This is a genomic window from Ktedonobacter robiniae (genome assembly GCF_016587375.1).
Classification (GTDB): domain Bacteria; phylum Chloroflexota; class Ktedonobacteria; order Ktedonobacterales; family Ktedonobacteraceae; genus Ktedonobacter; species Ktedonobacter robiniae.
The window spans coordinates 3150687-3208357 of sequence record NZ_BNJG01000001.1; the positions used below are offsets into that span (position 1 = coordinate 3150687).

At 55.2% G+C, this 57671-nt stretch carries 45 protein-coding genes and 1 tRNA gene (1 of these 46 only partly in view); 20 read left to right on the top strand and 26 right to left on the bottom strand.

The genetic code is table 11. The features are described from left to right. The 3 genes from JMJ04_RS13235 to JMJ04_RS13245 all read left to right on the top strand — a co-directional run. Nucleotides 1–387, top strand: the 3' end of a protein-coding gene (locus tag JMJ04_RS13235) for an MGDG synthase family glycosyltransferase (RefSeq protein ID WP_201370943.1). Its footprint begins 1101 nt before the window's first position; 387 of the gene's 1488 nt are visible here — the last part of the coding sequence; its start codon lies off the left edge, out of view; it ends in the stop codon at nt 385–387. 119 nt (nt 388–506) lie between these two features. Beyond that, the gene (locus tag JMJ04_RS13240; RefSeq protein WP_201370944.1) at nt 507–1472 is read left to right on the top strand and encodes a DUF1385 domain-containing protein; all 966 of its coding nucleotides are present in this window, start codon (nt 507–509) and stop codon (nt 1470–1472) included. 155 nt (nt 1473–1627) lie between these two features. Continuing rightward, a complete protein-coding gene (locus tag JMJ04_RS13245; RefSeq protein WP_201370945.1) occupies nt 1628–2356 on the top strand; it encodes a protein-tyrosine phosphatase family protein in 729 nt (242 codons plus the stop codon). Here the strand turns inward: JMJ04_RS13245 and JMJ04_RS13250 are convergent. Beyond that, entirely contained in the window at nt 2299–3186 is an 888-nt protein-coding gene (locus tag JMJ04_RS13250) for an HAD family hydrolase (RefSeq protein WP_201370946.1), read from the bottom strand. The two genes, JMJ04_RS13245 and JMJ04_RS13250, sit on opposite strands and share 58 nt — an antisense overlap. Before the next feature lie 450 nt (nt 3187–3636). On the opposite strand from JMJ04_RS13250, the gene JMJ04_RS13255 reads away from it, so the two are divergent. Beyond that, nucleotides 3637–5040 (top strand): HD domain-containing protein, encoded by a 1404-nt coding sequence (locus tag JMJ04_RS13255; protein WP_236038016.1) that lies wholly within the window; start codon nt 3637–3639, stop codon nt 5038–5040. 63 nt (nt 5041–5103) lie between these two features. Here the strand turns inward: JMJ04_RS13255 and JMJ04_RS13260 are convergent, their stop codons facing one another. Beyond that, entirely contained in the window at nt 5104–6201 is a 1098-nt protein-coding gene (locus tag JMJ04_RS13260; RefSeq protein WP_201370948.1) for a tetratricopeptide repeat protein, read from the bottom strand. A gap of 250 nt (nt 6202–6451) precedes the next feature. On the opposite strand from JMJ04_RS13260, the gene JMJ04_RS13265 reads away from it, so the two are divergent. Beyond that, nucleotides 6452–7834, top strand: coding sequence for a S1C family serine protease (locus JMJ04_RS13265; RefSeq protein WP_201370949.1), 1383 nt, complete (start codon nt 6452–6454; stop codon nt 7832–7834). A 198-nt stretch (nt 7835–8032) separates the two neighbouring features. Here JMJ04_RS13265 and JMJ04_RS13270 read toward each other — a convergent pair whose 3' ends face one another. The 4 genes from JMJ04_RS13270 to JMJ04_RS13285 form a co-directional block, all read right to left on the bottom strand. Next, the gene (locus JMJ04_RS13270) at nt 8033–8809 is read right to left on the bottom strand and encodes a hypothetical protein (RefSeq protein ID WP_201370950.1); all 777 of its coding nucleotides are present in this window, start codon (nt 8807–8809) and stop codon (nt 8033–8035) included. A 137-nt stretch (nt 8810–8946) separates the two neighbouring features. Continuing rightward, nucleotides 8947–9684, bottom strand: a complete 738-nt coding sequence (locus JMJ04_RS13275; protein WP_201370951.1) for an anti-sigma factor family protein — start codon at nt 9682–9684, stop codon at nt 8947–8949. Between the two features lie 52 nt (nt 9685–9736). After that, complete coding sequence (locus tag JMJ04_RS13280) at nt 9737–10366, bottom strand: sigma-70 family RNA polymerase sigma factor (RefSeq protein ID WP_201370952.1); 630 nt, start codon at nt 10364–10366, stop codon at nt 9737–9739. A 131-nt stretch (nt 10367–10497) separates the two neighbouring features. Beyond that, nucleotides 10498–11727 carry an ISAs1 family transposase gene (locus tag JMJ04_RS13285; RefSeq protein ID WP_201370953.1) on the bottom strand — a complete coding sequence of 410 codons (1230 nt, stop codon included), beginning with the start codon at nt 11725–11727 and terminating at the stop codon, nt 10498–10500. Nucleotides 11728–12017: 290 nt separating this feature from the next. Between JMJ04_RS13285 and JMJ04_RS13290 the strand changes: the two genes are divergently transcribed. Next, nucleotides 12018–13136, top strand: coding sequence for a citrate synthase (locus JMJ04_RS13290; protein WP_201372371.1), 1119 nt, complete (start codon nt 12018–12020; stop codon nt 13134–13136). An 87-nt stretch (nt 13137–13223) separates the two neighbouring features. On the opposite strand, the gene JMJ04_RS13295 is transcribed toward JMJ04_RS13290, so the two are convergent. Beyond that, complete coding sequence (locus JMJ04_RS13295; RefSeq protein WP_201370954.1) at nt 13224–15137, bottom strand: protein kinase domain-containing protein; 1914 nt, start codon at nt 15135–15137, stop codon at nt 13224–13226. Between the two features lie 147 nt (nt 15138–15284). Continuing rightward, nucleotides 15285–16685, bottom strand: a complete 1401-nt coding sequence (gene sufB, locus JMJ04_RS13300) for a Fe-S cluster assembly protein SufB (protein WP_201370955.1) — start codon at nt 16683–16685, stop codon at nt 15285–15287. 410 nt (nt 16686–17095) lie between these two features. Here sufB and JMJ04_RS13305 point away from each other — a divergent pair. The 3 genes from JMJ04_RS13305 to JMJ04_RS13315 all read left to right on the top strand — a co-directional run bounded on the left by JMJ04_RS13305 (nt 17096) and on the right by JMJ04_RS13315 (nt 19806). Continuing rightward, nucleotides 17096–17168 (top strand) — tRNA-Arg (locus JMJ04_RS13305). A gap of 392 nt (nt 17169–17560) precedes the next feature. Continuing rightward, nucleotides 17561–18586, top strand: a complete 1026-nt coding sequence (locus JMJ04_RS13310; protein ID WP_201370956.1) for an SRPBCC family protein — start codon at nt 17561–17563, stop codon at nt 18584–18586. A 164-nt stretch (nt 18587–18750) separates the two neighbouring features. Next, a complete protein-coding gene (locus JMJ04_RS13315; RefSeq protein WP_201370957.1) occupies nt 18751–19806 on the top strand; it encodes an SRPBCC family protein in 1056 nt (351 codons plus the stop codon). Nucleotides 19807–19866: 60 nt separating this feature from the next. Here the strand turns inward: JMJ04_RS13315 and JMJ04_RS13320 are convergent, their stop codons facing one another. Both JMJ04_RS13320 and JMJ04_RS13325 read right to left on the bottom strand, forming a co-directional pair. Next, nucleotides 19867–20826, bottom strand: coding sequence for a sensor histidine kinase (locus tag JMJ04_RS13320; protein ID WP_201370958.1), 960 nt, complete (start codon nt 20824–20826; stop codon nt 19867–19869). 596 nt (nt 20827–21422) lie between these two features. Further along, on the bottom strand, nt 21423–22235 hold the full coding sequence (locus tag JMJ04_RS13325; RefSeq protein WP_201370959.1) for a hypothetical protein: 813 nt from the start codon (nt 22233–22235) through the stop codon (nt 21423–21425). A gap of 162 nt (nt 22236–22397) precedes the next feature. Here JMJ04_RS13325 and nth point away from each other — a divergent pair, with 162 nt between their 5' ends. Then, nucleotides 22398–23060: an endonuclease III gene (nth, locus tag JMJ04_RS13330; RefSeq protein ID WP_201370960.1), complete on the top strand. Its 663-nt coding sequence runs from the start codon at nt 22398–22400 to the stop codon at nt 23058–23060. A 311-nt stretch (nt 23061–23371) separates the two neighbouring features. On the opposite strand, the gene JMJ04_RS13335 is transcribed toward nth, so the two are convergent. The 9 genes from JMJ04_RS13335 to JMJ04_RS48410 form a co-directional block, all read right to left on the bottom strand. Further along, entirely contained in the window at nt 23372–23893 is a 522-nt protein-coding gene (locus JMJ04_RS13335) for a GNAT family N-acetyltransferase (RefSeq protein WP_201370961.1), read from the bottom strand. Nucleotides 23894–23950: 57 nt separating this feature from the next. Continuing rightward, on the bottom strand, nt 23951–24442 hold the full coding sequence (locus tag JMJ04_RS13340; protein ID WP_201370962.1) for a GNAT family N-acetyltransferase: 492 nt from the start codon (nt 24440–24442) through the stop codon (nt 23951–23953). A gap of 186 nt (nt 24443–24628) precedes the next feature. Beyond that, nucleotides 24629–25072 carry a hypothetical protein gene (locus JMJ04_RS13345; RefSeq protein WP_201370963.1) on the bottom strand — a complete coding sequence of 148 codons (444 nt, stop codon included), beginning with the start codon at nt 25070–25072 and terminating at the stop codon, nt 24629–24631. Between the two features lie 155 nt (nt 25073–25227). Further along, entirely contained in the window at nt 25228–25962 is a 735-nt protein-coding gene (locus JMJ04_RS13350) for an ABC transporter ATP-binding protein (protein ID WP_201370964.1), read from the bottom strand. After that, nucleotides 25962–26939, bottom strand: coding sequence for an ABC transporter ATP-binding protein (locus tag JMJ04_RS13355; RefSeq protein ID WP_201370965.1), 978 nt, complete (start codon nt 26937–26939; stop codon nt 25962–25964). Before JMJ04_RS13355 ends, JMJ04_RS13350 begins: the two co-directional genes overlap by 1 nt. Before the next feature lie 40 nt (nt 26940–26979). After that, nucleotides 26980–30048 carry an FtsX-like permease family protein gene (locus JMJ04_RS13360; protein WP_201370966.1) on the bottom strand — a complete coding sequence of 1023 codons (3069 nt, stop codon included), beginning with the start codon at nt 30046–30048 and terminating at the stop codon, nt 26980–26982. A 124-nt stretch (nt 30049–30172) separates the two neighbouring features. Next, nucleotides 30173–33400, bottom strand: coding sequence for an ABC transporter permease (locus JMJ04_RS13365; RefSeq protein ID WP_201370967.1), 3228 nt, complete (start codon nt 33398–33400; stop codon nt 30173–30175). 268 nt (nt 33401–33668) lie between these two features. Beyond that, complete coding sequence (locus JMJ04_RS13370) at nt 33669–35813, bottom strand: FtsX-like permease family protein (RefSeq protein ID WP_307811706.1); 2145 nt, start codon at nt 35811–35813, stop codon at nt 33669–33671. A 74-nt stretch (nt 35814–35887) separates the two neighbouring features. Then, nucleotides 35888–36724, bottom strand: coding sequence for a hypothetical protein (locus JMJ04_RS48410; protein ID WP_307811674.1), 837 nt, complete (start codon nt 36722–36724; stop codon nt 35888–35890). A gap of 306 nt (nt 36725–37030) precedes the next feature. Between JMJ04_RS48410 and JMJ04_RS13375 the strand changes: the two genes are divergently transcribed. The 4 genes from JMJ04_RS13375 (at nt 37031) to JMJ04_RS13390 (ending at nt 40108) form a co-directional block, all read left to right on the top strand. After that, a complete protein-coding gene (locus JMJ04_RS13375) occupies nt 37031–37246 on the top strand; it encodes a hypothetical protein (RefSeq protein ID WP_201370969.1) in 216 nt (71 codons plus the stop codon). A gap of 209 nt (nt 37247–37455) precedes the next feature. After that, complete coding sequence (locus JMJ04_RS13380) at nt 37456–37812, top strand: DUF2089 domain-containing protein (protein WP_007907440.1); 357 nt, start codon at nt 37456–37458, stop codon at nt 37810–37812. Nucleotides 37813–37816: 4 nt separating this feature from the next. Continuing rightward, on the top strand, nt 37817–38218 hold the full coding sequence (locus JMJ04_RS13385; RefSeq protein ID WP_201370970.1) for an SHOCT-like domain-containing protein: 402 nt from the start codon (nt 37817–37819) through the stop codon (nt 38216–38218). Between the two features lie 12 nt (nt 38219–38230). Continuing rightward, nucleotides 38231–40108, top strand: a complete 1878-nt coding sequence (locus JMJ04_RS13390) for an SHOCT-like domain-containing protein (RefSeq protein WP_201370971.1) — start codon at nt 38231–38233, stop codon at nt 40106–40108. Nucleotides 40109–40176: 68 nt separating this feature from the next. On the opposite strand, the gene JMJ04_RS13395 is transcribed toward JMJ04_RS13390, so the two are convergent. Beyond that, nucleotides 40177–41430: a cysteine desulfurase-like protein gene (locus tag JMJ04_RS13395; protein ID WP_201370972.1), complete on the bottom strand. Its 1254-nt coding sequence runs from the start codon at nt 41428–41430 to the stop codon at nt 40177–40179. A 341-nt stretch (nt 41431–41771) separates the two neighbouring features. On the opposite strand from JMJ04_RS13395, the gene JMJ04_RS13400 reads away from it, so the two are divergent. The 3 genes from JMJ04_RS13400 to JMJ04_RS13410 all read left to right on the top strand — a co-directional run bounded on the left by JMJ04_RS13400 (nt 41772) and on the right by JMJ04_RS13410 (nt 45234). Then, a complete protein-coding gene (locus JMJ04_RS13400; RefSeq protein WP_201370973.1) occupies nt 41772–42740 on the top strand; it encodes an aldo/keto reductase in 969 nt (322 codons plus the stop codon). Between the two features lie 204 nt (nt 42741–42944). Beyond that, a complete protein-coding gene (ung, locus tag JMJ04_RS13405; RefSeq protein WP_201370974.1) occupies nt 42945–43622 on the top strand; it encodes a uracil-DNA glycosylase in 678 nt (225 codons plus the stop codon). 103 nt (nt 43623–43725) lie between these two features. Continuing rightward, on the top strand, nt 43726–45234 hold the full coding sequence (locus JMJ04_RS13410) for a gluconokinase (RefSeq protein WP_201370975.1): 1509 nt from the start codon (nt 43726–43728) through the stop codon (nt 45232–45234). 217 nt (nt 45235–45451) lie between these two features. Here JMJ04_RS13410 and JMJ04_RS13415 read toward each other — a convergent pair whose 3' ends face one another. The 4 genes from JMJ04_RS13415 to JMJ04_RS13430 form a co-directional block, all read right to left on the bottom strand. Beyond that, on the bottom strand, nt 45452–47224 hold the full coding sequence (locus tag JMJ04_RS13415) for an FAD-dependent monooxygenase (protein WP_201370976.1): 1773 nt from the start codon (nt 47222–47224) through the stop codon (nt 45452–45454). Further along, the gene (locus JMJ04_RS13420; protein WP_201370977.1) at nt 47221–48495 is read right to left on the bottom strand and encodes a beta-ketoacyl-[acyl-carrier-protein] synthase family protein; all 1275 of its coding nucleotides are present in this window, start codon (nt 48493–48495) and stop codon (nt 47221–47223) included. Before JMJ04_RS13420 ends, JMJ04_RS13415 begins: the two co-directional genes overlap by 4 nt. Beyond that, the gene (locus JMJ04_RS13425; protein WP_201370978.1) at nt 48479–49804 is read right to left on the bottom strand and encodes a beta-ketoacyl-[acyl-carrier-protein] synthase family protein; all 1326 of its coding nucleotides are present in this window, start codon (nt 49802–49804) and stop codon (nt 48479–48481) included. The genes JMJ04_RS13420 and JMJ04_RS13425 overlap by 17 nt, the downstream gene beginning before the upstream one ends. A gap of 104 nt (nt 49805–49908) precedes the next feature. Next, a complete protein-coding gene (locus JMJ04_RS13430) occupies nt 49909–50826 on the bottom strand; it encodes an alpha/beta fold hydrolase (protein ID WP_201370979.1) in 918 nt (305 codons plus the stop codon). Between the two features lie 223 nt (nt 50827–51049). Between JMJ04_RS13430 and JMJ04_RS13435 the strand changes: the two genes are divergently transcribed. After that, on the top strand, nt 51050–51532 hold the full coding sequence (locus JMJ04_RS13435; protein ID WP_201370980.1) for a nuclear transport factor 2 family protein: 483 nt from the start codon (nt 51050–51052) through the stop codon (nt 51530–51532). A 93-nt stretch (nt 51533–51625) separates the two neighbouring features. Here the strand turns inward: JMJ04_RS13435 and JMJ04_RS13440 are convergent, their stop codons facing one another. Next, nucleotides 51626–53095 carry an MFS transporter gene (locus JMJ04_RS13440; RefSeq protein WP_201370981.1) on the bottom strand — a complete coding sequence of 490 codons (1470 nt, stop codon included), beginning with the start codon at nt 53093–53095 and terminating at the stop codon, nt 51626–51628. A 462-nt stretch (nt 53096–53557) separates the two neighbouring features. Between JMJ04_RS13440 and JMJ04_RS13445 the strand changes: the two genes are divergently transcribed. Next, entirely contained in the window at nt 53558–55774 is a 2217-nt protein-coding gene (locus tag JMJ04_RS13445; RefSeq protein WP_201370982.1) for a protein kinase domain-containing protein, read from the top strand. Nucleotides 55775–55895: 121 nt separating this feature from the next. On the opposite strand, the gene JMJ04_RS13450 is transcribed toward JMJ04_RS13445, so the two are convergent. Continuing rightward, a complete protein-coding gene (locus JMJ04_RS13450; RefSeq protein ID WP_201370983.1) occupies nt 55896–56288 on the bottom strand; it encodes a winged helix-turn-helix transcriptional regulator in 393 nt (130 codons plus the stop codon). Nucleotides 56289–56485: 197 nt separating this feature from the next. Between JMJ04_RS13450 and JMJ04_RS13455 the strand changes: the two genes are divergently transcribed. Further along, on the top strand, nt 56486–57574 hold the full coding sequence (locus tag JMJ04_RS13455; RefSeq protein ID WP_201370984.1) for an SDR family oxidoreductase: 1089 nt from the start codon (nt 56486–56488) through the stop codon (nt 57572–57574). Nucleotides 57575–57671: the final 97 nt, after the last annotated feature.

Here is a 57671-nt window from a genome sequence, read left to right on the forward strand (position 1 = left end):
GTGAACGAGTTGCGCAAACTCATTAAACCTGGTTCCGAGATCTTGCAGAGGCGCCTGGCGAATGCGCGCAACATCAGCCGTGCGCGCGCCTCCTTCGATATCGCGCAATGCATTTTGAGCTACCTTCCCACGCCCGAGACCGGAAGCATCTGGCAGTCGCGGCAGTGGCAGCGGCAGCAACAGCGTCTCTCTGGTCGCCTGCGTTCCTCGATCCGCATTCGACGCCAGGGGGTGCGCGTGCGTCGCCCGGTGATAAGCAAGACGCTACTACGCAATCCAGTAATGCGTCGTTTCGCGCGTACGCGTGACATCTCAGAGAACAGCACAACGCTGGATACCTCTCCGAACGAGCGTGCGGTTAAACGCTTCAGAAGGATACGTCGATAGTAACCAGCAGAGGCGTCATTGGTTGGCATGAAGACTGATGACCCTTTATATCACTCTTTGTATCAATCTTTATATATAACACGCTCTATGAGATGTGCGCCCTATTAAAGGAGATCGTTATGGCCAGGTTTTATTATGGTGGGCAGGCGGTGATTGAAGGGGTCATGATGCGGGGAAAGACGTCTTTCGCGGTCGCGATGCGCAAGGCTGATCAAAGTATCTATGTGTATGAGGAGCCGCTGCCAGAGCGCCTTCGTAGTAAGTTTTTTAGCTTGCCCTTTGTGCGTGGCATATTGCTGCTCTGGGAGACCCTGGTCCTCGGTTCACGCATTATGACGCTTTCGGCCAATGTTGCCTCCGAAGAGCCTGGCACTGAGTCCGATAATCAGGCAACCGCGAAGGCAGAGCAGGCCCCTGCCAATGAAGATCCAACGAAGATGAGTGGATCGATGACCTTCTCGCTGGTTATCTCCATGACTATCGCGGTGGCAATCTTTTTTGTGGGTCCGCTGGTGGTAACGAATCTCCTGGGGCACTGGATTGGCACAGGCTGGCTAAGCCTTATCCTGGAGGGGGTCCTACGCCTGGCACTCTTGATTGGCTATCTCCTTCTGATCGGTCGCGTGCCTGATATTCAGCGCGTTTTTGGCTATCACGGAGCCGAGCACAAGGCAATTAACGCTATGGAACACGGCGACCCGCTGGATGTCGCGCATGTGCGCGCTGCCACGCGTGTGCATACGCGTTGTGGGACCGGCTTCTTGCTGATTGTCGCGGTCCTCTCGATCTTCGTCTTTGCCCTGGTGGTGACGCCCTCGCTGCCGATTAAACTTCTATCGCGTATTGTACTTGTGCCGATTGTGGCATCCATCGCGTACGAATTGATGCGCCTGGGCGCGGCTAACTATCGTTTGCGCCTGGTACGCTGGTTGCTTGCCCCTGGCCTGGCCTTGCAGAGCTTGACAACGCGCGAGCCGGATGATGCAATGATTGAATGCTCGATTGCTGCTCTGCAACGCGTACTGAAGAACGACCAGAAGGCGGAAGCTGGGGCGCAAGAGCCCGCGCCGCTTGTGACGGCCTAGTTAACCTGGCGTGTATGTTCTTTCTGGGTAGGAGGATGTGTGCATCGTGGCGGCTTGCGGCCGCCACGATGCACACATCCTCCTACCCAGGCGAGCGCCGCAGGCGCGAGAGGTCACGCAAAATATACCTTGTAAATGGGAAGGAAAACGCACCAGTGACGCAATCACAATCAAATCAGGTCGCTCTACCTCCTGGTGAGAGACCTGAAGATAAAAATATCAAGGCCTTTGCCGCGGTTGAGCAGGCTGAACTAGAGCAGCAGCAAGCCTCCTCTCCATCTCGGACGGTCAAATTTTCATTTTGGCGTTGGGGCACCAGTGGCGTCGCGCGCCTCCTCTATCGCTACTGGACGCGTATCGCCGTGCACCTCTGCCCGGAGGATTCGCTGGGGGAGCGCATCGCCCATGCTTTGCGCGTTCCGCTGCCCGATAAGCTCAATATGAGCTGGGTGAACAGTCATCTCGCGGTTGGTGGTCGCGTACGCCCCGAAGATATTGCGGCACTGGCGAAGGTTGGGGTAACTCATGTCGTCGATACGCGTGCAGAGTATTGTGATGATGCGGAAGCCATGCGTGCACAGGGAATTGAGCTTTTGTATCTGCCCGCGCCTGACACCTGGCCGCTGAGCGTGGAGCAGTTGCTAGAGGGATCGCGCTGGGTCAATGCGCAACTGCAAAAGGATGGACGGGTCCTGATCCACTGTGAGCATGGAGTAGGGCGCAGCGTATTGCTAACCTGTTCCGCGCTGGTATATGGAGGCATGCATGCCTCGGAGGCGCTTGAACTGGTGCAGCGCCAGCGCTGGCAGGCCGCGCCCAATGGTCGTCAGATCGCGCGCTTACGCGAATTTGAAGTGGCCTGCAAGTCGCTGCCAAGAGCATAACGTTCGATTGCTTCAGCAACGCCATCCTCGGCGTTGCTGGCGGTGATCGCCTTCGCCGCCTCGCGTACCTTCGCGCGTGCCTGCCCCATCGCGACTCCCCAGCCCACGCTTTGCAGCATCTCGATATCGTTATTCCCATCTCCTATGGCCATAACCTGGTTGAGTGGAATAGCTAGATAGCTCGCCAACGCCTGGACACCGCTGGCCTTGGAGCAATGTTGATGCATGATGGATAGCTCGGCTGTGCGATAACTGCCCAGGGGAGTTGTATTCCAGGCGCACTCAAGGGCTGAGATCTCAGGAAGCATACGCTGAATAATCTCCTCCGATGTAAAGGCGACGACGCGTAGGGGGTCAGGCTGGCCGAGACAGCAGTGCTGATAATGCAGACGCCGGAGACCTTGCGCGACTTTGAGGTAGGGCGCGATCCAGGTCGTATCAAACTCCTCTGGGCCAGTCCAGGACTCCTCTTGCTCCTCATGGTAGTGGTGAATGATAGGCTGGACCTTGTGCCGAACCAGGATCTCCAGGGCCTGGTTCGCGATCTCGGCCTGCAACTTTTGCGTATGGAAGATGCGTCCACCAGGATGCTCAAGGATCAGGGCGCCGTCATACATAATGATCGGGAGATCTATGCCCAGTTCGGAGGCGATATAGCCAGTGTTGACGTAGCGCCGGGCCGTAGCTAGCGTCACAATAATGCCTTCCTCGCGTGCCTGCTCTATCGCGGCGCGTGTACGCGGCGTGATGTGTTTGTGTGGGTCGAGGAGCGTACCATCAATATCGATTGCGATCATTTTGATAGGTGTGGGTGAAAGAGGTTGTTGCATAGCTTTTAGATAAATTATCTCATTCTAGTAGTTGATAGAGAAACTGCTCATATCTGTTGTATGGGATCTGCTATCCTCTATGCTCTGGCCTGGGTGCTAAGGAGTATTCCAGGTGCATAGTGCTCTTGTGCTTATTATAGGAAGTATGAAGCGACCTTGCAATGTTAAGCAAAAAAAGTACCGTGTGGGCGACGCTACGGAGTGCTTTAGCAGCGTCGGCCAACTTCCATACTCTCTTTGTCGGCAGAGAAGAAGAATAAGAGCAGGGGTATCATACCCCTGGTATGGGGATGTCCTGGCATCATAAAATATGTATAGGCTTTTTTGTTTGGAACTAGATGGTAGAAAGATAGGGCGATACTGGTGGGTACGAATATGCAAGAAGAACAATTTGCTGAAATGGAACATACTCCTCACTTTGAGGTGAATGATAGAGAGCAGAGTACTAAGATGGAGAGAACACAACCAGTGGATACGAGCGTGATTCAACCGCATATGCGCCATCACTGGATTGATAATGAGGACCTGCCGCTGTTGCCTGATATGCAGCCGGTTAGCACAGTGCGTGATAGCCTGTATGAATTGATCCCCCTGGGGCCACGCGAGATTAAGCTGATTGGAACCCCTGAGTTTCTCCGTTTGCAGCAGGTGAAGCAGCTTGGCTTTGTCTATCGTATCTGGCCGGGGGCGACGCATACACGCTATGAGCATAGTCTTGGTTGCTATCACTTGACTGTGCGGGCCTTACGAGCGCTGCTCCAGCGTGGCGAGCGTGGTGGCTTGGATGGAGTCGCGGTCAGCAGCATCCAGGCGCTTGTCGTGGCGTCTCTGCTGCATGATATTGGTCACTATCCCTACTCGCACACGATTGAGGAGCTAGGTTCCCCGATTCTGTTGCACGAGCGTATCGGGCGCACGGTAATTGAGAAGAGTTCTATCGCGGATGTGCTGGAGCGCGACTATCATCTCTCGCCTGAGCGCGTAGCCGATTTCATTGATCCCCCCAAAAACCGGCAGCGCCATCCCGATGATGAACTGCTCAGCCACCTCTTGAGTGGCCCCCTGGATGTCGATAAACTGGACTATCTGCCACGGGATGCGCGTGGCTGTAACGTCCCCTATGGAGGCGTGGATGTCTCGCGTCTGTTGGGGTCGTTGCTGGTGCATAAGGTAGATGGGAAGCGTAGCATCGTCGTTACGCATAAGGGTGTCAGTCCCCTGCATTCTCTCCTCCATGCGCGCCAGGAGATGTTTGACAACATCTACTGGCATCATACCAGCCGCGCCTTTCAGGTGATGCTGGTGCGCGCGGTCCAGGATGCGCTCCAAAGCGGACAATTGAAGGCGGACCAACTGGTGGGTCTGGATGACTACTCGCTGATGACCCTGCTGCGCAGCGAGCCAATGCCGCAGAGCACACGCGCCCTGGCTGAGAGCCTGACCAATCGCCAGCCACATAAAGTCGTGCTGGAGATCAGTCGCATGGCCGGTCGCTTCTTTAACCGCTTGGACGCGTTGTTCTGGGACGCGGAACGCAGACGGCGGGTGGAGTGCCAGCTAGGCGAGCGTCTCTCGCAGGTTCTGGATACCGAGATTGCCGAGCATGAGCTGCTCTTTGACATTCCGCGACCGGAGAAGTGGGAGATGGATCTCAATATCGTGTTTGAGCATCCGCCTGTGGGCATGAAACCCTTTATGAGCTGGGTTGAGGTGACCGGGCTCCAGCCCGATGACCTGGCGCGTTATGAGCAGCACCAGCGCCGTATTCGCCTGGTGGTGTCGGAGCGCCTGCGGTCATCGTTGACCTCGCACCGCGACGATATTGTTCTGCCCACCCTGGAAGAACTAGTATAATATAAAGATAATGCGTGTGGGGTAGGCTTTGCCTACCCCACACGCATTATCTTTATATTATGTTTATGCTTGAGGGTTTACCGTGTGCAAGACTGCCTTCTCGCGCTTCTGATACATCTGCTTTAAGGCTTTTTCGCGTAGGCGGAGCGCGGGCGCATACTCCATATCCAGGCGAAGCGCATGCTCGGAGCAGCGGGCGGCCTCGCGGTAGCGCTCGAGCCTGAAGAGCGTATCGGCCTTGAGCGTCCAGAAGCGAACGCTATCGGGGTCAAGCTGGAGTAGTTGATCGAGCGTCTCGTCGGCCTCTTCATAGAGGCCCAGGCCACGCCAGGCACGCATATAGTTCTCCCAGGCAAAGAGATTATCAGGTACCTGGGCTATTAGTTCGCGGGCCACCTCTTTGAGGGCATCGTACATCTCAAGCGAGCGCAAGGCCTGTACGGCCTGGATGAGTGAGGGCGTATGACCAGGGTGCATGAGAAGCGCCTCGCGCGTCACTGCTATAACCTCTTGCATACGGCCCAGGCGGCAGAGGATCTCGCCCTTCATTTGCAGCACAAAGAGATTCTGTGGGTCCAGCTCAAGGGCTTTACTGAAGTTTTCGAGGGCTTCGTTAAGGCGATTAAAGTTGAGCAGAGCAATGCCCTGATTGGCCCAGGCTCGTGCATCATCAGGAGCGAGCGTGACCGCTCGTTGGGCGCTCCGCAATGCCTCGGGGAAGCGCTGTTGCAGCAGTTGTAATCCGCTTCGATTCAGCCAGGCGAGCGGGAGGTTCGTATCGAGCAGGAGTGCCTGGTCGTTGGCGATGGTGGCTTCAGAGATGCGCTCCAGCTTCTGTAAGGCACGCGCCTTGAAGGCCAGGCCTTGCGCTGAATTGAGCGCGGCCTCAAGCATACGCCTGGCCGTCTCCAGGAGAGCTTCATAGTCGCCCATGGCATCGAGCGCCGTTGCCAGGCCGATAAGCGCCTCTTTATCCTCCTCATTCTGCTTGCTTAGCTCACTGAAGTAGAGAATGGCCTGCGACCAGTTCTGGGCTTGCAATTGCTCCTGAGCCTGCTGGCGTAACTGGTCAGGTGTAAGCTTGTTCTCGCCTGGATATTTATGCGTAGGTTGCTGCTCGGGCTGATTGAATGTATTCACCTTTGGTGTATTTTCTTCCATTTATACGCTGCTCTTCTCTGCTCGGTTTCGTCCCATTATCTCATTAACAGCAGTTATGGGCAACCCCTCTCAATATTTGAAACTATACAAAATTTTTACAAAACCTATAAAGATTTCTAAAAATACCCTTGTATAGTATGAACAAGCAAGTAGAAGTTGACTTGCTTTGGTCCTTATCGTTATCTATAAAGCATGAACACCAGGTCGTGAACACCGCTTTCTTATATGCATCGTGTCAGGAGGATACTAGATGCTCAACGAAAATGATTCCGCGAATGATGTGGTAAATGATACGACAAATGGTACAGATTATACAAAAATTGATATGTATTCACCATCTACGCAGGATGCCGAACAGTATTCTGGTTCGCAGGAGACCTTAGATGAGCATGAGAAGGTGCAGCCACTGCCACAGGCAGGGCAGCCCGCTTCCTGGGCTCAACAGACGCAGGCTGGTACCTATGCCTCCTCAGCACCCAATGGGTCGGTACCTCCGCCCGTTGCACAGCCGCCGGTGCGCAGGGGACCCAGTACGGCATCTATAGCCCTATTGGCAGTAGTACTCCTGCTCGTCTTTGGTACGGGCCTCTTCGCGGGCTGGCAATTTGGGCGTGGTGGTGTAAGTGTACCCAGCTCGTCACAAGCTGGCCTCCAAACAGATAGCAGTTCACACTCGCAGGTAACCATCCCTGCACTGAGCGATAACAATATTCAAACTGTACGCGAAGCGGTGGTGACAAATATTCAGCCCGCGGTCGTACAGATCTCGACCGGCTCCAGCCTTGGTTCGGGTGTCGTGATCGATAAGCGTGGATACATTGTAACGAACAATCACGTGGTCGAGAACGCTCAGAGCCTGACCGTCAAGCTCTTCGATGGCAATCAGTTGAGCGCGACCCTGGTTGGTACGGATGCCACGGATGACCTGGCGGTGGTCAAGATTAATCCGCCCGCCAACCTGGCGACTGCCAACCTGGGCGATTCATCCTCACTCAAGGTGGGTCAGGAAGTGCTCGCGGTTGGCAATCCGCTGGGGAACTCGCAGACGGTAACTCATGGTATCGTGAGCGCGCTGGGGCGCAATGTCTCGGAGGGTAATGGTGCGACGATTCCGAATACGATTCAGACGGATGCGCCAATCAACCCTGGTAACAGCGGTGGTGCCCTGGTCGACTTGCAGGGCAATGTCATTGGCATTCCAACCCTGGTCGCCATTAACTCAGAGTTCAACACGCCTGCCAATGGTGTTGGCTATGCCATCCCGTCCAACCGGGTGAAGTTTATCGCCACACAGTTGATCAATGGTGGGAAAGTGACGCATACGGGTCGCGCGGCCCTCAATGTAACCGTGGTTGCTGTCGATGCCAGTATGGCGCAGCGCAACGGCCTCGCAGTGCAGCAGGGTGTGATGATCGTCGAGGTGACGCAGGATGGAGCAGCAGCCAAGGCTGGCTTACAGGTGAATGACGTCATCGTACAGGTAGATAACAAGAACGTTACCGATTCATCTTCGCTCTCAGATGCTCTTCTGAGCAAGAACGTGGGCGACAAGGTAGCCGTCAAGGTCTATCGTGGCAACCAGCAGTTGACCATTAATGTGGCCCTGGGTGAGTTGCAGGCGCAGACCAAGTAGGCAAACAACTTTGACAACACCTCATCGGCCCTTACAGGTTGATGGTGTCACTATATAGCGCTTTTCCTTGTGCTTGGGATCGGGGGAGGGCGGGTAAGGTTACTTATAAGTAACTTAACCCGTCCTCCCTTATTTTTGGCGTGATGTGTGTTCTCCTCGTACCATTATATGTAGATGCGTGCTTTAGCAGCATTAGCCTCATGGTGCTACAGGCTGGGACTGCGGGGATGTGTCTGCAGGGGGAGCGGCTGCCTGGCTCTTCTTGGAGCGCCGCCCGGTCAGCAGGACGCCCGCGAAGAAGACGATCCAGCCAAGAGCCATAATGATCCAGAAGGTGCTCTGTAGACCCAGGACACGCGCCAGGGTACCGGCGGCGGCATCGATCAAGGCTCCAGCCATGATCAGGACGTTGGCCCAGAGCAGATTCAGCGATTGCAGGCCACCAACCTGGCTCTGCTTGCGCACGAGCTTCAGGCCAGAATAGAGGGCTACTCCAGCAATGGCGACGACTCCCAGCGTGTTGAGCAGAATCGTGGTGACCAGCCAGGGGCCAGGATGCAGGATGCCTGTACCGGGTGTGCCTGCGATCTGGCTCAATTTCTGCATATCGATAGATCCATCGAAGGTAAAGGCCGTAGCGATCACGCTCAGGAACGAGAGAAACATCAGGCAGGAGCGTGTCAACATGGGTTTGCCCAAGAGGGCGATACTGCCCAGGCCCAGCCAGGAGGGCATAAGGGCCGCCCCGAGAGTATAGTAGATGCGGAAGCAGAGGATGCCCAGGCTACTGGTTGGTTGGGCCAGCATCATCACCACATAGGCGATAGTTGCCGCGAAGGCCATCAGCAACGCGATAGACCAGTAGAGTTGATAGACGCGCCTCCGGCGTAGGTACTGGCGCGTAATCATGTCCGCGAAAATCCCCGTCACCAGGACATTGATGATGGGAGAGGCAAATAGAAGTACGGTGTTCATATTTACAACCTGTGTCTGATTGGCTTAATTGAAAGTATCATTGCTCTGTATAGACTATACAAAAAACCACGCTTACGCGCAACGCATAGAAGCTCTACATAGGGTGGGAAGAAGGCCCATGGCAGCACCGGATTGGATTAGAGGCGCAGGGGAACTCTCAAAGCAAACAGGCCTATTCCTCCTACCAGGAGGAACAACAGACCCAGTCCCACACGTCCCAGTACCGTATTCAGATCGAAGAAGAATACTACTGGCCAGCTTGAGGTTGGACTGGGAACAGGAGTTGTCGTGGGAGACTTTGTTGTGATTTGAGGTGTATTAACCTGGGGCGAGGCTTCCGTAGTGCGAGGCATCGTACTTCCTGGCTGCTCTGTTTTAGTATTTGATTGTGCGCTGGAGCCGCTGGAACGGCTTACATTAGAATAGGATGCCCCGCTGGAGGTTGGCAGCATCGCAAGCAGGCTAGAGCCCAGGAGGAAGAGACCGATGACTGCGGCGAGAGCGCTCAGGGTACCCAGCCCACTTCGCGTATAGAGCGACCAGCGAGCACGTGGGCGCGTTGGCGTATATGAGACACTCTCCCTTTTGTCATCTTGCGTTTCGAGAAATATGTCATCGGCCTGGGCAGTTGCATACAGTGGTAGCGTATCGGGGAGGCTGCTAGCATTGCGCGCAAGGGTAAAAGACCTGGGTAGGGCTGGGCGTGGGAGGGCCTGGAGGAGCGCGATGGTACGACGCAGCTCATCGAGTTCCTGTTCACATATGGTACAGGAACTCAAATGGCTCGTCAGGCGTTCCTGTTCGGAGGAGGTAAGCTCCCCATCCAGGTACGCTGAGAATTCTTCTGATGTCAGGTGTTGTTCGTCGTATGCCAAGCGTCTACTCCGTCTCCTCAAACATAAGCTGTGTCTATTGGTAGAGATCCATTCAACTGGTTAGACGGTAATCGCGGGGTAAAAGTTCCCGGTGTTGTGAGAGATACTGGCGGAGCTTCGTACGTCCACGCGAGATGCGGGACCGGACCGTTCCTAGCGTTGACTGAGTGCTTGAGGCCACCTCCTCATACGAGAAGCCCTCGATATCGCAGAGGACGACTGCGACTCGCTGATCAAGTGGCAGCTGTTGCAGGCCCGTTTGAATCAGCTCCTGAAGCTCCTGGTTGAGCAGTCGCGCCTCGGGATTATCGCTGAGATGGGTATCAACCAGGGCGCCAAGTGCCTCCTGAGTATGGGGTTCGTCATCATCGGTAAGCTCATCCAATGAGGCGGCAGGATGGCGCTGCTTATAGCGCCAGTAGTCGCAGGCCAGGTTGGAGCCGATGCGCAGGAGCCAGGCCCGAAAGGAGGAGCCGCCTTTGAAGGATTGAATATGGCGAAAGGCGGAGAAAAAGGCATCCTGCGTCACATCGGCCGCGGCATCAGCATTGCCGAGCACGCGTAGGACAGAGGCATACATTAGCTGCTGGTAACGTTCAACCAACTGATTAAATGCCTCAAGGTCGCCGCGCTTACTGCGAGCAATAAGCCATGCCTCATCTTCTGGCGTGTGCTTGCTCATACCCTCTTTTGCCTCTCTCCTGGGCGATACCGCTTTTCCGGTGTCACTCTTATGCCTGCTTCGTCCGCTAGTGTAGCACAGAATCCCATTTTGTGCACGTCCCAGGTCTCTTCTGTCAGGGCTTTCCAATTCTAATAAACAGAACATTGACCAAGGAGGATAAGATCAAGAGCCTGATCAACATGGGCGTTCAAGTAGCGCATCTGGCGAGCAACATTGCGAACGCCAAGGCGATCCATCAGACTCAATACGGCGCTATTGAGCTGAGCAAGCAAACTGGGAACGGATCCTGTACGGGTTTGACAGCGATCTTCCCCCAAAGTGACATCTCGCCGATGATGCAGCCGATTTTCGATGGCCCAGTGGTCTCTGGCGAGTTGGAGCATGCGTTGGGGAGGAGCCTTGCTCATCGAGAGACTGCTGAGCCCATAGACCACTTCGTGGCGAAGCTTTCCCGTTTTCAGGATGCGCGTCGTTCGTTCGAGGCGAAAGACTTGCTCGATGCCTTCCCAGTCCTTGCGAAACCAATCGTTGAGATCAGGGCTAGAGAGAAGCTGGCGATGTTCCAATCGTCCATGTCCTTTGTCCCAGGTCTCTGCCTGCTTCCAGCGCCGCCGATCAGGGAAAGCGTCCTCAAACAAATCAGCAATATCCTCTTGGAGGGTGGGCTGATTGTCCTTGGCAATGAGGAGATAGTCTCCTCTCAAGCGATGGATCTGCGCACAGAGGTCGCGTTGCGTATGCAGAGCGTCGAGGGTCAAAATGCGTCCACTGACCCATGATGGCGCCAACAAGGGCTTGAGGGCACTGATCTCATTTTCCTTCTCCTGCACATTGCAATGCCAAAGCACGATGCCAGTCGCCACTTCATAGCAACTGAGTTGGTGAACCGGATGGACCTCGTTGCTCGTCGCCCGTAGAGCTTTGCCATCAACAGCGACATGAGCGTGATTGGTCTGTAGGCTTGGAATGAGGAGGCGACTGGATTGCTCCCCACATCGAGCCTGAGCTTCCCAACGGATGAAAAATGCCGAAAGAAGCTCGTCGAGATGCTTGCTGTCTACCATCGCCAGGACATTGCAATAGGTCATCTGGCATGGCATTTGCTGGCGACGAAGTCCAAAGCGCTGTGCCAAAGGCACGCCATGATGACGAATCCAATCGGTGGCTCCACTGAGTGTCTGTTGCCCTGCGAGCTTGGCGAGCACAATCAGAGAAAGGACCAGAGCCAATTCGTAGCGTTTTCCTTGTTTGCGTCTCTTGTCTGAGAGGGCTTGCAAGGTGTGGTACAGCGAAGCTGCGAGAACCATTTCTGGGGGATGTTTCGCTCGTGTTGAAAGCGTCAATGTGGTATAGTCCATGCAGAGTTTTCCTTGAGAGATGATTTGGTTTTCGTATTCTACAAGGAAAACTCTTCTTTTTCATCACCCTTTTGAGAATTGGAAAGCCCTGTCTCTTCTGTTAGCTAGCTTCGTTGACACCCTTCTTTTTTGACGATTATAATTATTTTGAATCAACTTGCTTCTGTTTGTGCAAGAAATGGCCGTTGATTGTGCTTGTCCGTTTCGCTGATGAGGCGGATGCTGGTTCGATGATAGGAACCGCCCAGGCGTATTCCACCAAAAATCTACATCTCTTCGGAGGAATTGCGATGACCACTGAAGGTCTTGAAGATGTTGTGGCTACAACATCGCGAATTTGTGATCTCGATGGTAAACTTGGTAAGTTAACGTACTATGGTATAGATATTCATGATCTGGCTCGTCATTCGAGCTTTGAAGAGACCGCGTACCTGCTCTGGCATGGTGTTCTGCCCACCAAAACGCAACTGGCGGAAGTGGAGCAGCAGTTACACGCCAGCCGCGCTCTGCCGAGCCGCATCATCGATCTGATGCATTTATTGCCACCTTCCACTTCTCCGATGGATGTGCTCCGCACAACTGTCTCCGCCCTTGCAGCCTTTGACGATGACTTAAACGATAAGTCTACCGCCGCCGATGAGCGACGCGCCATCCGCCTGACCGCCGCGCTGCCCACGATCACTATGACCTGGAATAGCATTCGCGAGAAGCGTAATCCCGTGGAGCCTCTCCAGACTGGCACGCACGCGGCGAATATGCTCTACATGCTGACAGGCAAAGAGCCGGATGCCTATACCGCCCACGCCCTGGACGTGGCCTTGATCCTGCATGCCGACCATGAATTAAACGCCTCGACATTTGCCGCGCGTGTGACCGCTGGCACCAAGGCTGACATGTATGCCTCGGTTGTTGCGGCCATCAGCGCCCTCTCTGGCCCCCTGCATGGGGGCGCCAATGAGCAAGTCATACGCATGTTGCTCAGGATTGGCGAGGTACGAAACGTTGAGTCGTACCTGGAGGATGCCCTGGCGCGTAAAGAGCGTATCATGGGCTTTGGTCATCGCGTCTACCGCACCGAGGACCCACGTGCGACCCATCTGCGGGCCATGTCCCAGGAGCTGGGCGAGCGCACAGGCGATTTACGCTGGTACGAGATGTCGCGCGCGATTGAGGAGTATATCAAGGAACATAAGGGCCTCAACGCGAACGTCGACTTCTACTCTGCCTCGGTCTACTACATGCTGGGTATTCCCATTGACCTGGATACGCCCATTTTTGCCTCCAGCCGCATCTCTGGCTGGACCGCGCACATCCTTGAACAATACGCCAACAATCGCCTCATCCGCCCACGTGCCGAATACGTTGGCGCGAAGGTCACCGAGTACGTTCCACTTGAACAGCGCGGCTAATAATCGTTAAAGTGAGACCCGCTACTTGCGTACGCGGCTACTGCCAGCTCAGTAGCCGTGTACGCAAGTAGCGGGTCTCATGCCGTTCTAGGCGAGTAAGCGCTGGAGGTCCTGTTTGAGGCTGGCATAGCTCTGGTAGCGCACCTGGGGATCTTCGGCCAGGGCGCGGCTCAAGATGGCCTCAAACTCGGCTGAGACATTGGGGTTGAGGATGCGCACAGGCGGATAGGTTGGGTAGTGGGGCGGCGCGACATTCGTGATGGCGTGGTGCATGCTGGCTGCCAGGGCATAGATACAGGTCCGGATATCGTAGGGTTTATCCTGGATGGGGAGATAGGGCGAGATCACTAGCTTGCGCGTGGTACGCTTCCCGTGCTCCAGGCGACCGCCCGCTGACTGCAAGGGGGGCGGAACCTGAAAGCCCGTCAGGTGGACGCGGTTACGCTGCTGCTCAATAATGATATTGGCGGGCGAGAGATCATAGTGGCGCACGACGGGCTGTTGCTGCTCCAGGGCGATCAGGATGTTGAGCACGGCGAGCATGTAGGTGCGCACCTCTGCCTCGGGAATGGGGCGCAGCAGCTTCTGTAGACGTTCTTCAATGCTCTCGCCATTGATGTAAGAAAGCACCAGGTAGTAGTGGCGTCCCTCCGCGAAGCGATCCAGCACGCGTGGTACCAGGGGATGGCGTAGGCGTGTCAAGGGTTCGGTCACGTGATCATAGTGGGCCACATCCTTGGCACGCTGTGCCAGGGGGAGATCGCTGCACTCCCAGCGCTTGAGAACGACGCGCTGATCGTTCTGGCGTTCATCGGTTGCGATGGCGACCATGGTATTGCTCTCTTCAGATTGCTTAAGCACATGTTTGATGGCATAGCGACCCTGGCGGAGCGTGACGCCTATCAGCGGGCTGCGAGGGACCATGGCGGCGGGAACGGTAAGGCGTCCACATTGGGAGCAGCAACGCTGGCCAAAGCGTACGGGGGCCTCGCAGTAGGGACAGCGCCGGTTGTCGTATTCAGCGCCACAGAAGGAGCAGCGCGCGGCGCCACTACGATTTTGTTGTCCGCAGCGCTGGCAGACATAGCGCTGTAGCGCGATCTGCACGGCCTGAGTATAGCTCCTGGCGAAATCGCTGATGCTGTTGTAACGCTGGCGATAGTTCTTGGCGAGGGCGCGCATCAAGACCGCGCTGACCTCGGAGGGGATGCGCGTATTTAAATGGTGCGGTGGCATTGGTTGCTCGCCTGCGTGCGCGTGCCACATCTCCTCAAGGCGTTTGTAGACAAAAGGTGTGCGCCCGGTAAGCAGTTCATAGCAGCAGATCGCCAGGGCGTATTGATCTGAGTCGCGGCGGGGAGTCCCCTGCCATTGCTCAAGCGGCATGTAGGCAGCGGTCCCCGTGATTTCGCCCAGCGAGGCATGCGTCTGCATTCCCAGGTAAAATGTTGTGCCGAAGTCCGCAAGCAGCACCTGGCCATTGCGTCCAATGAGCAGGTTGCCAGGTTTGACATCCTGGTGAACCAGGCCATTGTTATGCACATATTGCAGCGCTGAGGCCGTCTGGTGGATATAGGGAATGAGCTCTTCGACGAAGGCCACGCGGCGTGTCCCATCCTCGCGGCGGAAGAGATCGAGAATGGTCTGGGGAGCATACTCGGTGACCAGGTAGGGGCGTTCGTTCCCTGTGAGTTGGCCAAAGTTATATACAGGCAAAATATTGGGGTGGTGCATGGCCGCAATCCGGCGTGCCTCCTGAAAGAAGCTGGCCTGAGCCTTGGCGGTGAGCTGGTCAAGGCGCAAGACTTTTAAGGCCAGCGTGCGGCTTAGGGGCGCGGGTTCGCGTATTTTATATACCTGTCCATAGCTTCCGGCGCCGATGAAGGCCATAATTTCATATGAGCCAATGTGTGACCCTTGCACGAGGAAGTCACAGTGTTGGCAGCAAACCGCGTCAGGGGGATTGGAGTGTGTCCCACGCGGATTCAGGCAGTAGGCCAAGGACGTCTCCTACATCTTCTCTATCTGTATTAGTGGTCTTGTCTCTCTACCACATGTACGCCTGTAAGGGGGATGAGTTGCGTTCCTGACAAAAAAGCGGAAGAGGTCATATACCTCTTCCGCTTTGAGCATGTTTGCTTATCTCTACTAGCCCACGCTACCAGACATCTCAAGCTGGATCAGGCGGTTAAGCTCGACCGCGTACTCCATTGGCAACTCTTTGGTGATAGGCTCGATGAAGCCGTTGACGATGAGGGAGTAGGCTTCGGACTCGTCGAGACCGCGACTCATCAAGTAGAAGAGCTGATCCTCGCCAACCTTGGAGACGGTTGCCTCGTGCCCGATCTCGGTCTGATTCTCCTCGACGCGAATCGTCGGATAGGTATCGGTACGAGCGTTCTCGTCGAGCAGGAGCGCGTCACAGCGTACGCTGGACTTGGTGTGGTGCGCGCCTGGATTGATGCGTACGAGACCGCGATACGATGCGCGACCAGTACCCTTGGAGACCGACTTCGACAGGATCTGTGAAGTAGTGTGAGGGGCAAGGTGCGTGATCTTCGCGCCCGCGTCCTGGTGCATACCGTCGTTAGCGAAGGCGACCGAAAGGACGTCACCACGCGCGCCCGGCTCCATCAGCATGACGGCGGGATACTTCATCGTGACCTTAGAGCCCAGGTTACCATCGACCCACTCCATGGTGGCATCGCGGTAGGCCGCGGCACGCTTGGTCACCAGATTATAGACGTTCTTCGACCAGTTCTGGATGGTCGTGTAGCGGATGCGTGCGCCCTCCATGGCCTTGATCTCGACCACGGCGCTGTGCAGGCTGTCGCTGGTGTAGCTTGGCGCGGTACAACCCTCAACGTAGTGGACATAGGAGCCCGGCGCGGCGATAATCAGGGTGCGCTCGAACTGGCCCATGTTCTTCGCGTTAATGCGGAAGTAGGCCTGTAGAGGAATCTCTACGCGTACATTCTCCGGCACATAGACGAAGCTGCCACCGCTCCAGACGGCGCTATTGAGCGAGGCGAACTTATTATCGGAAGGCGGAACGATGGTGCCAAAGTGCTCCTTGATCAGATCGGGATACTCGCGCAAGGCTGTATCCATATCTGTGAAGATAACGCCCAGCTTCTCAAGGTCCTCGCGCATCTTGTGATAGACGGCTTCGCTCTCGTACTGCGCGGTAACGCCCGCCAGGTATTTCTGCTCTGCCTGGGGAATACCCAGGCGGTCGAAGGTGTCTTTAATCTCAGCTGGGATATCATCCCAGGTTTTGCCCTGCTGTGGCACGGGCTTAATGTAGTAGTAGATATCGTCGAAGTTGATACCCGAGAGATCAGCACCCCAGGTGGGCATTGGACGCTTCTCAAAGAGTTTCAGGCTCTTGAGACGGAAGTCCCGCATCCAGCTGGGCTCACCCTTCATCTCAGAGATCTGTGCGACGACACGCTCATCGAGTCCCTTCTCGGACTTGTATGTATAATTTTCTGCTACATGGAACCCGGCAGTGTAGTTGCCCTGCTCCAGTTCAAATGCCTGACTCATAAAGAATTACTCCACTCGCTGGCTGATGCCGTATTCTCTATTGGTAGTGGAAGCGCGATGCTTCCTGTAATCCATCCTGCTAATCCTTACTGGGCTACTCGGATTTTCTTTGGTATTATATGTCTTTTTATGCTGCTTGTCAAGGAGAACACCGCTTGCCGACGCCCCGCCTGGCCTCTAGACGCATGTGTGACATGTGCCAGGTAAGTTGACAGGCAGAAAGGAAGGAGGGGGGACGACGCTGCTGAAGCACGCGTCTACATATCACGGTACTAGAATCAATCGACTAGAGGGCTGCTTCTCTATAGGAGATATGGGCAGGTGCTTTTTGTGGTAAGAGCTTGACAGAAGGCGCATAAAGTTGCTATTATGGTGGCGTGTTTGGGGAGAGGTATCTGCTCCATACATATGCGCCCATAGCTCAGTGGATAGAGCATCGATCTTCTAAATCGGGTGTCGCAGGTTCGAATCCTGCTGGGCGCGCCCAAATTCCTAAAACCGCTCTAGAGGCGGTTTTTTTGTTGTTCGCGCTGGAGACATCGCGTCGTGATATGTAGGATGCGCGCTTTAGCAGCGCATCCTACATATCACGACGCGATGTCTCCAGCGCGGTTGGGTGGTACATAGCAGCGCTACCATTAGTAGGAACTATACATTTATCTGTTTCATGCTATACTATAGTATGTCTCTTTAACTCCTGTTGCAGAACTCAGGGGCATGGCAGCGATGCTAGCAGCGACGTCCCTATTACTCACCTTCTTACAGACATATGTTGGACTGTATTTGTAGGCGCAAGTTGTGTTGTTTGTCTTTGTAATGCGTTTGGGTGAACAGGTCTTGTCGCGCCCCCGCGACACTGAGCAAAGGGGTTTCATATGGTAGAGCATAGTGCATCGGTGACGGTCAAAGCCCCGGTCCACCAGGTTTATGAACTCTTTACGCACTTCAATGACTTCCCCAAATTTATGCGCTTCGTCAAAGAGGTGACCTATTATGACGATCAGCGTAGCCACTGGGTTGTGCAGATGTTGGGGCGTCATGAGTGGGATGCGGTTAACGAGGATTGGATTCCAGACAAGCAGGTTGGTTGGCGCTCAGTTCGCGGCTTAAAAAATGGCGGACGCGTCAAATTCCGTGCGCTGAACCCGCAAAGTACAGAAGTCGCGGTATATATCTACTATGTCCCGCCTACGGGTACGCTGGGACGCCTGGGTGAAAACCTGGGGGTGAATAGTTACATCGATACCGTGTTGCAGACCGAGTTGACCCATTTCGCGCGCATGGTCGAGGAGGCTCCAGAGGGGGCGCTCGATCCTATGTCATCACACTACCTCTTCCATAAAGAGAGCGTGGTGTCTCGCGGCGAGATGACAGAGCGCCAGCGGCTCTCCATGCAACATGATCCGATGATGACGGCCCAGGCCCTAACAGAACGCGAGCAGCGCATCGCGCAGGAGAAGGACCGCAAGCAGCGCCAGTTTCAGCAGACAAGCGAAGTGACGCGTTTGCGCCTGGAACGCGAGAAGCAGGCCCGCGAGGCGTTTCTCAAGAGCTTGGAGGAGGCACGCCAGGAAAAGCTGCAAGCCATGGCTAATGTTATTGCGGATGAGCCCCTGGAAACTTATGCGCCACACCCGGTCTATGATACGTTGGGAGGTCGCCACGCGGGCCTGGAGCGCACCAACTTTGGTGATAAGGATTCTCTGCGCCCGCGTTATCCCTGGTATACTCAGGACCCGATGATGTCGCGCTTGCCTCCCAAGGAGAAGAATCCTGAGCAGAAATCTGTCGAGGATCTCTACGAAGAGTCGCCCTGGATGATGCTTATTCGCGGCAATCGCGATGTCTGCATTCTTAGCGACTACTATGAGCCCGGTAGTAGCGCCAATCCATCCCAGTAGGGTCATGTAGTGGCAAAGAAAAAGGTTGTGGTTGGTGTGCCTTCGCGCACCAACCACAACCTTTTTCTTTGCCCGAAACTTCTCTAGCTTATGATGCGTGCTAAGAGATACATCATTGGTAGTTTGGTAATGTGAGAAGGTGAGGAGATGAGGAGAGATATCTTATGGCAGAACATCATGTTTCCGTCACCGTTCGTGCGCCTGTACAGCAGGTCTATGCCTTGTTTACGCATTTCAACGATTTCCCCAAGTTTATGCGTTTTGTGAAGGAAGTGACCTACTATGATGACCAGCGTAGCCATTGGGTGGTCCAGGTTGGAGGACGACACGAATGGGACGCGGTTAATGAGGGCTGGATTCCTAACCAGCAGATTGGCTGGCGCTCAATAGATGGGCTGCAAAATACCGGTCGCGTCAAATTTACTCCGGTTGGTACTGGACAGACGATGGTGGATGTGTTCCTCAATTACACCCCACCTGCGGGTGCCCTCGGGGTCACCGTCGAGAAATTAGGCATGGACTCACATTTTCAGTCGGTCTTAGAAGAGGACATGCAGCATTTCGCGCGTATGGTTGAGGAGGCGCCCCCAGGCGCGCTTGATCCTATGTCATCGCACTATCTCTTCCACGAGGGGAGCGCCGTCGCGCGTGGCGAAGCCACCAGTCGCCAGGAAGAATCCATGGCGCACGATCCGATGATGACCGAAGAGCGCCTTCGTGAGCGCGATACAACCATCACCCGGCAGCAGGCCGCGTCCTATAGCGAGGAGCAGCGTTGCCAGGCAGAAGAGCAGGCGCGTTTACAGCAGGTGGAGCGTGCGAGCGCCGAGCAGGAGGCGGTACTGCGCGAGCAAGACAGGCGCAATCGCCAGGAGGCTGCGGCCCGGCGCTCGCAGGAAGCGGCCATGGAGAAACCCCGCGAGCCACATCCGGTGTATGATACGCTTGGTGGGCGCAATGCCGCCATGGCCAATACGGCCTTTGGTGACCAGGACGCGCGTAACGAGCGCTTTCCCCAGCATAATCAGGATCCGATGAAGGCGCGTGCGACCTACGAGGATGCTGGCATGACTCGGACGCCCGTCGAGGGCGAAGAGATCGCCTCTCCCTGGGAGAGCCAGATTCATGGGCGCCCCTTCGATGTTGAGGAGGAGGGCCAGCGCCCCCTTGAAGAAGGCAAGACCCACAGACAGCAGGAGCAGCGCGATCTGAACGAGTGAGATAAGAGATGTGGTACACCCAGGCAGCCACATGTTGCCTGGGTGTACCACATCTCTTATCTATGCAATAAAGGGAAGCGTGAACCAGAAGGTAGAACCCTCTCCCTGGATGCTATCGACGCCGACGCGCCCACCATGCCGCTCGATGATGGTGCGGCAGATATGCAGGCCAAGTCCAAGACCTACGCCAGAGCCATTTTGCACGCTAATGCCTGGGACGCGGTAGAAGCGTTGCCAGAGCTGAGCTTGCTCCTCGGCCGATATGCCTGGGCCAGCATCTTGAACCGCGACCTTGACTTCTTGCGCGGTCGAGGAAATAGCTACGTTGACCCCTGTCTCGGGGGCTGAGTACTTGAGGGCATTGGTCAGGTAGTTGGTGATGACCTGCCCGATCCGGTCTGGATCAGCCTCGATAAGAATTTCCTGTGTGCATGAGAAGTTGTCCAATACAATCAAGCGTTTCGGCCAGGCCGCGCGCTGATCCTCGACGGCCTCTTTGATTATGGTGATCAGATCACCCTCTTGAAAGTGTAGTTCAAGGCGATTGGCCTGGATGCGTGAGATATCGAGGAGGTCGCCAACCAGGCGATTTTGTACGCGTACCTGGCGCTCGGCGCGCTCCAACATTTCGCGGATGACGTCGACTTTATTCGCAAAATCTTCTCTGGTGTCATCCAGGCGGAAGGCCTTCAGGCGACGTTTGGCCAGCTGAATATTGCCATTGATAGTCGTTAAAGGCGTGCGTAGTTCGTGGCTGGCGATGCCTAAAAATTCGTCCATGCGCTGGTTGGCATCGAGCAAGGCATTGATGTTGTCCTGGGCCTCAGTAAGCTCTTCTATCAGGCAATCACGCTCATTCAGGACTGTATGCAGGCGTGTTTCTAACGCCTTGCGAACCTCCTTTTCCTGGTGGAGGGCAAGGTTCTGTTCCTGCTGCATTTTCTCCAGCTCAGCAATACGCACGCGCAACGCGCGCACCTCCTGGTAGTTTGTCTGTTCCTCTTGGACTGAACCTTCCAAAGGTTCATCTCCTTTGAATAGTTCTGTAACACGCCTGGCTAGTGATGAGCTCATATATCCTGTTTCTCGCAGTTTTCGCTTTATGCCCATGAATGAGAAATCCGTTTGGCGCGCTGTGGCGCAAGCTCTTATGCGGAAACCAACCCCCATTCGGGGACGCGGCGTCACTCTTGTGACTAGTGCTTCCCCCATTCGGGGACAAGCGCGCTCAGGTTTCCTAATAGGCAGTAACTGTCCTTTACTAGTAATCGTTGCCTATTCACTACTATTCTTAATCGCCAGCACAAATTCAGCATAATGGGGCGAGGTAATAAAAAGGCTTAAACCTAAGGAGCTTTTAGCAGATGGTATGTGTATTATACCACTTACCTGTGCGGTTTTTCCCTGGTCCGGTCTGTGTTGCGGCTGTTAAGCTCTTAAATAAGCAGGATATCCCCAGGTATAAGCCTGTTTGCCTGTATATGACTTTGTAGCTAGCCATCCGGCGCTGCGAGGGACTGCGCGGCCCCTCGCAGCGTCGGTTGGATGGTACATTCTTGGGCTGATTTGCTTTTGTCATGTAGACAAAGGGGGAGGCGCCTCCGTTTGTTTTTTGCTCAATGAAATTGATAGCTCATCAGTTCTCTCTGTTGTGTCCAGGTAGGTTGCGTATGCAGGCGTTCGTCGATGAGTTGGAGGAAGTGGACGCCTGCGGAGATGGTTTGTAGGGCCGCTCGGGTGGTGTGTGGCTGGGAGAAATAGCTGGATATTTGCTTGTGGAAATGGCGTATGGCCTGGCCGAGAGCCTGGTTCTCTGGTAGGAGGGCGAGCACTTTGTCCTTGGGGAGACTCCAGATGGCGAAGGGCTGGCCTGTCTCGATGGAAATGTAGCTATAGAGGATGGGCCAGACGCTGGTGCAGAGAAAGCGGACGGAGCGTTCAAGTTTGCCAGCCCCGTGGTGGAGCATGTCTTCGGCTGGCTCGCTGATAGCTTTGGGCAGGCGCTTCAGGGTGGCGCGACATTTCTCCAGAGTTTCGGTCTCGCTCATTTCCTGGGCGGGAAGTTTTCCAGCTAGCATATGATAGGTGCCGGGGATAGGCCTGGACCAGTCATCGGGGCGGTTTCCTCCCGCCTCTACAGTGAGGATATAGGTCTGAAAATATTGGAAGGGGGCTGGATCTATGCGCGATAGGTCTTCTTGAATGGCTTGTCCAATCTCTAAAGGGAGTTCGCCATAGAACGAGAGAGCCTCTCCGCGCAAAAAGAGCTTAAAATCAATGTCGCTGCATCCAGGAATGTAGCCCCCTTTGTAGGCTGAGCCATGCAGGGCCAGGGCGATAAACCAGGGTTGGGTATGTTTGTAGTAAACTTCAGCGGCGGCCAATACAAGGGGGCGGACGAGCGGATCAAGTGGGGTGACATCAAACATGCGCATATCTCCATCTGCTGGTAAAAGCTGGACGATGATTATCGGACTGCCATTATAGTACATACGTTTTATTCGCCGCCACATTCCTGCTACAATGAGGTCAGGCAGAAAGAAGCATAAGATATACTTTTCTACGAGGACAGAAAGGATGTGTGTAGTTACATGAGTAGTTCCCTCTCATCCGGGGTACAGGTTGGCTCCGGCGAGCAGGTACAGGCCATTATCGACGAGCTATATCGCCTCTATCCCCAGGCGCGCTATGAGTTAGATTTCACAACTCCATTGGAGCTATTTGTTGCGACCCAGCTCGCGGCCCAGTGTACCGATGAACGCGTCAATGCCGTCACGAAGACGCTTTTCCAGAAGTACCGTAGCGCCGCCGATTACGCGAGGGCCAATCAGGAGGAGCTGGAGCAGGATGTCAAGCAGACTGGCTTCTACCGTAAGAAGGCTAACCAACTGCGTGTCTCCTGTCAGTACCTGCTCGATCACTATGGTGGCGAGGTGCCAGGAACGATGGCGGAGCTGGTGCGTATCCCCGGTATCGCGCGTAAGACGGCCAATGTGATCCTGGGGAATGCCTTTGGCGTGGTGGATGGCTTTATCGTGGATACCCACGTGGATCGGCTCTCAAAGCGCTTTGGCTGGTCGAATCAGAACGATATCGTTAAAATCGAGCGTGATTTGATGGCGCTGGTGCCGCGCGAGCATTGGATGGAGGCGGCCCATCGCATTATCTATCATGGCCGCGCAGTCTGTAACGCGCGCAAGCCACTCTGCGCCCAGTGCACGCTTGCCAGCTACTGCCCCTCGGCCAACCTGTAGGGTCCATGCTGGCATGGACTCCGAGCGAAGCGATATCCCTCCATGTAGTGGTATCGGCCTGCGGGCCGGGCGAGTCCATGCCAGCATGGACCCTACAACTTGTTTCGCGCATAAAAAGAGTCCGCCAGGCTTTTTCCTGCGGACTCTCTGTGCGGGCGAATAGGGAGTGGAAATGTAGAACATGGGTTCTATGGTGCGTAGTATACCAGCAAAAAGCTGAAATGACAACCCCTATCCTCATCTTTTAAATGCCAGGCAAGCAGGCGTTTCACGTGAAACACTTGAGCTTATGTCCCTGACCGACGTGTGCTTTAGCTGCGTTGTTCTGTGAGGTCGATCCAGTAGCGGAGTTTGCGGATGGGCGAGCCTTCGACGAGGGTGGCGTTCTCGAATTGGCCTCCATTGGCCTCGATCACCTTTTTGGAGCCGATGTTGTTCTCATCGCAGGTGACCAGGGCGCGAATCAGGCCAATTTTGTGCGCCTCTGCGAGTCCAAGCGCAAGCATCTTTTTGCCGTAGCCCTGGCGCCGCCTGGAGGGGCGAATCTCATATCCGATATGTCCACCAATTTTTAGCAAGAAGTCATTGAGTTCATGGCGTAGCGAGAGGCGGCCTATAAACTCTTCATGCTCTACCAGCCAGAAATCCGTGGAAGGTACGGCATAGGGAGAGCGTCGTTGCTGCTGCGCCTGGAGCTGAGCAAGAAAGGAAGTGAAATCGGCTGTGAGGCGCTGCACGTCTTTCTCCATGTGGCGTCCTTCAAGTTGAAATTCGCGAATCGCCTCAATAAACTGCTGTTTGTACTCATATGATGGTTCAATTAAACGAAGCATGAGCCGAGATCCCTTCTGTTCTTGCGCTATTGAGTTGTAGAGAAATACGTTTTCGGCTTAGGCCAGCAAAAACTCTAGCTCTATCTCATCCCGAATAGGGATACCATGTGCTCCAAGCAAAGGAATGCCTGGTTTAATTTTGCGCGACCCGCTGATCGCGTCGCGATGAACCGCGACCAGGGTGAACCCTCGCTTCTGGTAGAAACGTAACGCGTCGATGTTATCATTAGTGGTAATGAGCCAGAAGCGTGAGCAATGCTGACGTACGGCCTCTCCTCTCGCGGCTTCAAGGAGAGCCGTGCCGATACCTAGACCGGGGAGCAGGCTATCCAGGCTTGTCACCTCGCAGTTATGTTCCTGGATATGATAGGTGAGCAGACCGATGCGCTCACCATCGCGGATGGCGATGAAGCCGGGATAGGTTGTGAGGTCATGTGTGATGCCGCGCGAAATCATGATCGAGTCGCCCCAATGTTCGTGTAAGAACTGGATCAACCATGCTCGATCTTCTGGCGCGAGGGCGCGAATATAGAATGCTCTCTTTTGCATTGCTCTGAATTCCTGGTCAAAGGAGTAAAAACAATCTATACAAATGTGGTGGATAGTATTGTTAAGTATAGCGCTTTGGGCGGGTGTTGAATAGGGGGTGAGATAAAGTTTACGAGTGTATCCGACAAGTTGGAGGGGCCATGCTGACATGGCCCCTCCAACTTGTCGGATACACTCGTAAACTAGTTATTTATACCATTGAAACCTTATCTGACTGGTATTAAAAGTAGCACGTACTTCCTGATTAAAAAAGAGGTAGCCCATAATCAGCAAGGGGGCCAGGCTATTGAGGATGAAGGCTACTGGCGTGTAGACATGCATAAGCCAGAGCACGATATTCTGGATTAAGAGGATTACTTCAAGTGCCAGGGTTGACCAGAAGGCCCAGCGCTTGAGTGTCCAGAGTCCATACACAAGTGCAAAGGCGTAGATGCTCAAGAAGGCTGAAACGACCCCTAAAGTGAGTAAGAAGGCGGCGTTGTGATTGGGCATGCGTCCGAATTCTCGGCTTACACTTACAAAGTTGAGCATAGCGCCGATCAGGGCCAGGAGGCCGGAGAAGGCCAGGAAGACGGCGATAATGCTAATCCCGATTGGACGTTTACGAGACAGCGTGCTCATATCGCTCATAAGTTATCCCTCCCGTCGTAATAATGCCTATGGACATTGTCCATCCCTATTGCAGACAGTGAACGGAGAACTTGAAAATGTGGATGTGTGTATTCTTAGTGTAACTCTTCAATGCAAATAAGCGCCGCAGGCGCTTATTTGCATTGAAGAGTTACCTACTCTTGAGAGGCTTCGGTGGTGACGAGGCCATCGTTGATGTAGAGGACACGGTCGGCGGCCTTGTAGAGGACGGCGTCATGAGTGGCGATGAGCATGCCGATGCCCTCCTCGTGGGCAATGGTGCGCAGAAGCATGATGATGTCGCGTCCAGTGAGGGAGTCGAGGTTGCCGGTCGGCTCGTCGGCGATGATAAAACGTGGTTTGTGGACCAGTGCCCTGGCGAGGGCCACGCGTTGCTGCTCGCCGCCTGAAAGCTCCATGCCGCGATGATGGGCGCGTTTGCCCAGGCCAACGTGTTCAAGCGCCTGTAGGGCCATTTCTGTGCGTTTGCGTCCAGGCACGCGGGCCAGGCGTAGGGGAATTTCGACGTTTTCCTGCGCGGTAAGCGAGGGGAAGAGGTGAGCGTTCTGGAACATCATGCCAACGCTTTCGCGGCGCAGGCGCGCGCGTTCAGTCTCGTTAAGCGTGGAGAGATCTTTCTCCAGGATGGAGACCTTGCCGCTGGTAGGGTTATCCAGCCCGATTAGGATATTGAGCAGGGTGGTCTTGCCGGAGCCGGAGCGCCCGCGCAGGGCGACAAATTCGCCTGGGAGGACACGCAGATCGATTCCACGTAGGGCATGCACGACTCCACCGCCTGAGGGGAAGTCGCGTGTGACGCCCCGGGCCTCGACGATTGTGCTAATGAGCGTGCCGTTTGGTTGCTGAGCGGTCAGTGCTTGTGAATCCATTAACGTTTCTCTCCCTTCATGGAGGGTTCGGATATGATGTGTCCATTTTTGCCGTTGCCATTACCATTACCCTCGCTCTGGAGAGGCCAGAGTTCGACATGGTCATCGACGATACGTACCTCGGCGCGACCATTGAAGGGCAGACGCTCGATAGCCTCTTTGGGAAGTTGCAGGCGGCCCGCGCGGTCAATCAGAACCGATTCGCGGTGAGTGCGTGTGGAGAGGCCAATAATGGCGCTGGCCTCCTGCATATGCTCGTGTAGCTCTTCTAGCTCGGCCTCGCGGCGCACGGTCTCAGTACTGGTGCGCCCATCGCGGATGGCGATGGTGCGGTCAACGTTGGCTGCCAGGGCCGCGTCGTGGGTAACGGTAACGATGGTCAGACCTAGCTGCTGATTAAGGTCGCGTAGCAGGTTGTAGATAGCGTGTGCCGTGACCGAGTCGAGTTCACCTGTTGGCTCATCGGCTAGCAAGATCTGGGGCGAGTTGGCCAGGGCGACGGCGATGGCGCAGCGCTGCTGCTCACCACCTGAGAGCTGATCAGGTTTCTTGTTCAGCTTATCGCCGAGCCCCACTAGGCCGAGGAGTTCACGGGCGCGTTGATTGCGCTGACGGCTTCCCACGCCACTGAGCATCTGAGGGAGGGCCACATTGGCCTCCGCGCTCAGTTCGGGTAGGAGATTACGCCCGCTTTGCTGCCAAACCTGTCCCACTATGTAGCGGCGATAATTCAGGCGCTGAGCGGCCGTGAGTCGTGTCAGGTCATTGCCTGAGACACGGCAGCCACCCGCGCTTGGTACATCAAGGCCGCTAAGAATATTGAGTAGCGTACTTTTTCCTGAGCCCGAGGCTCCAACGATGGCAATCATTTCACCTGGCGCCACCTCCAGATCCAGGCCTTGCAGGGCCACGACCTCCAGGTCGGCGACTTTATAAATTTTTACCAGATTATCACAAATAATAATAGGTTCCGACATGCTAGCTCCTTAGGTTCCCAATTTATCGTAGGGTTTGCTCTTAATCCTCATTCAGGCGTAGGGCCTGCCCCATGGATGGTTTTGAGACGACACGAATCATCATTGTAAGCGCGCCGATGCAGATCACAATCAGGGCTATTAGTGCCAGTAGCAACTGGCTTGAGATGATAATTCTGGTAGGTAGCAGGCTCTGGAGCGCATAGAAGGCGTTCCCTCCACCAAAGGTTCCGGCCGCGATGGGTGGAATACTGGTGACCGCCAGGGACGGTACGATGGTATAGGAGAGTAGCGCGCCAAAACCCAGGCCGAGCAGGAGCGCCACCAGGTAGATAATAGCCTGCTCCCATGAGAGCACACTGGCAACCTGCGCGGGTGTTGTCCCAAGCGCGCGTAGGACCGCGAAACTGGTCAGGCGAGCGCGGGCACTAATCCAGGAGGAGAGCAGGCTGCCAACGAGCGCGAGCAGGAGTGCTGTGGAGGCGCCAATGATCAGTATACCAATCAAGTTGAGGTAGAGCGGATCATTCTCCATAGAATTATAGAGTGCGCGCCGATCTACTAGTCCGCCAAGGCGCAGAGGAGTAGCCGTTAGCGCGTTGCGCACCTGGCCCAGCGTGGCCGCGTCATCGCTCGTTTTCAGCCAGATATGGTTGATAGGCAGATGAGTATCCTGCTTCTTTATGGCGGATTGATATGCTGCGTTTAAGCCTATATAGCTGGTCAGAATACCCCCTTGCGCTTGAATCTGGCCATTGGCGATATCAGAGGCATTATCAATAATAGTGGGAATATGTTCCACCTGTCCAAGCACATAGACATCGAGTGACACATTATCGAGTGTGACCGAGAAGGTCGAACCTGGATGGAGTTGCAGGGTATCCCAGATGACGCTATCGACGAAGGCGGGTATCTTACCTGGTTCGTCGGCAATGCGCAATTGCTGCATCATTGTGGTAAGTGATTGCGTTGAGCTCTGGGCGGGCCAGACGGCTGTCTGCGCGAATGAATCTGGATCAACTGCCTCCAGTTGGAGCGTCAACGATGGTGAGATGCCATTGGTGGCCCCATTGACCTGATAATCTGCCGAGGCTGAGACGACACCGGGCAGCTGGCGGTAGCGCTCTTGCCAACCCTGGATGGAAACAGGTGGTTGGGCAATGGTATTGGGGGCCGGGAGGATGCCGCTGAAATCGGCTCCCGCCTGATAGGCAGCCAGGTCCTGCGTACGCTGTGCCTGGGTCGCGGTAAAGACAAGCGTAAAGATCGCGAAGGCGGTGGCGAGCGAGAGCAGGAGCGTCATGCGTAGTGCTTGCCTGGGCGAGCGCGACATCTGGGCCAGGGCCAGCATCGTGGCGGCTCCGCTCCCACGTCCCGCCAGTTTCGATCCCCAGCGTAGTAAGACAGGAAAGACGCGCATAAAGAGCAGGACACAGGCTATGAGCAGGAAGACAGGCGCGATAAGCGCGAGAGGCGAAGAAACCAGGGTCTGAGTGCGAATATCGAGCAGGCCGCCACTGCTAATAGTGGTGATATAGAGCGAGGCAAAGTAGCCAGCCAGGGCGATAATTGCGGCCACGACATCGAGGTAGAGGCGCTGCCAGAAGGGGTGGTGCTGCGTGCGCGCGGCCTCGCGTCGTACCGAGAGAACATCCATGTGTGTGGCGCGGTTCAGGGTAAAGAGCAGCGCGAGAACGGCGATACCCGCTGCCAGAAGCGCGTAAGGAGCCTCGGCAATCAGGGCCAGGAGCGGCGCATTGGCGATGAGGTTGAGCGCGTCCTGGTCGGTGACTGGCAGTAGGGTATGCGCCATGAGATTCACCAGAGGGAGTGCCAGGAGCATGCCCACGATGAGCGCCAGTACACTGATCAGCAGACCCTGAACGGCGAGCGAGCCAAAGATCTGGCTAGAACTGGCACCTCGACTGCGAAGGGTCGCGATAGAGTCCGCCTGACGATCTACCAGGAGCTCCGACATCATGCTCACAAAGATCAGGATCAGGGCAATGATCTGGAGCGAGAGGACGAGGATGGGAATACGCGCAATGGAAATGCGGTCACGGAACTGACCCAGAATGCCGCTGCTATTGCTAGAGTCAACCAGGGGACCAGAGAGCTTGACCTGCTTGAAGTAGGGATAGGGCGGAAGGGTAGTCGCGGTGGGCGAAAGCGCGCCATATTTATTGGCCATCCCGGTCTGAACCAGGTTCATCTGGCGACTAAAATCATCTAGATTGTTCATCGAGACACTGGTCGGATTGATGTAGTAGATCCAGTGCAGTGTCACAGGCGAGGTGATAAGCGTTGCCTGGGAGTGGGTAAGCTGGGCCACGCTATCAAAGGTCTGGTAGAGCGTGTTATCGCTGACCAGGCCATTGTAATACGTCCACTCGCCAGCCTTCGTCGGCTGAAAACTTGAACCATTCCAGAAGCGGTCATTAGCGGTGTTTGGTTTGAAGATACCAACCAGGCGCATGCTAATAGTCGTGTTCTGTGTATTCTGGGACTGTGGATTGAGCATGTAGGGGAGCTGTACTCCAACTGTATCGCCCACCCGAGCGTGCATGCTGAGCGCGCTCTCGCGCGTAAGCAGCAGTTCAAGCTCGCCACTGGTAGCGCTGGGAAGCTTGCCCTCTATGAGAGAGATATGGGCCTGCAATTGTGGGGGCGTCGAGGCGAAGAGTTGTAACTGATCGCCAGAGTGCTGAGGTTTAGGGGTCAGGATGCTCATGCCTGGGAATTGCAGGGAGGACTGGACCTGATTTGTCAGGTAGGGATGGAGGCGTTGCTGGACCAGGGGATCGACTTGGTTATGCACATCCTTAATCAATTGCGAGGAGAGACCTTGAATGCTGGTATCGATTTGTAACTCGCGATTGATTGGGGACGCGTTGAGGGTCGAGCGTAATCCCGCTGTATTGGTGACGGTCGAGAGCAATGGGACCGTACACATGATCACAATTGCGGCCATGATCCCCAGCCCAGTCAGCAGCAGGAGTGAGCCACTTTGACGCCAGCGCCAGCGTGCGAGCGTTGTTACCGCCGAGAACGAGGCGCGTGGCTTTCTCGCGAGCGGTTGCTTTGTCCTTGTCTGTGTTGTACTGGCTGCCATACATATATTCCTTTATGTTCAGTGTATGATATTGATCTCCCCTCCTGTTTTCTGGGCAAGGGGGGAAAGGAATTTGGGGACACCCCAAACCCCGCCAAGGGCTCTGCCACTGGACCCCGTTCGCTTAGTCCTGGTTGAGGCGCAGGACCTGTCCCATGGAGGGGCGCGATACCGTGCGGATCATCAGACCGAGCGCGACGAAGAAGAAAATCACGAGCACGCCAAAGGCCAGAAAGAGCGTCGAAGGAAAAATTGGTTGCACTGGAATGATCTGCTGCAACGCGTAAAAATCTGGCAGTGAGAGGGTGCTCAGGATGCCGATATTCGGCACACCGCTAAAAACCAGGTTGGGGACCAGGGTAAGCGAGAGCAGCATACCCGCCAGAATTCCCAGAAGCACACCTGTTGTGTAGATCAGGCTTAACTCCCAACCAAGCACGCTGGCGACCTGTCCCGGTGAGGTTCCCAGGGCGCGTAAGACGGCGAAGTTTGCCAGGCGTGGGCGTACGCTCAGCAGGGAGGCGAGCAGGTCGCCCACAATGGCCAGCAGGAGCGCTATGATGGTACCCACTTCCAGGATGCCCAGCAGGTTCAAGCTCAGTGGATCAGTGCGCAGGCTATTGAAGATCTCCCGCCGGTCATAGACGCCCTGCGTATACTGTTGTGAGCCCAGTCGATCACGCAGAGAGCCGCGCAAATTGGCGAGCTGGGTGGCATCATCGGTAGTGTGCAGCCAGAAGTAATTCGGGGCCAGAGGTTTGCCTCCACTGGTAAAGCCGCTGTCCTGCGCCTCTTGCTGATAGGCCTTCAGGTAGGTTTGATAATCGACGATGACGCCCGCTGAAGGCTGCGTCTCGTTGGGCAGACCTCCCTGCGTACTATCATTGACAGTCGGAAGGTGCTCTACCTTGCCCACCACCACGCATTTCAGGTCAGCAATATCCAGGTTGCTGACTTGAATCGTAAAGACAGAACCCATATGGAGATTCAGCCGATCCCATGCCAACTGGTCAACGTAGGCCGGAACGGCTCCCTGTGGTCCATGAGGCGCGCGTAGCTGCTGCATCATAGTAGCGAGCTGTGGTTGATCGGGCCAGTAGGCGGTCGCGGCAAAGGTGCTGGTATCGACTGCGCGTACCTGAAAAAGCGAGGTGGGGCCGCTGTTATTAGCGGTATTAATCGCGGCTGGACCCGCAAAACCGATGCTGGCGTCGCTTACGCCTGGAAGCTTTGCGTACTCTTTTTGCTGTGTCTGTTGGGGGGGGATATAGGTGCCATGTACTGGCAATGGGCCGCTAAAGTCCGCACCTGCCTCGTAGCTCGCCAGGCTCTGGGCGTGCTGGTTCTGCGTCGCTGTGAAGACGCTGGTAAAGATGGTAAAGGCCAGGGCCAGCGCGAGCAAGAGAATCATGCGCACACTCTGTCCGGGTGCGCGTGAGATCTGAGCCAGGGCCAGCATCGAAGACGCGCTTTTCCCCCGCCCTGCCAGGCGAGCAGCCAGGTTGAGCAGAGCCGGGTAGAAGCGGAAGAAGAGCAGGACGGCGGCAATGATCAGGAAGAGGGGGGCCGCCAGGGAGAGGGGCGTTGCGATGAGGGACCTGGTGCGCACATCGAGCAGGCTATTCAAGCCGCTCAGGTAGGTCGAGACCCCAAAGCCACAGAGCGCCACAATCGCGGCCACAATATCCAGGTGTAGACGCTGAATCAGTCCCCGGCGCGTGGAGCGAGAGGACTCACGGCGCGTCGCCAGGACATCCATGTTTCTGGTGCCATAGAGCGCAATTGCCAGAGTGAGAAACGAGACCAGGGCCACAAGCAGCGCGTAAGGAGCGATCAGTTGGAGTACCTCACGTTGGCGCTGGGAAAGCACAAGCAGGGCGCTCAAATCGGTGCTGGCGAGCTGGCTATGTGCCAGGGAGTAAGCTGCGATTATCGCCAGAATTGGACCACTAAGCAGCGCGAGAATGCAGAGCCAGAAGCCCTGAGTTAACAAAGCGACATAGACCTGCCCTCCACTGGCTCCCCGGCTGCGAAGGATCGCGATGGTATCGCGCTGGCGCTCGATTAGCAGTCCCGACATCATGCTAATGAAGAACAGGATCAGGGCAATGATCTGCGCTGAGATGATTGCCACGGGAAGCTGCACGACCGAGAGGCGATTATGGTACTGATCGACCACACCGGGCGCATCCTGGCTACTGAAGAGCGCGCTGGTCAGAAACATGGAGTTGACATTGGGTATGGAGGAGTTTCCTTGAGAATTGGCACTGAAGGGATTGGTATAGGTATCGTGTCGTGAAAGCAGGTCGCCATGCTGGCGCGTCATATCGGATTGCAGTCCTGAAATATTACTTGAGAAGCTGTCAAACTGGGTAAAATCGACTCTCTGGGGATCGACGCGATAAGTCCAGGTTTCGTCAGGTACTGAAGAAGTGGTGATATGCGCTAGATACGCGGCACTTTGATTATAGAAGAATGAGACATAGGAATAGGCCTGGTCGATATGGTGTGCCTGTGCGAACTGGTCATAGGGGGCGAGCAGGAGTTCATTGGCGCTCAGGAACTTATAGACGGGAATATCGCGAGCGCCTACGGAATGTACATCTGGCGTGAAGTCGTTTTGATGCCAGTAGGCGCGTTCTGTCTCAGGGACCGCGAAGATACCGACCACGCGAGCGGGAAAGTTTAGCGTGTATGTATGCTTAGTGATTTGAGCCTGGAGGTCTTCAGGCGTTGAGACATTTCGCGACACTTCCTCAAAGGGGGCATCCATAACCGTTGTGGTCAAGGTCAGGGATGAACCAACAACAAGTTTGTTGATGCTGGCAGTATCCGCTGTCAGAATAATCTCATACTCTTTACTATGTACATTGGGGAAGCGGCCAGAGAGTAGGTGCAGATGCTTCCCATCTTGAGGGAATGAGGCGGTATAGTTCGTTAATTCATAGGAGTTGCCGGCAGGGAGTTTGGGCGAGGCAACAGAGATACTGTTTGAAGAGAACATCAGTGACGGCTGATCTGATATATAAGGGCCAAGGTGCTGGCGCATCAAGGGATCGAGTGCCTTATAGTTCGCCTGCAGGGTCTTGCTAGAGAAGCCCGCTGGATTGAGCCCCAGGCTTACCTCGGGTGTATTCACCGTTGTACTGAGGATGCCACGCAGGCCAGCGGTTGTCGTTACAGTCGAATAGAGTGGAATGGTGCAGGCAACCGCGATGGCCGAGATGAGTCCAAGCGCAATAATGAGGAGGAGAAACCAGGTGCGGCTGAGACTCCAGAGCGCCAACGTCACAGCTGGCGGCGTTAGCGTGCGGTTACTCGAACGAGGCGGTGCATGAGTAATACTGGACATCGAGCAGTTCCTTTATCTAGTACTTCCTATCCGAACACCCTGAGCGCGAAGCGCTAGACACGCCAGTGGCGTTGGGTTTCGGAATAAGATCTTAGAGGTGATGGCTGGCTTCTAGTCAGGAGTTGTAGGCGGCAGTGCCTGAACATCAGGAGTCATAGATAAGTACGTCCTGTCCCATAATAATCTCACGAGAAGCAAAAAAACTTACGGTTAAAAGAAGCTAGAGTAATGCCAGGCGTACAGCCTGGCATTACTCTAGCTTCTTGCTTTAATCTTCGTTCAAGCGGAGCATGTGAGAGAGAGTTGGGCGTAGTACCAGGCGAATCATCATCAGGATTGCGAGTACGCAGATGGCAACGAAGAGGCCCAACGCCAGCCAGAGCGAGGAGGGATAGATGATGTGTGTTGGCACAATATACTGGAGCGCGTAAAACTCGGCGCCCCCTAGATAGGTATTCTCGCCACTTACGGGAGTCGTGGTAAAGACGAGGTTGGGCACGACCAGCAGTGCCAGGACCACCGCGAAGAATATGCCTAGTAACAGCGCGGTGCCGTAGATCGTGCATTGTTCCCAGAAGAGCACCTGAGCAACCTGGCGGGCATCGGTGCCTAGCGCGCGGAGAACCGCGAAGTGGGTCAGGCGAGAGCGCGCGCTCTGCCAGGCCGCGACAAAATTGCCGAAAAGCGCGAGAACAAAAGCTGTGACCGTTCCAATCAGAATGAGCCCCAGCAACTCCAGGGTTTGCGGATCCTGGTGCAGGGAATCAATCATCGCACGCCGATCCTCGATGTTGACCAGCGATAACATGGGATCGCTCAAGGCATTACGGAGCGCCTTGAGGGCTGTGCTTGAGTCCTGGGAGCGCATCCAGATCATATTAGGGGTCGTGATCTGTCCGCCGTCCTGTATCTGGTAGCGGTTCATCGTCTCATAGTCAATCAAGACGCCGCTGGGCAAAGGATTACTGAGGTTAAAGGCGGCATCGGTGCTATTGTTAAGCGACTGGATATGGTCGACGCTATCAATAATGACGAGGTGTAGCGTTTGATCACCGAGTGAGGCCCCATTGATACTGAAGGTACTACCGACATGCAGGTTGAGATTATTCAACGTTGAGGCATCAACAATGGCAGGAATGCCATCTTTGAAGTTTGCGTTTGTGCTCTTCTCGGCTAATTCATGCATAAGAACTGACAGCGACTTGCTTGAATTGGACGATTGCCAGAGTGTGGTTTGCGCAAAGGTCTGGCTATCGATGGCGAAGAGGCGACCGGGGGTCTCGCCGGTGAGGGTTCCGTCATTAACATAGCCGATGGAGAGCGAGGTGACGCCAGGAAGTGAGCGGTAGCGAGCATAGGTGTCTCGCAACGGCTCTTCGGCGAGGTCGGAGATCTGGGCGGAGAAGTCGGACATTGTCTGATAGTTAGTGACATCGGTCAGGTGTATATCCTGGGTTGTGGCAAAGATCAGCGACATAAAAGCGAAGGCACAGGCCAGGGAGAGGAGCAGGATCATCTGCAAGGCCCGTTGTGGCGAACGCGTCATCTGGGCGAAGGCCAGCATGGGCGCTGCTGATTTCCCCCGCTGAGCCAGGTGTGCCACCAACTTGAGGAGAAGCGGGAAGAGACGCAAAAAGAGCAGCATCAGCGCAATAACCAGGAAGATGGGCACCAGGATGCGCAGCGGTGAAATTATCAGCAGGTAGGTGCCAATGTCGAGCAGGCCCGGGAAACTAGAGGTATAGAGAACCAGGATATAGGCGACGAGCGCGACTACCAGGAGAATGACATCCAGGTAGAAACGCTGCCAGAGAGGTGCCTGTGAGGCACGCGCTGCCTGGCGGCGCTGATCAAGAATATTGCTACGCAGGGCTTGCTGAAGGGCGAAAAACATAATGACAAGGCTGATGAATATGGCCCCAAGCGCATAGGTCGGGGTAAGGGCGAGCACGGGCAAGGGGTTGGGCCAGAGCACATTGAGCGCATCCAGTGTTGAAGTGGGTAGGAGGCGCGGAACAAAGAACGCGACCAGGGCCAGTGCGAGCAAGGGACCAAGCAGTAAGGCCAGCAGGGCCAGGATCAGGCATTGCGTGGCCAGGGTCAGAAAGACCTGGCGCCCACTGGCTCCCCGACTGCGCAGCATCGTAATAGTGTGGGCTTGATGCTCAACAAGCAGAGAGGTCATAATTGCCACAAAGTAGAGTACAAGAGCCGCAATCGCACCCGAGATAAGGAATATCGGAATATTGGAGACCGAGAGGCGGTTTTGTAAGCGCTCTAGAATCCCTGGCTGATTGTAATAGGAGATCGCGGCCCCGCTCAGAAAAATGTTGGAGATATCCAGGGCCTGATTATTGGCATTGCTACCAAATTTATTAGCGTAGATGGCCTGCAAGAGATGTAGCCGTTGCACCAGGTCAGGGAATTGTAGAACTGAGATCTTTGAGATATCAAAATGCCGGTACCAGTAGAGGGAAAAAGGTTTCTCTAAGACGAGCTGAGAGCTTGGGACCTCATGTGTAGCCAGTCGATCGGCCTGCTTAAGGAGAGCCGGAAGCGAGAGCAGTAAGGGATAATGGATATTTTTAGGCGGATCACCCTCTGCTGTAGGATCGAGCGTGTCTCCATGCCAGTAGGGATCGTTCTCGAGCGTTTGAAAAATGCCCACGAGACGAAATTGCAGGGGCGCGGCGTATACTTTGTGGGATCTGAGCTGCTATCCAATCTACTACTGAGGGTTGTGCTGAAGAGACTTCCAATATGCAGCGGCTCATTGGTCAATTCGCGTGCCGTCTCTTGTGAAAGCGCGATTTCGAGAGGCCCGGACGTGTTTTCCTGGGGGAGGCGCCCCTGAAGGATCTTTAGATGGGAAGATCCCTCTGGCACGTTGACGCCCGTAAGAGTAAACGTCGCGACATGAGAAATAGGATGAGGCGAGATAACAGGCAAATTGAGCAATTGTAAAGTTGCTTGCGGAGGAGCGCTGGTTAAATAGGGGGACATCTGTTGCGTGAAGGGTTGCCCCAGTTGCTGGCTTTGCTGGGCGTACTTGGCGCTGGCAAGAGTCCTGGAACTGACCTGGACCATAAGCTCTGAATTTGAAGGTGTAGCGCGTAGCAGATCGCGCAGAGCCGCAGTCGTCGTAACGACTTGAAGAACAGGGAGGGCGCAGACGATCATGACTGCGCACACTGTACCCAGGCCGGTCATAAAGAGCATAAAGGCGCTATGGCGCAGACGCCACAACGCCAGAGTAATCATAGAAAGAAGCTCAGACTGTCTAGAGTGTGCCGTCATGAGGCGTGGCCTGGTAAGTGTCGTCATCTCGATATCCTTCGCCTTACAAGGTGTCTATCCTGACTCATAGATGCATTCTCTATGTATACGAATTTTTCGCTGCAATGCTCACGATGGGAAGACCTGCTTTTCCCCTCTCGATTGAAATAGCAGCGGGTAATGTCAGACTGTAAAAAATATCTCTGTTTTAAGCGAATATTGTCAATGTCTTGATTTTAATTGCCAAATATATTGACATTTATTGTTGTTGGATGGTATTATTGCCATGTGGTTAATAGAAAATTCTAGTCAAGTGCAAATATTCGTTAGTCACAAGGAAAGGATGTGTTAGTGATGGGTATGCAGAGGCCAGAAGAGATGATGGCGTTGCGCTATCAGGAACTACAGGCGATGGCGGAGCAGTGTTGCTATAGCGATGCCGTGGCACGCCTGCGCGATCCGGGTATGGGTCGGCGTGCCATTGCCGGGATGGGGCGCCGTGTTGCCGCCCTGGGTCGCAAGATGGAGGCCATGGGAACGGTTAGAAGTTATGAACTCTTCTTGCGTTAAGGCAAAGAAACCTTGATCGGTAGCATCATTCCCATTTTGGTTGTCTTAACAAAAGCGGTCTGGCAGTGTAAACACTGAGCTAGCAAGTATTTGCACGTGTACGATCCACAAAAAGAACCATATTCCATGTCTCTGGCAGGCCATGGCAGCAGGTTGCGAGCGCACCTGCGCAAGTCGGGGCGTGGCGAAATGAGGAGAGAGAAACGCATATGCATCCATTGATTACACGGGATCCCGTTAGTGGAAATGAACTGGTAGTGACGCGGCTGGAGTGTCCCGAGAGTGGCATTGTGATTGAGGGTCAATTTAGCCTGGGATGGATTGGCCGCTTGACGCGAGAGCAACTGGACTTTGTGGAGCTTATGGTCAAGTACCGGGGGAACATCCAGAAGCTGGCCGCTGAAATGAATGTGGCTTATAACACGGCGCGTAGTCGCCTGGATGAGATCGTCGCCGCTCTGGGTGGAACCCCAGAGGAGACGCGCGTCGACCGCCGGGCTGTTCTCGACCGACTGGCTTCCAAGGAGATCAGTGTCGAGGAGGCGATGCGCCTGCTGAAGGGATAGCGCCATGGCTGCGACAAAAGACGAGCGGGAGCAAATTCTGCAACTGGTCGAGACAGGCCAGCTCAGCTCCAGGGAGGCTAGCGAACTCTTTGATGCCCTGGAGGACGAGCAAGAGCGCCATGACACGCGTAGCCTGCTCGCAAGCAGAAGAGATCGTCTGCTACGGGTGCGCGCGACCACGCTGGGAACCCAGACGAAGGCTGGTAAACAGCGTGTGCATGTAACGGCGACGATACCGGTCAGCCTGGTGCGGGCGGCCCTGCGCCTCGGTGTACAGGTGTTGCCACAGCTCAAAAGCAACAGCGTAGAAGATCTCTTGAGTGCGATTGACCGTGGAGCGAGCGGGCGTCTTTTAGATCTGCAAGACCTTGAGAACGGCGAGCGTCTCGAGATTTTTATTGAGTAGAGGAGCATTATTATGGAGCAGACATTCGCGGCAAACGGCATCCAGCGTATCGTTCTTATAGACATCTGGAATGATGTAAGTGTGCGTGGCTGGGGCGAGCAAAACATCAAGCTGGAGGCGGATGGACATGTTGAGAGTGTGCAGCCCGAGGGGGACACGCTGACCATCCGTGGCAGTTCCGATGACCTTGAGCTATGGGTCCCTTATGAAAGCTCGATCAGGATCAATAACGCCCATGGCGATACGCTGGTAAGCGATGTGCAACGCGTGGAACTGCGGCAGGCGCACGGCGATGTAGAGATCACCAAAATTCACGCCGAGGCCTTGCTGGAACACATTGATGGAGATCTTGAGGTCAGTGAAGTACATGGAGACGTCACCTTAAGAGATGTACAAAGCGACGTTGAAATCCATAATGTCGCGACATTGCGGGCTGAGGGCGCTATCCAGGGAAGTCTGGAATGTGAGATCGCGCGCCTGGTCGAACTGCAAGAGGTCCAGGGTGATGTGGAGCTCAGGGCGGTAGGCGAAGTGAGCGCACGCCATTGTGCGGGCGATTTTAGCGCTACAGGTATCGATGGCGCATTGAGGCTGGCTGATATTGGTGGAGATCTGGTAGTTCGTGGCTTCCTGAGCTTGCAAGCCAATAATGTAGGTGGAGATGTCTTAACCGAGGGGAATGGCGAGGTCACAATTGGCAATGTAGGTGGAGATCTTGAGGCTAAAGGGGCTTCACAGCTCCAGGTGGGGAACGTCAGCGGAGATTGCGCGCTGCGTGGTATCTCAGGTGAGGCGAAGCTGGGCATGATCGGCGCTGACCTGGACGCGGTTGGAGTTACAGGAGAGCTTGCCTTTAGCGAGGTTGGAGGTGACGCTACACTTAAAGCCATTCAGGGGAGCGTCAAGGCGGGCAACATTGGTGGCGACCTTACCTTGCAGGCCAACTTTCCGCCAGATAGTGTGACCCAGTTGCATGTTGGCGGTGATGCCGCCATCACTCTGCCATCTCAGCCTGACCTGACCCTGCGCGCGTTTGTCGGAGGCGATATCAGTGGGCGCGCCGTCGTCGCGAGCCGGGCTGGCAACCAGGTGAACCTGGTCTATGGCAATGGATCGGCGCATCTGGATCTGCATGTGGGTGGAGATCTCAGGTTGCGTGGCAACGAAGATCCGCGTAGCAGCAGTAGCGCGGGTGGAGCGTGGGATTGGAGCGACTTTTCCTCTGAAATGGCGCGTATGGGCCAGGAGCTAGGCCATGATATCTCACGCATGATAAACGATGCCCTCGCGCAGACAAACGAGGAGCAGATGCGCCGGGCACGCGGTTTCGCTGAGAAGCAGGAACGCATGGCCGAGCGTATGTCACGCCGAGCCAGCAGACAGGCTGAGCGCGTGAATATACGCATCAATAATCGCGAATGGCATATGGATCGTGGGCGCCTGGAGCGCATCATGGATCAGGCGCGTAAGGCCACAGCGGAAGGCGTCTATGGAGCGCTGGACGCGGTAGAGCAGGCCCTTAAAAACCTGCAAATTCCCGTACCGCCTACACCGCCTACGCCTCCAGCGCCACCAACTCCGCCGCACGCTCCCGTTCCCCCGGTGCCTCCCGTAGTACCAGTTCCCCCTGCACCTCCTCGAAGTCACCTGGAGGATTTAGAGGTCGAGGAACCAGACTTGGAGCACCTGGAGGACTTTGAGGGACCCGATGAGCGGAGCATGCCTGAGGTGCCTGTGGCTGCTGGTGATGTTGAAGAAGAGGAGAAGGTTGGTACCCCAAAGGCTCCAGTGAATGTCGAGCAGGAGCGCCTGGCGATCCTACGCATGATCGCCGAAGGCCGCGTCTCGCCCGAAGAAGGCGATATGCTGCTTGAAGCCCTGGGAGAGTAAGATAATTTTTGAAAAAGAAGCCAGCGTGAATGCTGTAGCGTTCACGCTGGCTTCTTTTTCAAAAATTATTATTTCTTTAAAGTACTCAGTGCCTGGGCCAGGCGCTCAATCTCTGTGTGGGTGTTGTAATGCGCGAGTCCGACGCGTAGCAGGCCGCCTTGTTCTTCCAGCCCCAGGCGTGCCATCACTTCAACGGCGTAGTAGTTGCCGTTCCAGACATTGAAATGCTCGATGGCGAGCTGCTCTGCCAGTTCGCGTGGTTGCCAGCCTTCCAGAGAGAAGGAGAAGGTAGGAACGCGCTCTTGCAATCGCTGTAGATCGGCAATGCCGTAGAGCTTGAGGCCGGGCAGTGGTGTTAGCGCTTGCAGAATGGTCTGGCTCAGCTCGTTTTCGTAGGCGTTGATGACCTCCATAGCCTGACGTAGAGCCAGGCGCCGTCCCGCGAGTAGCTCCTGGTGCTGATGCGTGAACGAGGCGCCAAAGGTCGTACCAAGCCAGGCCAGGTACTCCAGGCAACCCAGCAGGCCAGCGATCGACTCAAAACTCTGCGTGCCCGTCTCAAACTTTCCAGGAGGCTCGTTATCGGCGGGACGGACCTTGTAGGCCTCCAGCTTTTGTAGCAGCTCATACTTTCCATAGAGGATGCCAATATGCGGACCAAAGAACTTGTAGCCTGAGCAAGCCAGCAGGTCACAATCAAGCTCCTGCACATCGATAAAGCGATGCGGTGCATATTGAACTGCATCGATAAAACAGAGCGCGCCAACCTGGTGAGCCAGTTCAATGGCACGCTTGACATCGTTGATGGTCCCCACGGCGTTTGAGGCGTAGCCAATGGCGACCAGCTTTGTACGCGGTGTGACCTGGCGTTCCAGGTCCTGCATATCAAGCGTACAATCCTCTGGATGAATATCTACCCAGCGGATAGTACATCCTCGGTCGCGTGCGATAAGCAGCCAGGGGGCAATATTGGCGTCATGGTCCAGGCGCGTGACAACGATCTCATCGCCGGGCTGAAGCAGAAGCGCGATACTCCGGCTGATATGGAGGGTCAGGCTGGTCATATTCTGCCCAAAGACAATCTCCTCTGGGCGCGCGGCATTAAGAAAATCGGCCATGGCCTGCCGGGCCTCATAGACCACAGAATCTGAGCGCAGGCTGGTCGTAAAGGCCCCGCCGTGATTGGCATTGGTATTGAGTAAATAGTGTTGCATGCGGCGCAGCACATCCTGCGCGATCTGCGTTCCACCGGGATTGTCAAAGAACACCGTTTCATTATTGAGTGACGGGAAGCGAGAACGTACCGCCTCGATATCAAGCATAGAAACCTCCAGTAACTAGCGATCAGTCAAGCCCTTCATTCTATCACGCTCAACATCGGGAAATTCTTCGCGCCCCTGGCGGAATTTGAGGCTTCCTCTCCGCTCACCTGAGCCGAAAGGCTAGCTGCGAAAGTGGCGCTGCGCCCCCGAATGGGGGTTGGTGAGCGGAATAAGAAGCCAGTCCCCAATTTCTTTTCCCTCTTGCCGCTGCAGGCGGCAGAAACAACGTATATATGGTGTTTGTTAAGACATATAGGCCTATATCTGTAACATGGAAGAAGAGCACCCCGTGTAGAAAACAGTATGGTATGAGAGTGCTTAGAAAGAAGGTTGGAGAACGCATGCATACGCGACCGTTTGGAAAGACTGGCATGGAGATCACTCCCATTGGCCTGGGTGCCTGGGCTATTGGCGGCGGCAACTGGCAATTTGGCTGGGGTTCGCAGGATGATAATGAGTCAATCGCGACCATCCACCGCGCCATTGACCTGGGGGTCAACTGGATCGATACAGCGGCTGTCTATGGTTTGGGACATGCTGAGGAGATCGTTGGCAAAGCCCTTCAGGGGCGAGGTGAGAAGCCTTATATCTTTACCAAGTGTGAGCGCACCTGGAATGAGCGGCGCGAAATTGTACCAAGCTTAAAGGCGGCCTCAATCCAGCGCGAGGTAGAGGATAGCCTGAGGCGCCTGGATGTGGATGTCATCGACCTCTATCAGATCCACTGGCCGCAGCCGGAGGAGGATATTGAAGAGGGTTGGAGCACGCTAGTAAAGCTCAAGGAGCAGGGCAAGGTGCGCGCCATTGGTGTCTCAAACTTTAACGTTGAGCAGATAGAGCGCTGTAAGAAATATGGACCCGTGGAGACATTACAGCCCCCGTACTCGTTGCTCAATCGCGATGCCGAGAGAGACCTCCTACCCTATTGCGAGCGCGAAGATATCGGCGTCATTGCCTACTCACCCATGCGTTCAGGCCTGCTATCGGGCCGCATGACGAAAGAGCGTGTTGCGCAGATGCCCGATGACGACTGGCGTAAGAATGATCCTGATTTCCAGTCTCCCCGCCTTGAGCGCAATCTGGAGCTGGCGAAGATGCTCACCGAAGATGTTGGCTTTCCACATAACGTGGGGGCGGGAGTTGTCGCCATTGCCTGGGTCTTGAGCAATCCAGCAGTGACCGGCGCTATTGTTGGCGCCAGGCATCCCAACCAGATCGAGGATCTGTTGCCCGCTGCCGAACTGCGCCTCAGCGAGTTAGAGCTTGATCAAATTGAGCAATTCATGCAGAAACACCCTGTCCAGGCCTAAAAATTTTTGTTGGAATGTGATGATGTCCCTGGCGGCTTGCGGCCGCCAGGGACATCATCACATTCCAACAAGCGAGTGCCGTAGGCGCGAGAAGTAGTACGTCTGGGGGTACCACTATTCAGGGGGGCATAAAGAAGAGTAGAGTAGAGGGTATTACCAATACTCATCGCGACATATTACAAGAGAGGATGTTGTAGCGTCATTATGCTCATTAATATTCCTGAGAGCTGGCATGAAGTGCTCAATGGTGAACTGGAGAAGGACTATTTCAAGAAATTAGAGGCGTTCGTGGATAACGAGCGAGTTCATTATGAAGTGTTTCCTCCAGAAGAAGATCTCTTCTCGGCTCTGCGTTTGACCCCCTACGACAAAGTCAATGTACTCTTGTTGGGACAGGACCCCTATCACGACAATAATCAGGCGCACGGCCTCTGTTTCTCGGTGCGCCCAGGCATTAAGCCCCCTCCCTCGCTGGTCAACATGTTCAAAGAATTGCGCAATGATGTCGGTTTTCAAATTCCGAACAATGGCTACCTGGTTCCCTGGGCGGAGCAGGGTATCCTGATGCTCAATGCCGTACTGACGGTGCGTGCCCACGAACCCAATTCGCATAAGAATCACGGTTGGGAGAAGTTTACGGACGAGATTATCCGGCGCGTCAACGCCAAGGATGACCAGGTAGTCTTCGTACTCTGGGGTGGTTATGCCCAGAAGAAGAAGGCCCTCATCGACACCACCAAACATCGCATCATTGAGTCGGCTCATCCCTCGCCGCTCTCGGCGCGCAACGGTTTCTTTGGCAGCCGCCCCTTCTCCGCCATCAACTCCGCCCTGCGCGAAGCGGGCAAGCCAGAGATCAACTGGCAGTTGCCTAATTTGTAGTAATATGAATAGTATAGAGGAAGCTGCCCGGCGCTGCTGGCGTACGCCAGCAGCGCCGGGCAGCTTCCTCTATACTATTCATTACTCCGAGAGATGAAAGACCATGATTGAGAACCAGCAAGCATATATTGCCCCATATATCCTGGCGCTTGATGTCGGTACCTCTTCGACACGCGCTCTGCTCTTCGATGCCAGGGGACAGGGAGTCACAGGCATTGGATCACAAAAAAAGTATCAATTGACGACCAGCCATAACGGCGAGGCCAGTCTCGATGCGGATATATTGACGGAGATCGTTGCTGCTACCATTGACGAGGTGTTGCATCAGATGGGGACGCGGGCCAGCGAGGTCAAGGCCGTGGCCCTGGATACCTTCTGGCATAGCCTGGTCGGCGTAGATGCCCAGAATAAAGCACTCACACCGGTAATCACCTGGGAGGATACACGCCCTGCATCGATGGTGCAAACACTGGGAGAGCACCTGGACGAGCAGAAAGTACACCAGCGCGTTGGCGCCCGTTTTCATGCCAGCTACTGGCCAGCGAAGCTAACCTGGCTGGCACGGGAGCAGAAAGAGGTGTACGGCAGGGTAACGCAGTGGATCTCCTATGGTGAGTACCTGCATCGCGTCTTGTTGGGGAAATCGGTGTGTAGTCTCTCGATGGCTTCGGGCACGGGGATGCTCAACATTCGTGAGCGAGCCTGGGATAGCGAACTGGTGCAATATTTAGGGATCAAAGATGGGCAGTTGCCACAGCTTGGCGACTATAAGGATGGGATTACAGGGCTGACGGACGCATATCAGCAGCGCTGGCCGCAACTACAAAAGGTGACCTGGTTCCCCGCCCTGGGCGATGGCGCGGTGGCGAATGTCGGCTCAGGCGCGACAACGCTGGGATGTTGGGCCTTGACGATGGGTACCTCCAGCGCGATTCGCGCCATCGTGGAGCCGGAGCAGGTCGTTCCCTCCATGGGTCTGTGGCTCTACCTGGTCGATCGTAAGCGGGCCGTTGTCGGAGGAGCCTTGAGCCAGGGTGGGAACGTGCTCGCCTGGTTGCGAGACACGCTGGGCCTGGAGGATCTCAAGCAAGCGGAACAGCTTGCGCAAGCCGTTGAGCCAGATGGGCACGGCCTGACGATCCTGCCCTTTATTTCGGGCGAGCGCAGCCTGGGCTGGCAAGGTTCGCGCCGCATGACGATTGCGGGCCTCTCGCTACATACGACGCCAGGTATGTTACTGCGCGCAGGTATCGAATCCCTGGCCTATCAGTTAAAGCAGGTCTATGACGAGCTGCATCGCGTGCTCCCGTTTGAGGAGCAGCATGTGCCGCAGGTGATCTGCAATGGCGGAGCGGTCCTGGGCATGCCATTGATGCAGCGGATCCTAGCCGACACACTTGGTGCACCGATCTATCCCTCACGCGACTCCGAAGCCTCCTCGCGTGGTGCAGCTCTGCTGGCGCTTGAGGCGTTAGGCCTGATCGAGGATATCACAAAGGTCAAACCCAACCTCGGGGAGAGCAAGAGGCCAGACGCGAAGCTGGGCAGTATCTATCAGCAGGGACTCGCACGCCAGCAGAAGCTGTACCATATGCTGCAAGAGCCCCTGTAGGGACTATGTGTGAACCTTAACGATGCTGATTGACAAATACTGTGAAAAAACATTTGTATTGTATGCTTGGCAGAGCTACCAAGCATACAATACAAATGTAAGATGTCATTTTTGTTGGTAGGGAAATGCGCACTTCATTCAGTTACAGGTTTGCAGAGATGCAATGCTTCCAGCAAGCTTTGCCATGTTGTTATGTCCAATTCCAAGAATGTAACATTTATAAATTCAGCAGACGTAGCAGGCGTTGCGCGAACGCAGTTGCCTCACCTGCATGGAAAACCCCGAGGATGTAGCGGTCGGGTCGCACCAGCAGGTAAAGATCGTGTCGTCCCTGAAAAAGGGCCTGCAAGGAGCCATCAAGATCATAAACTGGTGTGAGGTGAGGTGGAATGTGCCGCTCCGAGGGGGCGTGGCGCAAGCGTGGAACGAGCACGATATAGCGAGGTTTGAGGCACGACCAGGCTGGGTGCTGCAAGGGGTCCTCCACCAGGCCCTCCTCAGGGTCGAGCCGGATGAGGCTAAAACCCGGGCCAAGCAGGTCATCCAGGGCCAGGAGCTGGTGCGCGCAGGTGAGCATCTGAGGTTGGGGCAGGTAGGAGCCGGGCAGATGACGAAAACCTGGCAAGCGCGTGGGCAGGATGAGCCCCTGGCTATAGCGAGGCTGCGGTTTAACGCGCATCTCGCGTAGACTCTCCGTAAACGCCGGTATGCGTGCTATGACTCCTCGCAGGAGGAGATCGCGCAGTAGTGCGACCAGGCGGTTGGAGGGCATGATGATTCTACCTAGGGTGGAGGAGAAGAGAATCATCTCGCGGATGTGTGGCACACGCTCGCCCTGATAGCTGGCGAGGATCGACTGGTCCGCGCGCCGCTGGAGGACGAGCGCGACCTTCCAGCAGAGATTATGCACATCGCGCAGGCCGCTATTCATGCCTTGTCCACCAAAGGGCGGCATCAGGTGCGCGGCATCGCCGAGCAGGAAGACGCGATGATGAGCGAGGCGTGAGGTCATGGTCGCATAGAAGGTGTAGACCGCTTTGCGAGAGATCTGTGCTGGCTTCCCTGCGGACCAGTGTCGCTGGGCTAGCCGCGATTGCCTAATAAGCGCCTGGATGCACTCCTCGCGTAGCATATCCTCGCTCTCTTCCTGCGAGTGCAGCATAAACTCCCAGCGGCGACCCTGAGCGGGCGCGGGTACAGTCACCGCGGGCCGCGTGGGATTGCAGAAGAAAATAATGGCGTTCGTGGGATCATCGTCCTCGACACAATCCACGACCAGCCAGCGCTGGGGGGCCTGTCTCGCTTGCACTGCTTCCTGGGGCCTCCTCAGTCTGGCTGCCAGGGGGAGAAGTGCCTGGCTTAAGGAGGGGGCGTGCATGCTGAGTGCGAGGGCATGGCGTACGGGGCTACGCCCTCCATCACAGGCCAATAAGAAGGCGCACCGCACCTGGATCTGTTGCTCGCCTGGTGCGCGTAAGGTGAGCAAGACCTCGTGCTCGCTCTGCTTGAAGGTGAGCAGTTCATGCTGAAAGTAGACACGCGCATGTGGGAAGCGTGCAAGCCCATGGAGCAAGGCCTGCTCGAAGGTTGGCTGGTGAAAGGTTGAGATCAAGGGGAAGCCATTGCGCTGCTGGGTGGGGGCCACGCGCGCGAGGAGATGAGGTCCTGAGAGATAGTGTGCCTCTGTTCCCAGGCGCATAGAGGGCAGAAGCGCATCGCGTAGTCCTATGGCCTGGCAGAAGCGCAACCCCTCGTCATCAATCGAAATGGCGCGTGGAAACGTGCAGAGCCCCTCGTTGCGCTCTATGAGCAGTGTCGAGACGCCGAGCAGGCCCAGGAGATTGGCGGCCGCCAGCCCGGTTGGACCGGCCCCCACAATGATGACCGAGCTATAGGCTGGTAGCTTGCCTGAAATGGGTGCGTGCCGAGGATGATCCAGGAGATCATCCTCGGCGTTCTCTTCCTCCAGGTGTGGTTCCTCTTGCATCATGGCTCCCGTGTGAATGCCAGGACAACATTGGAGCCGCCCAGACCGCGACCAGCGACCAGTACCCCCGAAGATGCGTCCTTGTGCTCGATAGGTCGGGCCTCATTGCGCACCAGGTCCAGGTGGTAGCGCGGATCGGGATCATCGCAGTTGAGCGTTGGGGGAATCACTCCATGCTTGAGGGCCAGGAGCGCGGTTAGAGCGTCAATGGCCCCGGCGGCTGCATAGCTATGGCCAATGCTGGTGCGGGGAACGCTGACCGGGATGCGCTCGCTCTCGGCATCAAAGGCCAGTCTGAGAGCCTCGGCCTCGCCCTGGTCCGAAGCGGGATGCGCACGTCCATCGAGCTGTACATAGGCCAGGTCGGAGGGTTGTAGCCTTCCCTGGTTCAGGGCCTGACACATGGCGCGTGCGTACTGGGTGCCATCACAGGAAGGGGCATGCAAGCCCTGGGCCTCATTGGTCTGGCCATAGCCAACGAGTTCGCCATAGATGGTTGCGCCACGGCGGCGAGCATGCTCATACTCTTCCAGGATGCAGATGCCCGCACCTTCGGCCAGAATCAGACCTGTGGCTCGTTGATCGAAGGGCCGATAGGCATTCGGATCATCGCTCGTCGTGCAAACGCCCTGCTGGGCCAGGACGCGCAGGAGCAGGGGATGGAGGAAAGCTTCGCAACCGCCAGCGATAATCATATCCGCGGTATTGCGACGAATGGCTCCCGCAGCCATGCCAAGCGCGTTGAGACCGCTGACCGCGTCGTTAACGGGCGTTTTACAGTAGCCCTGGATGTTATAGCGAATAGCGGCCTGCCCAACGTTGGCCACATTGAGCCAGGCGATAGCAGTATAGGCGCTGACAAAGCGCGGCCCCCGTGTGTAGAGCGTATGTAGTTGCTTAAGAACAAAGTCTACCCCACCCATAGCATTGGCGATGACGGCCCCTACGCGGCGTGGATTCTCATGCGCCAGGTCGAGTCCAGCATCCATAATAGCTTCCTGGATGGCGGCAAAGGCGAAGTGCGTCATGCGATCCGTGCGATTGGCGAGCTTGCGGTCAATATAATCTTCAGTCACGAAGTCGCGAACGGCCCCCGCTACCCAGAGAGGCAGGTTGGCATGTGCATAGTTCTCATGTGGCTCCAGGCACGTGATGCCTGAGATACCATCGCGGCTGGCCTGCCAGAAGTTGGCGGTTCCAATACCATTAGGGGCGACCACACCCAGGCCTGTAACCACTACCCGGCGTTGCTGATTATTAGCCATAATTTTCATTACCCATAGTTTCTTTTAGCCAGTCAGGTTGAGCGAAGACGAGGACGCTATTGACTCCGCCGAAGCCACTAGAATGAGAGAGCGCTACTTTGACGGCGCTTGCGCGAGCGACATTGGGGACATAATCAAGATCACAGAAAGGATCGGGATGCTCCTGATTGAGGGTTGGGGGCAGCAATTGTTGATCGATAACCATGGCGGTCACGACGGCCTCGATCGCGCTGGCGGCTCCCTGGGTATGCCCGATCATCGACTTGGTAGCGCTGATGGGTATTTTATAGGCATATTCGCCGAAGAGCGCCTTATAGGCCGCGGTCTCCGCGATCTCATTAGGCGGCGTCGAGCTACCATGCGAGTTGATGTAGCCAAGATCGGAGAAGCGCAGTTGGCAATCCTCAATCGCCTGCTCCAGTAGATGGTGCAGGGGCGCGCCATCGGACGGTAAGGCTGTCATATGATAGGCGTTGCTATTGGTGTTAAAGCCGATAATTTCCGCGTAGATGTGCGCGCCGCGCGCAAGGGCAGTCTCGCGCTCCTCCAAAAGAAGCATGCCCGCGCCTTCGGCCATGACAAAGCCGTCACGTTTATGATCATAGGGGCGCGAGGCCTGTTCGGGCGTATCGTTATAGATGGTGCTGAGGGCACCCATGACGCAGAAGACGTCCAATCCTATCGGGCTGATCGCAGAATCCGTTCCCCCGGCTAGCATACGCTCTACCTGCCCCTCCTGAATAAGCCAGTAGGCCTCGCCGATGGCATCCGCGCCCGCTGAACAGCCAGTCGCGATCACCGTGCTGGGACCATGCAACTGATGATGGGCGGCGACGCTCATGGCGGAGGCGTGTGTCATCAGGGACGTGGCGCTAATGGAATCGTCGGCCAGTCCCTGGAGACCGTCTTTGGTAAGTTGTAGCCAAAGCCGCTCGCCCTCTTCTACATAGGACATCGCGCTCCCCACGTAGACACCGAAGTGTTCGCGCTCCTCCTGTGTGAGAGAAGATGGAAGGCCCGCGTCTTGCCAGGCCAGATTGGCCGCTGCGACTGCGAATTGGGTGCAGCGATCCAGGTGTGTCATCTCCATAGGGGTGAGTCCCAGGCGTTGCGGCTCAAAATGCGCGACTTCGCCGGCGATACGTACAGGGAGGGTGCTGGCATCGAAGCGCGTGATGTGGCGAATACCCGATTGACCAGCCACGCACGCCTGCCAGAAATCGTCTTTCCCAATCCCGTTGGGAGCGACAACCCCGAGACCTGTAATGACGACCCGGCGTCTGGAAGGGGCTGAGGAATGGAGCTGTATGTCATCCATAAAAGATTCTCCCTCTAACCTGATTTTCTCAGACAAGGATGCCTGAGTAAAGAGCGCTTTGAACCTCGAAGAAGGATCACTACAGGAACAATAGCAAGAGAGTGTCACAGAGTCTGCGATTGTGGTAGCGGGCGTTGTGGTTTTTCTCCTTGTAGAAAGGCCTCAATGAGTGGTGTGACGACCTCGGCCTGCGAATACATAAAGAAGCGCTCTGCTCCTTGTACAACGTGATACGCGGCACAGTTAGGCAATTGCTTCGCCATCCAGCGCGTCTTGTATTCGGGGGAGAGCGCGTCATCGGCGCGATTGATCAAGAGCACAGGCATCGTGAGTGCTGAGATGCGTTGGCGCATCTCAAAATAGTGGATGACAGGCAGAACTGAGTATTTATAAACAAAGGGCCAGCGCGCGATTTTTTGAAACTGCTCCTCAATGAGATGGCGGGGCAGAGCGGGCCTGGTTGTATTGCTTGGCGCGTGCGCCATGATATAGTTAATGACGGTACGGCGCAGAAACGCAGCGGGGAGTATATACTCGACAGGAAGGCGCACATATAGCTCATGGAGCAGCCAGATGAAAGGATGGGGAGCGATCTGGTAGTCGGCCCCCTGCGCGATGATAGTGAGCGAGCGGCAGCGTTGGGGGTAGCGCGCGGCAAACTCGAGCAGCACCATAGCGGCATCTCCATGCGCGAGCAGGTCCACCTGGTCGAGATGTAAGCCATCGAGGACGCCCCGAAGCTCCTCAACGCGAGCAGCCAGGCTGATGGCCTGTGTGGTGCGTGTCTCGCGCCGTCGGTAGAGAATCACGCGTCTCTGCTGACTAAGCGCGCGTACCTGGCGCGCATAGACAAACTCCAGGTGTTCAAGAATGGGAACCATGACCAGGGGCGTGCCCTGACCATGATCGATAAGGGGAACGTCAAGTTTGCCAATAGAGGTACGTTGCCATAACGACTCAATATATGCGACATCCTCGTGAAAGGTAGCATCATCGATCTGGGCTGCGGTAAGAGCACTCAAGCCAAACCTCCCTGTCCGACACTCCATACCCCCGGTAAATAGAGTGATATCTATGTGATGGGCAGCGTGCTATTTGAATAACGCTGCCCAATCGCTTCCATCTTGCTTAGTATATAATACGACAAAGGCGCGAATGAAAGTATGAGTAGTGTAACACCTCTCCTGTGAGGTGCCTAACATAAAAAGGATGAGCTGGTATTTTAAAAAAGGACGCGCTGTTACTATGATGAACGAGAATGCGGCGGATTTATCGCACCTCACAGTGCGACAGTGGATTACGGCCTTCAACGCGCATGATGTGGAGGCCCTGGTGGCCCTCTACGCAGAGGAGGCCGAGTTATTTGATAGCGGTATGCCGGGTCCACGCCGTGGTAAGAGCCAGATCGAGAACTGGTTTCGCTGGCGCTTCCGCAGCACGCCAACTATTACCTATACAGAGCAGACGACCAGTAGGCGTGAAGAGGATACCTTTGAAGTGACCTGGATAGCCAGCGGGATTGGACCCCGAGTCCTGGGTCTGGGTGGCAAGCCCTTTCAGTCTCCAGGGAAGAGTGTCTTTGTACTCAACGAAGAGCGGATCTGGCGCCAGCAGGGAACCTATGACCACCTGGCCGTAATCCGGCAGATCGTACCCATATTGAACGTCTTACCGAGGGCCGTAGCAGAGTGGATCTACAGCCTGTATCTGAGGTGCAATGGTATCTAAACAGTAAGGGATGTGCTGAAAAAATGCTTCACATTTTTTCAGCACATCCCTTACTGTTTGTTTTTGTTCCAGTGGCTAGTCGGTGTTTGAACCTTAGGCGGGGACTTGTTCTTTCTTCATCTCTGCCAGCAGCTCGTGGTCGCCAGCGATCTCCTCCAGCGAGCGCTGATTTGGCTCAGGGAGGGTGAAGATGGTCAGGAGCAGACCCAGCAGGGAGACGACCGCCGCGACCCCCATGGCACCTGGCAGTTTGAAACTGGTGAGCAGGTAGGGAAAGGCGAAGGCGCCGATGAAGGCTCCCAGCTTACCCAGGGCGGCGGCCAGGCCATGCGCCGAGCTGCGAATCATGGTTGGGAAGATCTCGGCGGGATAGACAAATGTCGTCACGTTAGGACCGAACTCTGTGAAGAAGTAGCTCAACGCGTAGAGCGAGAGGAAGGGCAGTGTGCTCTGTGTCAGCCCCGGTACCAGTGCGAGCAGGCCATAGGCGAGCGTCATCATCGCGAAGCCAACGCACTGGATCTTCTTGCGCCCCAGGCGGTCGATGGTCAGGGCCGCGACGATATAGCCGGGCATGGCCGCGACCACGAAGATCCCCAGGGTATAGAGCATATTAGTGACCGCATCAGCATGCGAGTTGAGCGACTTCAAGACTAAGGAGCCGGAGATGGTCGTGCCGTAGTAGGCGATATCGAGCAGGAACCATGCGCCTGCGGTACCAATGACCCATTTCAAGAAGCGCGGCGTAAAGAGCAGGTAGAACCAGGATTTTTTCGGCTGCTGTGTCTGCTGCTTCTGAACTTTGGCGCTCTTCTTCTCGGTCCCATTGCCGGTCACGTTGCTGATGGTCTGCTGCGCAGCCTCGGCATTGCCATGCATCATCAGGGCATAGCGGGGCGTCTCCTCGATCTGGCGGCGTAGGTAGAAGGTCGCCAGGGCGGGAACCGCGCCAAGCGCGAGCATGATGCGCCAGGTCAGGTCTGGATGTAGTCCTGAGACAAGCAGGATCAGCGCTACCAGGGGACCAAGAATCAGGCCCAGGCCCTGCATGGAGAAGACCATGGTGATCAGCTTGCCCCGGTCCTTGCGGTTAGAGTATTCGCTCATCAACGTGGCACTCAGCGGATAATCGCCGCCGATGCCCAGGCCCATGATGAAGCGGAAGATGAGCAGAAAGTAGATGTTAGGGGAGAGGGCCGAGATGACGGCGCCCGCCGCTAGTACAATCAGGGTCAGGCCATAGATGGCGTGGCGACCAATACGATCAGCCAGAAGGCCAAAGATGTAGGAGCCTAAGGCTGCGGCGACGAGGGAGGTACTGGCGACTAGCGAGGTTTCCAGCGCATTGAGGTGCCAGAGAGGGTTCAGAATGGTCAGTGCGGCACCAATAATAAACAGGTCATAGGCGTCCGTAAAGAAGCCCATACCTGAAGTGATCATAGCCTTCCAGTGAAAGCGCGAGAGGCCACTATTGTCGAGTTGTGCCAGCACTTCATGCGCATGTGGCGTTATATGAGATGGTTCATTAGCCAGTGAACCGGTTTGACTATCTTTGACTAGCATATGGAACAAAACTCCTTGCTTAAGGGATAGGTTTATAAATTTACATGTAACAATTAAAAGAATAGCGCTCAATTGTTATCAGAGTGTTAAATGGAGGTTAAATTTCGCTGAGAACCAAGCAAAATCCCTGCTCACCACATTCTCTCCCCAGATTTCGGAGAATGCGAAGAGTGATATCAGCAGAGTTTCCTCTTCACATTGTACATGCCATCAACTAATTTTAGAAATCACATCCTATTATTGATGAATTTTGACTTTTTGTGAAGGCTGTCAGGGGGAGGGAGATTACTTTTGGCTGGTGTGGATGAGAGAGGATTAAAAATTCCCCTGTTTTGTGAACTGCTTCACAGTTCTTGCGTATCAGTAGTAAATATACTACAGTGGTAGTAAACTGCATTGTTAGAGATATATTTGCTTTTCATGTTTTTTTAATGCTTAAAATGCTTATATAAGGAGCTTGTCATGGCTTCCGATGCACATGAATTTTGCCAGCATTGTGGCGCGGCCTATCCGTCACATGCGCGCTTCTGCCCTCACTGTGGTCAGGGAACAAAGGAGCAGAGCCAATCGTCTCTGCCCGCGGTCCAGCACGCAGTGGTGCTTCCCGCTCCGAATGTGCAACGGCTGCTGAAGGGGCGCTATCGAGTTCTCAAGCATATCGGTAGCGGTGGCTATGGCAAGGTTTATAAAGCAGAGGATAGCGAATTTGGCGACCGGCTTGTGGCCATTAAAGAGATGGAGACCAGTGGTGGCACGGAGGAGGTCAAAGAGGCGGAGGAGGCCTTTAAGCACGAGGCCCTCCTGCTGGCCCGGCTCACCCATCCCGGTCTCCCCAGTATTTTTGATTATTTTAGCGAGGGTGGACGCTGGTACCTGGTCATGAGCTTTGTCGAGGGAGTGGCGTTGGAGGAGTACCAGGAGCGGAGTCAGCGCAAGCAGGTCAGCGTGTCGGAGGCGCTCCAGATTGGTATTCAGCTTAGTTCTGTGCTGGGCTACCTGCATTCGCGCCAGCCACCGATTATCTTCCGCGATCTCAAGCCCGCTAATGTGATGCGCACCCCCGAAGGGCAGATCTACCTGATCGATTTTGGTATTGCGCGCATCTTCAAGCAGGGGCAGACGAAGGATACCATTGCCCTGGGATCGCCGGGCTATGCAGCCCCCGAGCAGTATGGCAAGAAGCAGTCTACCCCGCAGACCGATGTCTATAGCCTGGGAGCTACTCTGCATCACCTCATCAGCGGCACAGACCCTTCGCTGACCCCCTTTATCTTCGCGCGCCTGGATGTGCCAGAACACCTGGGGCTGAACGAACTCCTCCTGGCGATGGTGGATACGGATATTCGCAAGCGTCCCGCCAATATGACAGCGGTAAAGCAGGGCTTGCAGCGTATCGCGCGTGAATGCCCTCCCGGCATTTATGCCAGAGTTGGCGTTCCCCACCAGTCCTCTCCTGTACGGTCAGGTCTGGCACCTCAACCAGCTCCAGTGCCAGCACGTTCGCGTGGTCCCGTCTCGGTCGAGGCTGTCATGCAGCGCAGACAGGTACTGCGCCCCTCGGCATATCGCCCGCGCCAGGAGCAACTTCAGGTACTCTCCCCTGTTCAGCCACAGCCCCAGGGGACAAAGATTGAGACCTATTTCTCTCTTCCCAAAAGTAATCCGTTCTCGCGCCGCGCGCTCTTGATTGGTGGGAGCATGTTCGCCGTCGGCGCCGTGGGTTTCTGTGGCCTCTCTTCGTTCTTATTGCAAGCCCGAACTGCTCTGCCTGGCTCCAAACCTGGAGTGCCCGTATCAGATAAGCCAGATAATGAAGGGGTATTGCAGAATGGCGCTCTTGCCGCAAGCTGGACGCCTGATGGGCAACGTTTCGCCCTGGCTGAAGCGTCGTCGGAGGGTCTGATCACAATAGGCGACGCCAGTGGCAATCCGCTGTACCAACTAAGCGGGCATACAGGCAAAGTTTCGTCTTTAGCCTGGTCGCCAGATGGAAAATACCTGGCCTCGGGCAGCTATGATACAACTGTGCGTATCTGGAAGATAGATGAGCGCAACGCCGTTTTTCAATATTCTCAGCATACTAGTCGGGTGATCTCCCTGGCCTGGTCACCTGATAGTAACTGGATTGCCTCGTCTGATGAATATGGTCCTGTCCAGGTCTGGAATGCTCAGCCACGTGCCTTCGGTCAAGGCACATGGCTTATTGACCAGTATGGCCCGGCGCAAGCACTTGCTTTCTCGTCAGATAGTAGATACCTGGCTTCTGGCCATGTTGCGAAGCATGGAATGGCGATTACAGATGCGGCGAGCAGACAAATATTATCGTTTAGTGGTGGAAGAGCCCAGGCTCTGGCCTGGTCCCCTGATGGCAAGTCTATTGCTTTTGCAGATGAGGACGCGATCTATGTTGGCACGTTTGAAAATGGTGGCTTGACGAATATATTTGCGTTGCGTGATTCTCAAGATCGCGTCTCGGCGTTGGCCTGGTCTCTCGATGGAGGATCTATCGCCGCAGCATATTGGAATGGTGCGCTTCAGATCTGGAATATGCATAAAAGACAGGTAGAGAAAATGTTGAGTATTCCCAACGGAGGAGTGGCACTTTCGCTCTCCTGGTCAAAGAATAACCAGCTACTTGCCTCTGATAGCTTAGGAGAGATGCATACCTGGCAGTTTTAGGCATATGTTTTATAAACATTTGGTCGCGAGCAAAGATCGATGGCATGGCTATGATTAGCAACATGATCACGATATTGGTGGTTCCTCTATGATGTTAATTTCGCATACTCCTCATCTTGCCTCAAAGACCTGCTTTTTCCTTCTCTTCATATGCTTGACGAGCCTGCTCAACTTCCTCCATATGTTCTTCAGCCCACTGTCGCAGAGCTGCCATTAGCGGGGTGAGGGTAGCTCCTAAAGGAGAGAGGGCATATTCTACGGTGGGCGGAATCGTTGGTGTAATTGTGCGTGTCACAATCCCCCTTTGCTCAAGGTTGCGTAGTGTTTGCGTGAGCATTTTGTGGGAAATTCCTTCGATAGCACGCTGGAGTTCATTGAAACGGGTGGGATGTTTTTCCAGCAGCGTAAAAATGAGGGCTGTCCATTTGTCAGCAATCAGATCGAGTACTTCGCGCGAGTAACAGTGGGCCATCAGTACGCTGTGAGTAGAGGGTTCTGGCAGTGTCTTTTCCATATCCCCATTTTAGCACATAGATCGTGGCCGTTCTGCACTTTGTCGCTTAGCTACATGGCAGGCAAGGAAGCATTCTCAACCTGGTATCTCTGGTTACTTTAAAGTGCGTACTTGTGGTGCTTCTCCTTAGCATTTATAGTTCAAGCATACAAGCGAACGATATAATGCTCAATGCGTAGAAACGGAGAAACATCATAATGTCACAAGATAAAAGCTTTATTAGGGCAAGTGAAAGAACTCGGAAGGTTGCTCTGGTTGTCGGAGCCAATGGAGTTATTGGTCGTAAACTCATCGATCACCTGGTAGAACTGGAAGACTGGGATATCATCGGTCTATCGCGGCGCGGCGGTACGTCAACGGATCGCGTTCGCTACGTGGCGGTTGATCTGCTTGATCGAGATGACAGCCACGAGAAGTTGAGCAGCTTCATCCAGGTGACACATATCTTCTACGCCGCCTATCAGGATCAGCCGACCTGGGCTGAGCTCGTTCCGCCTAACCTGGCTATGCTTGTCAATGTCGTCGAGGAGATAGAAGCGGTTGCGCCTGGTTTGCAGCATATTAGCCTTATGCAGGGCTACAAGGTTTACGGCGCACACCTGGGGCCCTTCAAGACGCCGGCTCGCGAGACCGATGCCCCACATATGCCGCCTGAGTTCAATGTTGACCAGCAGAATTTTCTTGAGAAGAGGCAGAAGGGCAAGGCCTGGACATGGTCGGCGATTCGACCATCTGTAGTGGGCGGCTTTGCGCTTGGGAATCCAATGAATCTGGCGATGGTTATTGCAGTCTACGCCTCCATCTCAAAAGAACTTGGGCTGCCCTTGCGTTTCCCAGGCAAACCGGGCGCCTATGATAAATTACTCGAGATGACCGATGCTGGTCTGCTGGCGCGAGCAACTATCTGGGCCGCAACCGATGAGAGATGCGCCAATCAAGCGTTCAATATCAACAATGGCGACCTGTTCCGCTGGAATGAGATGTGGCCAAAGATTGCCCACTACTTTGATCTTGAGGTAGCGCCCCCGCTGCCAATGTCCCTTAGTGTCGTCATGGCTGATAAGGAGGCGCTCTGGAAGAGCATGATTGAGAAGTATGAGCTTGAGCCACATTCCTACAAGGATGTATCGCCCTGGGCATTCGGCGATTTCGTCTTCTCCTGGGACTACGATATGTTTGCGGATGGGTCGAAAGCGCGCCGCTTCGGCTTCCACGAGTACATCGACACTGAAGCCATGTTCCTGAACATCTTCGATGACTTCCGCCGTCGCAAAGTTATCCCTTAAATCGATTAGCACTAAGCCCCATGCGAAGGGGGAATATATCGACCCGCTAGGATGTTGTGAAGAACGAAGAGTTCTTTACAACATCTTTTTTGTGTTT

Coding starts and splice junctions, on each gene's coding strand:
- JMJ04_RS13240 (WP_201370944.1), top strand. CDS start 507: ATGGCCAGGTTTTATTATGGTGGGCAGGCGGTGATTGAAGGGGTCATG.
- JMJ04_RS13250 (WP_201370946.1), bottom strand. CDS start 3,186: ATGCAACAACCTCTTTCACCCACACCTATCAAAATGATCGCAATCGAT.
- JMJ04_RS13255 (WP_236038016.1), top strand. CDS start 3,637: ATGGAGAGAACACAACCAGTGGATACGAGCGTGATTCAACCGCATATG.
- JMJ04_RS13260 (WP_201370948.1), bottom strand. CDS start 6,201: ATGGAAGAAAATACACCAAAGGTGAATACATTCAATCAGCCCGAGCAG.
- JMJ04_RS13265 (WP_201370949.1), top strand. CDS start 6,452: ATGCTCAACGAAAATGATTCCGCGAATGATGTGGTAAATGATACGACA.
- JMJ04_RS13270 (WP_201370950.1), bottom strand. CDS start 8,809: ATGAACACCGTACTTCTATTTGCCTCTCCCATCATCAATGTCCTGGTG.
- JMJ04_RS13280 (WP_201370952.1), bottom strand. CDS start 10,366: ATGAGCAAGCACACGCCAGAAGATGAGGCATGGCTTATTGCTCGCAGT.
- JMJ04_RS13285 (WP_201370953.1), bottom strand. CDS start 11,727: ATGGACTATACCACATTGACGCTTTCAACACGAGCGAAACATCCCCCA.
- JMJ04_RS13290 (WP_201372371.1), top strand. CDS start 12,018: ATGACCACTGAAGGTCTTGAAGATGTTGTGGCTACAACATCGCGAATT.
- sufB (WP_201370955.1), bottom strand. CDS start 16,685: ATGAGTCAGGCATTTGAACTGGAGCAGGGCAACTACACTGCCGGGTTC.
- JMJ04_RS13310 (WP_201370956.1), top strand. CDS start 17,561: ATGGTAGAGCATAGTGCATCGGTGACGGTCAAAGCCCCGGTCCACCAG.
- JMJ04_RS13315 (WP_201370957.1), top strand. CDS start 18,751: ATGGCAGAACATCATGTTTCCGTCACCGTTCGTGCGCCTGTACAGCAG.
- JMJ04_RS13325 (WP_201370959.1), bottom strand. CDS start 22,235: ATGTTTGATGTCACCCCACTTGATCCGCTCGTCCGCCCCCTTGTATTG.
- nth (WP_201370960.1), top strand. CDS start 22,398: ATGAGTAGTTCCCTCTCATCCGGGGTACAGGTTGGCTCCGGCGAGCAG.
- JMJ04_RS13335 (WP_201370961.1), bottom strand. CDS start 23,893: ATGCTTCGTTTAATTGAACCATCATATGAGTACAAACAGCAGTTTATT.
- JMJ04_RS13340 (WP_201370962.1), bottom strand. CDS start 24,442: ATGCAAAAGAGAGCATTCTATATTCGCGCCCTCGCGCCAGAAGATCGA.
- JMJ04_RS13345 (WP_201370963.1), bottom strand. CDS start 25,072: ATGAGCGATATGAGCACGCTGTCTCGTAAACGTCCAATCGGGATTAGC.
- JMJ04_RS13350 (WP_201370964.1), bottom strand. CDS start 25,962: ATGGATTCACAAGCACTGACCGCTCAGCAACCAAACGGCACGCTCATT.
- JMJ04_RS13355 (WP_201370965.1), bottom strand. CDS start 26,939: ATGTCGGAACCTATTATTATTTGTGATAATCTGGTAAAAATTTATAAA.
- JMJ04_RS13360 (WP_201370966.1), bottom strand. CDS start 30,048: ATGGCAGCCAGTACAACACAGACAAGGACAAAGCAACCGCTCGCGAGA.
- JMJ04_RS13365 (WP_201370967.1), bottom strand. CDS start 33,400: ATGTCCAGTATTACTCATGCACCGCCTCGTTCGAGTAACCGCACGCTA.
- JMJ04_RS48410 (WP_307811674.1), bottom strand. CDS start 36,724: ATGACGACACTTACCAGGCCACGCCTCATGACGGCACACTCTAGACAG.
- JMJ04_RS13375 (WP_201370969.1), top strand. CDS start 37,031: ATGGGTATGCAGAGGCCAGAAGAGATGATGGCGTTGCGCTATCAGGAA.
- JMJ04_RS13380 (WP_007907440.1), top strand. CDS start 37,456: ATGCATCCATTGATTACACGGGATCCCGTTAGTGGAAATGAACTGGTA.
- JMJ04_RS13385 (WP_201370970.1), top strand. CDS start 37,817: ATGGCTGCGACAAAAGACGAGCGGGAGCAAATTCTGCAACTGGTCGAG.
- JMJ04_RS13390 (WP_201370971.1), top strand. CDS start 38,231: ATGGAGCAGACATTCGCGGCAAACGGCATCCAGCGTATCGTTCTTATA.
- JMJ04_RS13395 (WP_201370972.1), bottom strand. CDS start 41,430: ATGCTTGATATCGAGGCGGTACGTTCTCGCTTCCCGTCACTCAATAAT.
- JMJ04_RS13400 (WP_201370973.1), top strand. CDS start 41,772: ATGCATACGCGACCGTTTGGAAAGACTGGCATGGAGATCACTCCCATT.
- ung (WP_201370974.1), top strand. CDS start 42,945: ATGCTCATTAATATTCCTGAGAGCTGGCATGAAGTGCTCAATGGTGAA.
- JMJ04_RS13410 (WP_201370975.1), top strand. CDS start 43,726: ATGATTGAGAACCAGCAAGCATATATTGCCCCATATATCCTGGCGCTT.
- JMJ04_RS13415 (WP_201370976.1), bottom strand. CDS start 47,224: ATGATGCAAGAGGAACCACACCTGGAGGAAGAGAACGCCGAGGATGAT.
- JMJ04_RS13420 (WP_201370977.1), bottom strand. CDS start 48,495: ATGAAAATTATGGCTAATAATCAGCAACGCCGGGTAGTGGTTACAGGC.
- JMJ04_RS13425 (WP_201370978.1), bottom strand. CDS start 49,804: ATGGATGACATACAGCTCCATTCCTCAGCCCCTTCCAGACGCCGGGTC.
- JMJ04_RS13435 (WP_201370980.1), top strand. CDS start 51,050: ATGATGAACGAGAATGCGGCGGATTTATCGCACCTCACAGTGCGACAG.
- JMJ04_RS13440 (WP_201370981.1), bottom strand. CDS start 53,095: ATGCTAGTCAAAGATAGTCAAACCGGTTCACTGGCTAATGAACCATCT.
- JMJ04_RS13445 (WP_201370982.1), top strand. CDS start 53,558: ATGGCTTCCGATGCACATGAATTTTGCCAGCATTGTGGCGCGGCCTAT.
- JMJ04_RS13450 (WP_201370983.1), bottom strand. CDS start 56,288: ATGGAAAAGACACTGCCAGAACCCTCTACTCACAGCGTACTGATGGCC.
- JMJ04_RS13455 (WP_201370984.1), top strand. CDS start 56,486: ATGTCACAAGATAAAAGCTTTATTAGGGCAAGTGAAAGAACTCGGAAG.